The following is a 57,671-nucleotide window of genomic DNA, read 5'->3' as shown; positions in this document are numbered from 1 at the left end:
TTTCTTAAAAATATGGAAATAAAATATAATAAGTGTTTTAATTATAGAAGATATGCTTAGTCATAGAGGTCCAAGGGGGTGTTTGAAATGAAGTTTATTACGGTTTTCATGAGTATCTTTTTACTAGTAGGGTGTGTAGCGAAACCACAAGAAGAAATCCACTATAATTTACCTAAAACAGCAAATAAAACAGCTCTTTTTATAAATGAGTATTTGGTAGCTGATAATGGATTGATTAAAACAAATTTAAGTGATCGGGAAAATGATTACTTATCTGAATCGATGGGCTTATGGTTATGTTATTTAGAATCATCAAATCAGCAGAAAAATTTTAAACTGGCTGTGGATGCACTGACAGCTCATATGTTATTGAAAAATAATTTAGTGTCATGGCAGGTGAAAGGTGAAGAACAGGAAAAAACAAATGCCTTTATAGATGATGCACGAATAGTCGGAGCATTAGTTGCAGCCAATAAGCGTTGGGGCGATAACTATTATATGGACATAGCCCAAAAAATAATGGCTGCAAATATTAAATATACGATGAATGGCGATTTTTTTGTTGATTTTGCATCAAAAGAACGTAGCAAAAAAGCTACAACAATTATGATTAGTTATTTGATGCCACAAGAATTGACGGATTTTATGGAGGCTGGTCAACTAACTTCTGCAAAATTGGCTGCGAATTTAGCTGTTCTAAAAAAAACACCAACTGATTCAACGGGTTATTTTGCGAAAAACTATGATGTTACCAATGATAACTATCATTTTAGTAAAAATGTTCATATGGTGGATCAATTGTTGACCGCTATTAATATAGAACAAGTAAAAGGCAATACGACTGCTTTTGACAAAAATATTCGCTTATTAATAAAGCGTGATGGTAAACTATATGGTCAGTATAAGCGTGCCAATAATCAGGCAACGGTAGCGTATGAATCACCTGCTGTATATGGCTATGCATTACAGTATTTTCATATGAAAAAAGAGGAGGAAATGGTAGGTAAAATACATCGGAAATTACGTAGCTTACAGCAGCTCCAGAAAAAAGACAAATATTATGGTGGTTTTATCGATACTACAACGAAGGCGACTCATGCTTTTGATAATTTACTGCCATTATTGACAGAAGGGAGTTACATCGATGAATAAACAAATAAGAAAGATTATTACATTAATAATCATTTTGCTGATTGTCATGCAAATACCACTCTTCTTATTGTATCAGCGTGATAGCCAAGAATTACTACTAGCTATTTTTTTGATTGCTTTAGTCATTATAACGCTTAGTTATGGAAGCGTTGTGGGATTATATAGTAGTTTACTTTATCTTTTTATTATTGGTTCGACAATTTTTTATATTCAACTGACAAATAATCTAAATGCCTTCATACCAATGAGTTTGAAAATGTCTGAATTCTTTATGTATGGTATCAGCATTATTGTTGTTGTTTTGATTGCCGGTAGAGTAAATGAGTTATTTAGAGAAAATGCGAAAGAAAGAACAGAACTAAACGAAAAAATCAGTAAGTATGTAGCAATTGATGTTAACAGTGGATTTGACAATCGCTATCGCTTAGAAAAGGATATTATGGCGGAAATAAAAAGAGCAAATCGTTCAAATACGACATTTGTTTTTGTGTTACTAGAAATACAATATTTTAAAAGTTTTCAACAATTATATGGTGACAAAGAGACAATCTATTTAATTCAAGAATTAGCCGTTAATATTAATAAAATCATGCGCTTTACGGATAAAAAATATCGCTTTGATGATGATCAATTTGCACTGATTCTACCAGATACTTCAAATGAATATATTCATGTTATTTATGATAAGTTAGCTGAAAATTTAAAAGTGCATCAGTTATTAAATGGTAAATTAGTGACATTAACATTTAGAGCAGGACATTATATTTATCAGCCAAACAGTGAAGTAACCTTCGATGAAATGATCGGAATTACGAAAAATGAGACGATGATTAATGAAATATAAAGTGCAGGTTTTATTTGCCATAGTCCTACTCTTAATAGGTTGTGTTATTTTAGCGCAAAAGGCTGAAGCCGCAAAAGATAACCACTTTGTCATTACCTATTCAATGGCTGATCAAAAGGATGAAGCAATAATACGTAAGGTTCAAGCTATGTTTTCAGGTTATGGTAAAACGACACAAATAAGCTTAGATGAGCTTACAGAAGAACAAATGAAAGAAGCGAGTCATGTTATTTATATTGGTTTTACAAAGGATCTATTAGCTAAAAATAAATTAGCTTTATTAGAAGACAGCCATTTACCCTTATTACTAATGGGGCAAAATGTCCAACAGTTTTCAGCGTTTAAAACAATAGAACTAACAGGTAGTGGGAAAATATCTTCTGTAAATCATCATAGTTTAGATAAACAAGTTAATTTATTGAAGATAAAAAAACATGCGGGTGACGTAAAAAGTACGGGTCTACAATTTGATAAAGAATGGCCACTTATTATTCAAGGGAAAAATGCTGTTTATTGTGCCTTAGCAGACATTAATGAAGAAGTACAACAGTATATCCAACCAATCTTGTTTGACCTTTTACATGTTAAAACAACAAATGAAAAACAAGCATTTGCCGTTATTGGTAATATTAATCCACAAACACCAAAAGCAAATTTAAAAAAGAAAGTCCATATTTTACGACAGCATAATATCCCATTCTTACTTGCACTCACACCAGCAAGTGTAAATAGTGGTAATAAAACAGTAGTGCAATTTGAAGATAAAAAACCATTAAAAGACGAACTTTTGAAATTACAAAAAGAGGGAGTAGCATTCATTGCAAGTGGTTATTCAGGGGAATATGAGAGCGGGATTTCACAACAATCAATGGAGTTTTGGAACGCGAAGACAAATTCACCTATCACATCATTAGAGCCTTATAAGGCGCAAAAAATGAAAACACAACTGGCTTTTCCAAGTGAAAAAACATTTGATGCATATCGTGTGGAAATCGGGGCTATCGAAAGAGAATATACACAGCAACGTATTGAATCATCGGTCAATAGCTTAACGAATAACGGATTATACCCAATCGCTTTTTCTATTCATAATGGAGCAGGTAGTAGCTATGTCTATCAAGAAATAGCACAGCATTTTTCCACTTATTTTGGAGAAGTATCTTTTAGTGATGAAAATGACCAAAATCGTATGGTGCAAAGTACCATCACACGACCAAAATTCATGGGTGGCATAACGGTTTATCCTTATAATTTACAAGTTATTAATCGCGTAGATTATCATGCTGCGATGATGAAGACGATGCTTGATCAGCTAGTAACGATCGACCAATCGGTTGCAGGGCTGTTTATTGATGTGTCGGATGACTATAAAGATTTGGAAACCAGTTTATCGATTATACGGCAATATCCTCAATTTACATGGTTAGATGGGCGCAATATTACAGCGAGTGTTCATACTAAACATATAACGATTAAACAAAATAAACGAGGTGAGCAGCAGTTAGATTTACAAAATAAATACATCTATAAAGTGAAACAAGAATTACAAAATAAACCATTTGAATTTGTTTTATGGTGCTTATTCATTCTTGTATTATTATTTGTAATTATCTTTTTTATCAATGTACTACGTTTGAGATTCACGTTGAAAAAACGTTTGTTTGAGGAGAGAAAACCACATGGCTAATATTTTATTTTATACATCACTCATCCTCATTTGGTTGATGCTTCTCTATCATATGTTTTTAATGCAAGGCGGTTATCGTCATTTTAAATCATATGAAAAAGTAATTCCTGAGTGGGAGAAAAAAATGATTGATCTACCGACTGTAAGCATCTTTATACCTGCGCATAATGAAGAAGTAGTAATTGAACAAACACTTGTAGCGATGTCACGATTATATTATCCAAAAGATAAGTTAGATATTATCGTTATTGCAGATAACTGCTCAGATAGAACGGTAGAACTTGCATCAAAATTCACCGAAAAATATCCCTTTATTCGGGTTCTTGAAACGAAACCGCCTAATAAAGGGAAGGGAAAATCGTCTGCGCTAAATGAAGCGTTAGCCAATTCGACTAGCGAAGTAATCTGTGTCTATGATGCCGATAATACACCGGAGAAAAAAGCGGTATGGTACTTAGTAATGGGCTTGATTAATGATCCGAAAGCGGCTGCAATGGTCGGTAAATTTCGTGTCATTAATGCAGCTCAAACATGGTTGACACGTTTTATTAATATCGAAACAATTTGTTTCCAATGGATGGCGCAAGGGGGACGTTGGAGATGGTTTGGTGTGGCGACAATTCCAGGTACCAATTTTGCGATTAGAAGAGCGATTATTGAACAACTAGGCGGCTGGGATGTGAAAGCATTAGCCGAAGATACAGAATTGACGATTCGTGTCTATAATATGGGGCACCATATTCGTTTTTTCCCAAAGGCTATTACATGGGAGCAGGAACCGGAAACACTTAGTGTGTGGTGGAAACAACGTACGCGATGGGCAAGAGGTAATCAATATGTTGTCTTGAAGTTCTTAAGGCACTTTACGACATTAAAGCGTAAACGAATTATCTTCGATTTATTTTACTTTTTCTTTACTTATTTTTTATTTTTCTTTGGTGTCATCGTGTCGAATATCCTATTCATCGTCAATCTCTTTTATAATCTGCATTTGTCGATAGGCAATGTGGCAATCGCCTTATGGATATTGGCATTTTTATTGTTTTTAGGCGAAGTGATGATCACATTAAGTATTGAAAAAAATGAAATGAATCGAAAAAATTTTTTCTACGTTATATTCATGTACTTTACTTACTCTCAAATGTGGATTGTGTTAGTCGTCTATTCACTTTATCAAGAAACAAAACGTATGATTTTTAAAGAAGAAGTAAAATGGTATAAAACAGAAAGATTCAGTCAAAAAGACAAGGGGGACCATAAAGATGACTAAGAAAACCACATATCTGCTATTCGTTATGTTACTGTTGGTAACTTCTCTGGTAGTTATGAGTAGGGATGCACAGGCTGCCGAAAAGCTTTCAATTACAGAACAAAGTGTTAATTTACAGGGACCGGATAGTGTATTTAATTATAATTATTATTTACCTGAGCAAGCATCGGATCAAGGCAATGAATTGACATTGAATATTGCGCATTCAGCCTTACTTATAAAACCATCATCGTTAACGATTCGCGTGGATGGTGACAATAAAAAAACGGTGGCTTTAAAAGGTGACGAAAAGCAATCAACTCTTACAATTCCCTTAAGTGGTAAAGCGTTGAAAAAAGGTACACATATGATTACGATTGCATACTATGGCATTATAAAAGAAGGAGTTTGTGTTGAAAATAACACATCGGGTAACTGGTTGAGAATAAATCCCGCATCCTATTTACGAATAAATGGTAATGCCACTTCTTCCACTGTTACATTGGCAGATTATCCAACAAAATTTACTGCTTTTGAAGCGAAAACTTCGGTAGTTATACCAGAGAAAGCATCTACAAGTACAACAAATGCGGCGTTAAAAGTTTTGAGTTATTTGAAAAAACAAACGACAAAACCACAAAATATGATAATTACCACCGATCGTCGTATAAAATCTGGCAGTGATCACCTTATATTTATTGGGCAAACTGCAGCATTCAAATCTGCAGATGCCAAAAAACTTTTAATGCAGGCACAAGCACCTAAAAAGGCAGATGCTTTAAATTTGAGCATATCGCAGCAAATTTCTCCAAAAAACAAACGCATTATTATGTCGGTAACAGCACAAGAAGATCAGATTTTACAAAAGAAAATTTCCGTTTTAACAGATCCACGAATTGTGAAGCAACTTGCGAACAAAACAATGTCCGTGTCATCGTTGCCGGAAAAAGAGAACAATGATTCTGGTACGGTAACATTTAAAGAAATGTCGATTGAAGATTTTGAATTAAGTAATGCGCTAACAAAATCACCACATCACTTTTACTATTTACCTCAGAATTATGATCATAGTCAAGATGTATCGATCACCTTATTATTAAAAAAATCAGTGATTTTAAAAGCGGATAAGGCTGAATTAATCGTCATGGTTAATGATATCCCACATAGCGTGTCACTAAAAAATATGGATAAAGAAGATGGGTTTTTTAAAGTGAGATTAACGCTTGAGAAATCAGCATTAAAAAATCAAAATCTTGTTGATTTACAATTTGTTTTAAATGGTTCAAAAACAAATAATCCATGTACAACAAATGACGAAAATAAATGGTTGTTTTTTTCTGAAAATAGTACGATTAACTTTGCTATATCCGATAAACAACAGCCAACAGAGGTTAGTTTAACAGCATTTCCATCTATATTTTCCAATGCAGATAAATCGACTGCTGTTGTAGTCAGTCAGCTAGATGACAAAACAATTGCAGATTTAACGATCCTATATAGCGCAGCTACAATGGGTACAGAAGCGCCTCATTTTGAATTGTATGATGCGTCCACAATTAATCCTGATGAATTGAAAAATCGTCATAGCATTATCATCGGAGATGTTGCAGCATTAACGGCAGATCTTCAGAAAAATGATCAAATGACTTATGTTGACAAAAAAATAGATTTAGCAAAAGAAGGCTTTTTAGCTGAATCTGTCGCGCGCTATGCGACAGTGCAACAAAGTCCATGGGATCACACGTATTTGACGATGACGCTAAATAAGAATGAAGAGAATGAAGCAAATGTCTCAAAGAAATTATTAACGACGCTGCAGAACATGCAAGCACCAGCAACAATCATTGTACAAAGTAAGGATCAACAATTATTTACAAATAGTGATCGCTATCAAGCCGAAAAAGCAAATAGCGACACTAAAAAAACAGTCACGTCATCTCTATCAACTAACACAATCGTATACTTCATTGTGTTACTTATAATTGTCGTAGCTGTACTCATTTTTGTGTTACGTAAAAGAAAAAAGTAGCATAGTAGATTAAAAACCACTTCAAGTCATTAAACAGACTGAGGTGGTTTTTATGTCTCTAAAATCGGGAATGTATGACAAACGATAGGAAAAATAAGAGGAGGCAATAAAATGGGCTTAACACTCGGCAATAAAGTAGTTTTAATCGGAACAGGTTCAGTTGGTTCAAGTTATGCGTTTGCTTTAATGAATCAGGGTTTATGCGATCATTTAGTACTGGTTGATTTAGATGCGGAAAAAGCGGAAGGTGATGCGCTAGATTTGGAGCATGGTATTGTCTATGCACCTTCTAATCTACAGGTGAAACAGGGTACGTATAGTGATTGTCATGATGCGGCAATTGTTGTTATTTGTGCTGGTGCAGCTCAAAAGCCTGGTGAAACACGCTTAGATTTAGTAAATAAAAACGTTGCTATTTTTGAAAAAATTGTTGGAGAAATAATGAAATCTGGCTTCGATGGTATTATTATTGTTGCAGCAAACCCTGTTGATATTTTGGCGTATGCAACATTAAAATTCTCAGGTTTGCATAAAAGTCGTGTTATTAGTTCGGGGACAATTTTGGATTCTGCTCGTTTGCGTACGGTATTGGGGAACGAATTTAATACATCACCGACGAGTGTTCATGCTTATATTATTGGCGAGCATGGCGATTCACAGTTACCTTATTGGAGTGCGGCAACTTTATATGGCCAACAAATTGGACCGATGTTAACGCCACAACGACGAGATGAAATCGCAGTTGAAGTTCGTGACGTGGCTTATAAGATTATTGAATCAAAAGGTGCAACATTTTATGGCATTGCTATGGGGCTAGCTCGAATTACAAAGGCAATCTTAAAAAATGAACATGTTGTGCTACCAGTTGGTGCGATGCAATCAGGTGAAAATGGTCATAGCGATGTTTTTACAGGTGTTCCCTGTTTAATCAATCGTCAAGGTATCGAAAAAGTGTTTGCTTTAGAGCTCGATGATGATGAGCGTCAAAAATTTGATGCATCCGTGAATACTTTACAAAGTATTCAACAATCAATATGGTCATAAATTTGATGGAAGCAGGTGTAATTTATGCTCGTCGACAGCTATAATCCTTTTGATAATATAAGTATTTCAGCGCTAGTATCTGCTATTCCTATTCTTTTGTTTTTACTCTGTCTTACACTATTGAAGATGAAAGGAATCACAACAGCGCTATTAAATTTGGTCGTCACATTTCTACTTGTTGTTGTGTTCTATAAATTACCGATCGGGGATGGTACAGGGAGTGTAATTCAAGGGGTCATTCAAGGCTTGGTTCCAATTGGTTACATTATCGTTATGGCTGTTTGGTTATATAAAATATCCGTCAATTCAGGGAAATTCGATATTTTGAGAAGTTCAATTGCGGGTATATCACATGACCAACGCATTCAATTATTGCTTATTGGTTTTTGTTTTAATGCCTTTTTAGAAGGAGCAGCCGGATTTGGTGTACCTATTGCGATTTGTGCTGTTTTACTTATGTCATTAGGCTTTGGACCGCTGCAAGCAGCGATGTTATGTTTAATTGCTAATGGCGCATCTGGCGCATTTGGTGCCATCGGTATTCCTGTAGGTATTATTGACACATTCAATTTAGAAGGTGGCATTAGCGCTATGGATGTATCAAGAATGACTGCACTGACTTTACCGATTATCAATTTAACAATTCCATTTTTATTAGTGATGCTAATTGACGGTATAAAGGGTGTGAAAGAAACATTGCCTGCTATTATTGTTACAGGTGTAACCTATGCGGGTTCTCAAGTACTGCTTACTTTATTCGTTGGACCGGAATTGGCAGATATTATCCCACCAATTCTAGCAATGGGCGCTTTAGCTTTACTTTGTAGAAAATGGGCACCAAAAAACGTCTTCTTCTTGCAAGGTCATGATTTAAAATATGAAAAAAATACAACGAAGGATATTGTGTTAGCGTGGTCTCCATTTTACTTGTTAACATTTTTCATCTTAATTTGGAGTTTACCTTCGTTTAAAGCAATGTTTGCAGAGGGGGGAGTACTTGCGTCGACAGTGATGAAGTTTGTCATACCAGGCTCACAAATACCAGTGTCCCTCGACATCATTAGTGCTACAGGTAGCGCGATACTTGTTGCCGTAATTGTGACGATTTTAACGACACATGCCATCAATTTTAAAACAAGTGGTCGATTATTAAAAGATACTGTGAAAGAATTTTGGATACCGATTATTATGATTTGTGCAATTATTGGTATTGCAAAATTAATGACATACGGTGGTATGACAATGGCTCTAGGTGAAGCGGCTGCAAAAACGGGTTCTGCTTTTCCTTTCCTATCACCAATACTTGGTTGGGTTGGTGTATTTATGACAGGTTCAGTTGTTAATAATAATACACTCTTTGCACCTATTCAAGCTTCGGCAGGTAATATGATGGCAACGAACTCAACGCTTTTAGTTGCCGCGAATACAGTCGGTGGAGTTATGGCAAAACTTGTATCGCCTCAGTCTATTGCTATCGCTACCGCGGCAGTTGGTAAAAGAGGTCAGGAATCACAATTGATGAAAATGACGCTTAAATACAGTCTTGGTTTACTGCTCTTTGTTTGTATTTGGACGGTTATACTATCCTTTATTGTGTGATCCAACAAACCGCGCCATACCGCGTCATAGTTGGATGGCGTCAACCGATAGCAAAAAAGCTTGGAAATCATATGATTTCCAAGCTTTTTTGTCTTAAACAGTTTCAGCGACTTCCACTTCATATAAAATTTTTGCAAGACGCTGGATTCCTTCACGAATGACCTCAGGAGTAGCGTTCGTATAATTTAGACGTAGTGTATTAACATTTGTTTTGGAAGCATAGAAAGGATCACCAGGTACGAATGCCACATCAACAGCCATTGCTTTATGGAAAAACTCTAATGCGGACATGCCATTATTTAATGTTGCCCATATAAACATGCCACCTTGTGGACGAGTAAATGTCACATTTTCAGGGAAGAATTCTTCTAAAGCAGCAAGCATAACATTCGCCTGTGATTGATAAAGATCAATAATTTTTTTCACATGTGAAGTATAGTCATTGTGCGTTAAGTATTCGTATATTGTATATTGAGAGAAAATATTGGAATGTAAATCAGCTGCTTGTTTAGCTGTTTCCATATGTGACATAAACTCTTTGTTTTTACAAATAACAAAGCCAACGCGCATACCAGGTGTAACGGTTTTAGAAAACGAACCGAGAATGATGCTCTTATCCGTTTTACCTGCAGCAATATAGGGCAAATGGTCGCCTTCAAAACGTAATTCTCCGTATGGATCATCCTCAATGATGAAAATATCCTCGTTTTTAATAAGATCGTAAATTTCTTGGCGGCGTTCCATTGTATAAGTAAGCCCTGTCGGATTTTGGAAATTTGGCACTGTATAAATGAACTTGGCGTTGGGCTTTACTAACGCCTGTTGTAATTCTTCGATATTAAGACCATCTTCTTCTAATGTCACGGGATAGAAAGTAGGTTCGCTCATTGTAAATGCTTGAATCGCACCAAGATAGCCTGGCTCCTCCATGATAATACCATCACCTTTATTAATGAATACTTGTGAAATTAGGGAAAGAGCTTGTTGTGAACCAGTTGTCAATAAAATGTCATCAGCTGTTAAGCCAAGGTTATTGAGACGATTATATTTATCTGCAATATATTGACGTAAGGGTAAGTATCCTGTAGTAGACGCATATTGAAAAATTTTTGCGCCGTTGCTAGAAATTGCGCGCTCAACAGCTTCTTGTAGTTGATTTACTGGGAATGATACGGGGTTTGGTAAACCGCCAGCAAAAGAAATAACATTCGGTGAATCAGTAACTTTTAAAATATTTCGGATGAATGAAGATGGTGTTTTAAGTACTCTATCGGAATATTGCATAGTTTATCGTCCCTTTTATCTGATTTTTTAAAAAATTATAGCATTTAATATCATGTCGTACAATAGGAATTAAAGGTAAAGTAGTAATAACGGTATTCAACTAGCGATAATCTATTCAATAGAAGGAATACTCTACATGAATTATCTGATAATTCCGTCTAAAATACAAATTTTAATTGTTATATGCTTTAACTTGAACTCGTTTTAATGTTGATGTATCCTCAAAAGTATGTTGAAAAGAAGGACTGAATTACAGATGAAAAAATTGCTGACAATTGGACTAATTATTAGCGCATTTTGTAGTTTTCTCTATTTAAATAATAGTTGGCTACAAGTGTCAAAATACAATGTTTCCTCGAAAAAACTACCGAAATCTTTTGATGGATTGAAAGTTGTTCAAATCTCTGATCTCCACGATGCAAAATTCGGTAAAAATCATGAAAAACTGATTCATCAAGTTGCGGAGGCTAAGCCAGATCTTATTGTGATTACTGGCGATTTAATCGACAGCAATAACTATAAACTACAACGTAGTTTAGCCGCTGTCAAAGGCTTTGTCAAAATAGCACCAACTTATTATATTGATGGTAATCATGAAATCGCAATTAATAAAGTAGCTGAGATTCAATCTGCAGTTGAAAAAATAGGTGTAACCGTCTTGAATAATGAAGCAGTGCCACTTCAAAAGGGGCATGAAATGATTACAATCGTTGGTATAAGCGATCCACTTTCCGGCGAGAAAACAGAAGATATGCTCGCTCATGCCCTCCATCAAACCACGCCGCAATCATTTAAATTATTATTGGCACATCGGTCAGAATTTTCGCGTGTCTATGCGCAGTATGGCATCGATTTAGCCTTTACGGGTCACGCGCATGGAGGTCAGGTTAGAATACCTGGTGTTGGTGGTGTTATTGACCATCAGCTCAATTTATTTCCGAAACATTTAGAGGGTGTGGAGCATACTGGTGGGCTAACACAAGTGATTAGTCGGGGATTGGGCAATAGCCTATTTCCACTACGTATTTTCAATCGACCTGAAATTGTTGTGACGACACTGCATACGAAGTGAAAAAGTTGTCCATTTTAAATGGGCAACTTTTTCTATATAATTGAGATTGTGCATTCGGTTAACACTACCATTTATTGTAATAAGATCCTTCTTTATTGTAATAATTGGAAAACCCATTTTCTTTTGCAAGCTTGGCACTTTTAGCTGCATCACTAAATGAAATCGTCAATACATGTAAATTGTTTTTTCGTTGTAACGTGTTTAATAGCTTCATTTTATTCTTAGCCCATGCATCATTACCAACTGTTTTATATGAAAAATCTTCCCATAAAAAATAATCAATATAGGACTGTGTATATTTTTCGAGTGCTGTAAATCCCCAGTTTTGTGCAATCGTTAATTGTGGATATTTAGTCTTTATATCTTTGATAAAAGACTGTAGTGCTTGCAGTTCTTTTTTTTGTTCTTTTTTAGGTAAGTAATCTTCAATATTACCAACCGTATCTAAAAATACGCCATCTAGCCCACGATCGACGATTAAATGCTCAATTTCTTTCATGAGTAACGAGCGGTAATGTTTGCTACTCATGCGCATTTGATAAGAGTCCCATTGTTTAAAATAAAGACGTTTACCATTTTTATCGTGATAAAAATCACTTTTTTTGAATTGTTGAAAAAGTTTCTGATTCCATTGATCGCCTTCGGTTGAATTAATATAACCAAATACCTGTGTATTGTTTTTTTGTGCAATTCGAATATATTTTTTTTGCATCTCAATAGGTTCAACGATGACGATATCTAGTGCAGCCATTTTTTTAGCAATAGCTGGACTACCGGCATCCAAATAATAGTTGAATTTTGGTGGAGAGGCTTCTTTTGCACAAGCACTCAATGGTGAACTGAATAGAAGTAATGCAATTAATAGGGTATATTTTTTCAATATAATACCTCTTTTCTTGTGTTAAGTATACAGGAAAAAGAATGCATATTGTGATCAAAAGTGTTTTACGGTTTCCGAAGTATTTGAAAGGAAATATGCTATACTAAAATGACTAATTGAGAATACATTATCAATTGAATAGCCAACAGAAAGGGATAAACAGATGTATAAAAAATTTTTTAGTTACTATAAACCGTATAAGAGATTATTCGTCATCGATTTTGCGAGTGCCATTATTGTGGCCTTACTAGAACTAGTATTTCCTGTAGCAGTGCAGCGCTTTATTGATACATTGTTGCCGACAAATAACTGGTCGATGATTACGAAGGTAGCGATTTTATTATTAATTATTTATTTAGTAAGTACTGTATTAAGTTTTGTTGTGAACTACTGGGGACATAAGTTAGGGACAAAAATAGAAACAGATATGCGTGAGGAATTATTCCTACATACTCAAAGACAATCCTTCAAGTTTTTTGATAATACAAAAACGGGTCATTTGATGGGCAGAATTACGACTGATTTATTTGACATTGGTGAATTTGCTCATCATGGACCAGAAGATTTATTTATTGCCATTATGACATTTATCGGAGCATTTATGATTATGTTCACGATTAATCCAATGTTGGCTCTAATCATCTTATTATTCGTACCACTAATGATTTTAGTTATTACTATTGCCAATAAACGTATGCATAAAACATGGGGTAAATTGTATGCTAAGGTGGGGGATATAAATGGTCGTGTAGAAGATGCCATTTCTGGCATGCGTGTTGTCAAATCGTTCACCAATGAAGAACACGAAGCACAGCGTTTTAGAGAGCAGAATCGTAGTTTTTTACGTGAAAAATTAATCGGTTATAAAACGATGTCTTCAACAAACGCTGCAATTTATATTATGACGCGTCTTTTAACATTAATCGTACTAATTGTCGGAACGTGGATGACATTTCATGAACGTATGACAGCAGGAGAACTAATTTCTTTCATCCTTTTTACAAGCGTGTTAATTAAACCAATTGACAAGATTTCTGCTTTATTAGAGCTTTATCCAAAAGGAATGGCGGGCTTCAAACGTTTTAGAGAGCTAATAGAACGTGATCCAGACATAGTTGATGCACCGGACGCCGTTGACGTGCCACTATTAAAAGGTGATGTTGATTTCGAACATGTTACGTTTAAATATGATACGGGTAAAACTATATTAAATGATTTAACTTTCAGCATTCGTTCTGGTGAAATGACAGCTTTTGTTGGTCCATCTGGTGCTGGAAAAACGACAATTTGTTCATTGATTCCACGCTTTTATGAAGTGGATGAAGGTGCCATTAAAATTGATGGAATTGACATTCGTCAGATGACTCAAAGTTCACTACGTAAGCAAATCGGTATTGTCCAACAAGATGTCTTTTTGTTTACAGGTACAATAAAAGAAAATATTGCCTATGGTAAATTGCACGCAACAGATGAGGAAATCTATGATGCGGCAAAACGTGCCAATTTAGAAGAATTTATAGTTGATTTATCGGATGGCTATGAAACCCAAATAGGAGAACGGGGTATGAAGCTATCAGGTGGACAAAAACAACGCCTCGCAATTGCGCGCATGTTCTTGAAAAATCCACCGATCCTCATCTTAGATGAAGCGACGTCGGCGTTGGATACACATACAGAATTGATTATACAAGAAGCATTGTATGAACTAGCAAAAGATCGTACAACACTTGTCATTGCCCATCGTTTAGGCACGATTAAAAATGCGGATCGTATCGTTGTTGTGACAAAAGACGGTATTTCAGAAGATGGTAAATACGATGAACTTGTATCAGCAAATGGACGTTTTACTCAGTTGCATAACAGTCAGTTTAGAGTATGATTCACTACTAGGAGGCGAGTGTAATGCCCGTTTTACCACCCATTGTAGAAACAGTTTATCTAAAAGCGACTGCATCCGAAATATGGCCTTATTTAGCGACACCTGAAGGTTTAAATAAATGGTTTATGCCAAATGATTTTATAGCACAAGAAGGTCATGAATTTACATTACAATCACCATTTGGTCCAGCGCATTGTAAAGTACAAAAAGTGATAGAGCATCAATTTATATCATTTTCATGGGATGTAGATGGGTGGTTTATCACGTTAGAACTCAAGGAATTAAAAGATAACACAGCTATTATCGTTACACATGATGGGTGGCCAGACAGTGCAACAGTTATCTCACTAGCGCAATTACCAGCTGGTGTTATCCATGAGAAAATGGTTGCTGATTGGCAGGAAATTGTTCAAAATAAACTTCCAAATAGTATGAAGTAAATAGCGTCACTAAGCATCTTCAAGAATGGACAGTGTACCTGTCCTATTCTTGAAGATGTTTTTTTGTCAGATCATCTCCCAATTAATCGCTGTCAGACTAAATGAACAGCAACCAACTAAAATTCTTTTGTAAAAAGAGATTAAGATGCATTAAATATGAAAAAATAAAAAAAACATCTTATAAGTAGTAGCTTATTTTTCTGTAAAGTGCTATCGTATAATTACAAATTGAACATTCCTTCGGGGTCGGGTGAAATTCCCAATCGACGGTGATGAGCGCATGCTCTAAGCCCGTGAGCTTTAACGAGCAGGACTTGGTGAGAATCCAAGGCCGACAGTATAGTCTGGATGAGAGAAGGGCAAGTTTGTTTAATTCGCATAGCGAGTTAGGCTTATTTTTTCAACCCTTTTCTTAGACCCTCTTTTTTGATGGTCTTTTTTCTTTGTAAAAATTACATAGATAACCTTCGGGGTCGGGTGAAATTCCCAATCGACGGTGATGAGCGCATGCTCTAAGCCCGTGAGCTTTAACGAGCAGGACTTGGTGAGAATCCAAGGCCGACAGTATAGTCTGGATGGGAGAAGGGGAAAATTGAAAAAACACTGTTTTTTCAAGCTTATTTACGTATGCATTTTTCCTGATGAACCTATTCAGCACTTTAGCCGAGTAGGTTTTTTTATGTAAAAAATTGAATAGTCTTTCGGGGTCGGGTGAAATTCCCAATCGACGGTGATGAGCATATGCTCTAAGCCCGTGAGCTTTAACGAGCAGGACTTGGTGAGAATCCAAGGCCGACAGTATAGTCTGGATGGGAGAAAGACGAAGAAAATGAAGAACTTATTGGAAAAAAACATATTTCAATAGGCTTATTTCTTGCTGCCGTTTTCTAAACTCCCAACTTCCGAAATCTATTGTTCGGGAGTTTTTTCTTGTACAAATTTTGTGGAAAGAAAGGAGAATAGCTATGTTTACAGGCATTATTGAGGAAGTAGGGCAATTACAAAATATGAGAAAAATCGGCGAAAAAATGCGTGTTGTCATTTCAGCGCAACATATTTTAAGTGATTTAAAGTTAGGTGATTCAGTGGCAGTCAATGGTGTATGCCTAACAGCAAGTAAAATTACAATCAAGTATTTTGAAGCGGATATTATGCCGGAAACATATCGTCATACGACGTTCAAGCATCTAACTGTACAACAGCCAGTCAATTTAGAACGTGCAATGCAGTTAAATGATCGTTTTGGTGGTCATATTGTAAGCGGTCATGTTGATGACATCGGCAAAATTATAAAAATAAAAAAAGACGCACAACAAATTTTATTGACGATACGCGTCACATCGAATATTGCGCAACAATTGATCGTCAAAGGGTCGATTACAATTGATGGTATTAGTTTGACGATTTTCTATGTGACAACGACTACATGTACTGTTTCAATTATCCCACATACATTTGCACAAACTATTTTACACGCTAAAAAAATGGGAGATGAAGTGAATATTGAAGTTGATTATGTCAGTAAATCTATTCGACAAAAAAGCGTAGTAATCGATGAGGAATTTTTACGAAAAAATGGATTTTAGGAGTGAGGAAATGACAATAGAAGCAGCTATAAATGATTTGAAACAAGGGAAAATGATTATTGTAACAGATGACATTGGGAGAGAAAATGAAGGTGATCTCGTGGCGCTCGCAGAATTTGCTACGACGGATACAATCGCTTTTATGGCAAAGGAAGGACGCGGTTTAATTTGTACGCCTGTCTCTGCACAAATTGCCCATCATTTGAACTTACATCCAATGGTCGAAAAAAATACTGATAATCATGGTACAGCTTTTACCGTGAGCATTGATCATATTAACACAACGACAGGAATTAGCGCTGCAGATCGTTTATTGACAATACAAGCATTAATGCAGCCACATAATGCAGCCGATCACTTTAGACGCCCAGGTCATGTTTTTCCGTTAATAGCAAATGCTGGAGGGGTTGCAGCGCGTGCTGGACATACGGAAGCTGCCATCGATTTTGCAAAATTATGTAAAGCGCAAGAGGTGGCTATAATCTGCGAGATTATGGGCGACGATGGCATTATGCTTGCAGGAGATTCACTGGCTCTTTATGCACAGAGCCATAACTTAACAACGGTGACAATCATCGAATTAACAGCATTTTTGACAATAACTAAAATAGAAATGGGGAAATAATAATGGTTAATATCATTGAATCACAATTAATCGGAACACAATTGAAAATAGGGATAGTAGTGGGGCGTTTTAATGATTTTATTACTGCGAAGCTGCTTGATGGAGCAATCGAAGGTCTGACGAGACATGGCGTGAAAAGTGAACATATTGACGTGGTGAAAGTACCAGGTGCTTTTGAAATTCCTTATATGGCAAAACAACTTGTTCATTACAAAAAATACGATGCCATCATTGGTCTTGGGACAGTCATTCGAGGAGCAACATCTCATTATGACTATGTTTGCAATGAAGCAGCAAAAGGAATTGCGATGGTAGCTTTAGAGCAAAACTTACCAGTTATTTTTGGCGTTGTCACGACTGAAAGTATTGAGCAAGCAATTGAAAGAGCAGGTACAAAAGCTGGCAATAAAGGCTATGACTGTGCAGTATCTGCTATTGAAATGGCTAATCTGCAAATAATATTACAAAAAAGTGATTGTTAGTATTTCTATTAATTACCCGACTATTATTAAGTTCTATATGTCTATAGGTGCGAGTGTAAGGAGAAGATATAGTGATAATATAACTAATTAAATATTTTTGTCATATACCTTTAGTTCGAAAGTCCATCAAAAGTATATAAATGCATAATTTTTCAATATATAATCAATATTTGTAAAGAAAAGCAGTATATACAAATTAATGGAGGACTAAAGAATGAGAAAAATTGTTATATTTTCCACAGCTCTAACTTTGTCAATTGGATTACTTCAGCTATCGGATACGACTGTTTCAGCAACATCTACTGCGCAATACGTAAAAGTAAGTGGTATGGATTTGAATGTCCGTCAAGCAGCAAGTATAACATCAAAAAAATTAGGTGTTTTAAAAAACAAAACAAAAGTTACAGTAATTTCCACGAAAAATAATTGGGCTAAAATAAAGTTTAAAGAAAAATATGGTTATGTATCCACAGCTTATTTAACAACAAAAAATCCACTGGCTCTCACCACATATTATGTGAATGCTGGTGCTAAAACACCGTTAAATATTCGTAAATCAGCATCAACTTCATCTCCATTACTTGGTAAATTAAAATATGGTGAAAAATTACAAGTATATAATGTAGGGAAAAGTTGGACTAAGATCAAATATAAATCGAGTACAGCCTATGTTTCAAGTAAATACATTGTAAAAACAAACCCTGTAAAAGTATTAAAACCATCAGAGGTATTACCAACGAAAACCTATTATGTAGATGCCGGAAAAACCCCGCTCAATGTCCGTAAAAGTGAGTCGACATCATCTGAATTATTAGGGACAATTAAATATGCGGAAAAAGTTCAGGTCATTACCTATGGTAAAACATGGTCTAAAATTAAATATAAATCGAGTACAGCTTATGTTTATAGTATGTATTTGAAAAAAGAAGATCCTAAAAAATCTACGAAACCAGCTGTGGTTCCAGTAACAACCTATTATGTAAATGCTGGTGCTAAAATACCGTTAAATGTACGCACATCAGCTACAACTGCTTCAAAATTATTAGGCACGATTCCTGATCAAGGAAAAGTGGAAGTTGTTTCCTATAAAAAAGATTGGTCTAAAATAAAGTTTAATAAAGGATATGGCTATGTTTTTAGTGCTTATATTTACAAAAAAACATTAAAACCATCAGATACAGAAGTAGTGTTAAAAGGTGATTACTATGCAATTCCTACATTATCAACAGATTTGAATATTAGAAAGTCAGCATCAACTTCATCGCCACTTTTGGGTAAGATTGCTCAAAATAAAAAATTAGATGTAATTGCTCAAACAGCAACTTGGACAAAGATTAAATTTAATAAGGGCTATGGTTATGTCAGTAATGACTATGTATCAAAAGCAAAAGATGTATCGTTTAAGCGTGATACGAATCTGAGTTATACCGTTTTTGATATTGACTATGGTTCATTAAAAACATACTTCCAAAAAAACGAAAAAAATATCGTTAAATGGGGAAATCCAGCAAAAGGTTTTACTCATAGTGAAACAATCACAAATGATAGCTATGCCTTCATTAACTACGATAATGGTTACGGTTACTATTTAGAAGGACCAATCTTTAAAGGGGCAACAGATGGTTCATTAAAAGAAGGTTATTCAAGAATCGCATCAATTGACTATAAGGCAAAAGTAAAAGCAGGTACATTTGACAATACGGTTGTTCAAAAACATTATAACCACTTAGGTAAACTCACGAAGACCGTTTATTTTGCACCGAAATACGGTGTTATTAAAGTGATGACACCAAAAGAAACTTTATTTGAGTTATGGAGTGTAAAGTAATAAAAAATGTGAGAGCTTGACAAAAACATGTAGTTATGAGAAAATGTTCATTAGGGCAATAACTGATTGTAAATTTTGGCAATTCTTATATAATTTTTGAGGATACTTATTCACACTGGCGTGACTATAGGGTCACAAGGACGTAAAAGCAGGTAGGGTTTACGTTGCTTAGGTTAGAAAAGGACAGTGGATTTTTACCGCGGCAAGTAAAGAAGTTTAAATATTCCCCGGATGATCGGGTTGAGATTAAATTAAAATAAAAAAAGCAGTTAGTATGTCATATTAAGAGGGCTTCATCCAATCGGATGAAGCCCTCGTCCAATTCACGCACTTTTTGTCAAATGAGTGAAACGAATAGATTGTGTTAACTATAGATTATTTAAGTGCGTGCTTTTTTACTAGTTATAGTAATGGCCTATATTAGTGGCTATGGTTTTTTCTTTGTTCATAAATTAACAGATAATATTGACAAGAATAGAATCTTCACCGATAATTGATTTAATATACTAGTGTACGGAAGAATAGTACAGATCATTACTTTTTTGTAGAGAGTTCTCTCCATCGGCTGAAAGGGAGGATATAAAAGCGATCTCGAACCTACTTACCCAGCTCCTATGCAAACATAGGCGCAGACTCAAGCGTTATGAGATGAGTGGAATAATAGCTATTATTCAACTAAGGTGGTACCGCGAATAAGCCCTTTTCGTCCTTAAATATGAGGATGAAAAGGGCTTTTTATATTATTTGGAGGATTGAAAAATGGAGAAAAATCGCATTGTAGTAAAAATTGGTAGCAGCAGTTTAACGAATAGTAATGGCGAAATTGATTATGATAAATTACGCGATCATGTGGCAGCAATTGCGGAGTTGAAAAAACAAAGAAGAGAAGTTGTACTCGTCTCTTCAGGGGCTGTAGCTTGTGGTTTTAAACAGATGGGGTATACACAAAAACCAGTTACCTTAAAAGGCCGTCAAGGCGCAGCTGCTGTTGGTCAGGGCTTATTAATGCAAGCATATGCCGAGGCGCTTGCTATGCATCATATTACACCAGCACAATTGTTGTTGACACGTACAGATTTTCAATCACAAGTGAGTTATCAAAATGCGCAACAGACAATTGAAGAATTATTGGAAAGAGATATATTACCAATTATTAATGAAAATGATACTGTATCAGTCAAGGAATTAACATTTGGTGACAATGATATGTTGTCGGCCTTAGTTAGTGGTCTAGTCCATGCAAATCAGCTGATTATTTTGACTGATATTAATGGCTTATATAGTGCTAATCCTAAAAAAGATGCATCGGCGATTCGCTTTGATCATCTGACAGAAATAACGGAGGAATTATTAGGCTATGCTACGGCCGAAGGTTCAAAAATGGGTACTGGTGGGATGCAGTCTAAATTATTTGCCGCTAAAACTGCATTTGACCTTGGTGTAAAAGTGTTTATTGGTAGTGGGTCTGGTAAGGGAAAACTACTGGAAATTTTATGTGGTGATGGGGACGGTACATACATTGAAGCGGCACACCAGCAAGCATTATCGTCAAAAAAACAATGGATTTCATTATTTTCTGAATCTGTTGGTGCTATCTATATTGATCGTGGAGCGGAAGAAGCTTTGTTGGAAAAAGGGAAAAGTCTACTACCAGCAGGTGTGTATTTAGTGCATGGTGATTTTGAAGCTGGAGATGTTGTAGAAGTCTATCGAGAAAGAGTATTACTAGGTAAAGGGGAGACTTTATATAGCGCGCAACAATTACAACAGGCAATGGGGAAAAAAACGCAGGAATTAACCCAAATCAATACCGTTGTGATTCATCGAGATCGATTTGTAGCCACTCTAAAGGAGGAAATCTAAATGTCAGAAGTATATGAAAAGGGTCGTATAGCAAAAAAAGCAAGCTTTGTCATGAATAATTGTACGACGGTGCAAAAAAATGAAGCTTTAACAAAAATTGCTGACCAGTTACTCAAGGATGAACAGTTGATTATTGAAGCGAATAATTTGGACCTACAACAGGGGCGTAACAAAGGATTATCTGAATCGATTTTAGATCGCATTATGATTAATCATGAACGCTTAGTTGCTATACATGATGCGGTATTATTACTCGTTGATTTACAGGATCCAATTGCTGAAGTGTTGGAAGAAATCGATAAGGAAAATGGTCTGCATATCGAAAAACGTCGCGTACCTTTAGGTGTTATTGGGATGATCTATGAAGCGCGGCCAAATGTTACTGTCGATGCAGCAACACTTGCACTTAAAACGGGGAATGCCGTTGTGTTACGTGGCAGCTCCAGTGCAAAACAGTCGAATATTGCTATCGTGAAGTCCATTCATCATGCTCTAGAAAATTCAAGCCTACCAAAAGAAGCAGTACAATTGATTGAAGATACATCACGCAAAACAGCTGCTGAACTATTTACACTAAAAGAGTTTTTAGATGTGTTAATTCCTCGCGGTAGTAAAACTTTAATTGACACGGTAGTTGCCCAATCCACAGTGCCGGTATTAGAAACAGGGGCGGGGAATTGCCATGTTTTTATTGATGAAGATGCGGATTATTTGATGGCAGAAAAAATTGTCTTAAATGCGAAAACACATCGAACATCCGTATGTAACGCAGCGGAAAGTTTATTGATTCACTCGCGCTGGAATCAGAATTTTACAGCACAGCTAGTCGCACAACTTTTAGCAGCGGATATTACACTATATGGCGATGAAATAATTTGCGGGCTGTCACCACAAATTATTCCTGCTACGGAAGAAGATTGGTCGACAGAGTATTTGGCGATGGCGATGAGCATCAAAGTTGTCGATTGTTTAGATGAGGCAATTGCTCATATAAATCAATATGGTACAAAACATTCAGAAGCAATCATTACCCCCTCTGTAGAACATGCAACCTATTTCACAAAATCAGTTGATGCAGCAGCAGTCTATCACAATGCCTCTACACGTTTTACAGATGGTTTTGAATTTGGATACGGTGCTGAAATTGGGATTAGTACACAAAAACTACATGCACGTGGACCAATGGGGCTAACAGCGTTAACATCAACGAAATATTTTATTGAAGGAAATGGACAAATTCGTGAATAACTACTTAAATACATGCAATTTTCTTGTATAACTACTATAATAGAATAGAAATTACATTAGAGAGAAAGTAGTGATTTACAATGGCATCAGCATCACATAAAACATCAGTAGCGGTAAACCAACAAGAAGTTTGGGCATTTGTTAAGGATATGGAAAAATGGGCAAAATTAGTGCCTGGTTATAGAGAGCATAAAATGATTTCAGAGACACAATCAACTTGGAAGTTCGCAGGTAGTGTTGGGAAAATTTCAAAAACAGTGGAAGTTCAAATAGATATAACTGCTATTGAGGAGCCAACAAAAATTTCATTTAATCTAACAGGTTTATCTGATAAATTTGCTGGAACTGGCTATTTTGAGGCGACTGCAATTGATGCTTCAAACACAACAATGGAAGGCCATTTGGATATAAAGGCAGGCGGTATTGCCGGTGCAGTATTGAATCCACTCTTTTTAGCGGTCTTACCAAAAGCAACGTCTGTATTAACAGAACGTGTAGCAAATAAGATTGTAGCAATTACAGTGTAAATCATAAAAACACTTTAAAAAGGGATCACCTATTGGTCCCTTTTTTTAATAAAGGCGGATGCAATGAAGATTTATAAGTATGAAGTAGATGGTGTTTTGAAAAACACAGCGACGCGTGATATTTTTTGTAATGAAATAAAGGTTGGACAATTCCAGCGAGTATATAGTAATGTATTAAAAAAAATCATTGATGCAAGTTTAGATTATAAGTATTTTGTTCGAATCGATGCACAAGTAGATGGCTACCCGATTGCATCATGTAAAAAAGTACAACGCAAAGGGAAAATCTATTTTAATGCCATGGAAGAGGGCAAGCCATTTTATAGAATTGCGTATGTTGGATGGAAGGAATTAGTACCAGATTTAGCTATTTCAAATAAAGAGCAAATGATGATGTTGCATATGAATCGCGAGGGTTGGTCTACTTTTACATTTGAAAATAACGAAGTGGCACGTTGGCGAGCCGATTATAATGAAGAAAGTGAACAATTTTCAGTGGAACTTCAAATTGAGGGGGATTGTCCGTTTGATAACCCCGCGCTACTTATCTCAATTAGTCATGCTATTTTGTTTATCGGATCATAAGTGTGACGATACTCTGAACTTTTGTTGTAATCATTAAAAAATGGCACCTAGAGTCATGCAAGATTGTGAAGGGTAGTCTATAATAAATGAGGAATCTATGAATCGCATAATGTATGTTAGGACGTGTTTACAATTAAAAAACTATTACCAGTACTACTATTACTAACTTTAGTATTAGCAGCATGTACAAGCAAAGAAGTCAAAACAACAACAGTACCAGATGCTTCTAAATTTAATAAGATGGTCATCCAAACAATTGTTGATAATAAAGCTGTGGATTCAAAAACAGTTACGATTAAAGATGACAAGAAAATTAAAGAAGTGTTAGATGCTGTAAACAGTAAAAAGACAAAAGAAATTACCATTACTAATACAGAAAAAGAGATGGATCAAGTAGATTCATATTTCGTTTTCTTTGATATTAAAGGTAAAAAACCAGTAGAGCAACAAGTACCATATAGTTTCTTTATCACGACTGAAGGTGTACTTTACTATACACATATTGAAATCAATAAAATGATGACACCGCAAAAAACAATTGATGCACAACCAGAAGCACTTAAAACGATTAAAAAAGTAGCAGGCATTAAATAAGAAAAAGACGGAGCTTAATTTCCGTCTTTTTTTAGTAGGAAAAAAGTTCTGTGTTCTTTTTTGAGTCATGAAATATCACTAAAAAACCTGGAAAACGATCTTTTTATATTACTAGCTAGTCTGTGTTGTCAAAAGTATATGCTAATCGAATTCAAAAATTACTGCGGTTACAAAGTTTCATCTGCAGCCTATGAAAGTAATTTATGATATTTTAGTATAAAATATGAAATAATGGACCTTTTATTTTGCTTTTTTCAAAACTTGCAACAGAACCCAAAAAGGTAATGCATCAAGAGGAACAGATAAAGAACTAATCAATCTACATCATCCAATCATTTTCATAGCTCTTCTATAGCTATGAAAATGATTGGAAATGGTAGATAATAAATAAGAGGTGAATTAAATGGGAAAATATGAATTAATAAAAAACAACCTATTAAAATATCCAGATGAATTAGAATTTTTTCCAAATGTTACTCAAGAGTTGATTGAAAAATTTGAAAAAGAACTTAATATCGAATTAAAAGGTAGTTATAAACAATTTCTTTTAGACTTTGGTTATTTATCGTTTGGATCATTAGAAATATTTGGAATACCAAACAAAAAAGTAGTAAAACAAAATGAAGATTGCACTAATGCTTTAGTATGTACAATGGAAAGCAGAAAAGAAATAAATCTAAGTGAAAATTTATTAGTAATATATAATTTTGGCAACGGAGAACTTTATTGCTTAGACATATCGTATGAGACGCCAAAAGTTGTTGCTATATGGGATGAAATATCTGAGGATATGAAGAATCCACCAATAACAGAAATAGTCGCTGATTCATTCGAAGATTTCTTGGAAGAATATGTGAATGAAGAAATAAAAGATTTTACATAATAAAAAAGAGACTCGGCTAATTCGGAGTTGCTAAATAGTTAGATTTTTCATTATATTCCTTAAATTCTTGTGCTATTAATTGTTTTCACAGAGTATTATAGTGTGAAGCGTATATTTCATGACTCTTCACTTGATACTTGACGATCTCCAGCACAGTTTCATACCATGATTTTGCTTATGTATATCCACTTACATGATACTTTCATCATCATACATTCAAAATGAAATGAAAGACAGCGTATTGACGACTAGAATTATAGGGGGAAAGAACAAATGATTGACCAAATTAAAAAGAAAATGCCAAGCCGTTTATGGAGTGTCATTAAAACGTCAATACCTGTTTTTGTCACATGCTGTATCCTAATACTCATCTCTTTGTCAGTTGTATTGGTTGGCGATTACAATCAAGTGAAAAGTGGTGTTCATTCAACAAACTCACACATCATATATATTGAAAGAAACGATGGTTACAATGAAGAAAATAGCAAACTATCCACCGCTTATTTCAATATTATTCGCATACCTAAAAAAAATGATAAGCAAATAATGCAACTTATACAAGATAGTCCAAAAGTGCAAAAAAGTTATCTTGGGTCCAACGTCTATCGTATGATGACGATCGTGGACCAAAGTGGTCAAAAACAGCGCTATAAAATATATAAAAATGCTGGTTCACAACAATATTATATGGATCAACTTGCAAATCATACAACGATTAAAGTACAAATGACAGAGCAAGAATTGGCAAAAATCATGCGATTCAATGCTGTTAACTTGCCATCAATTATAGTAGTAATTTGTTTACTCATGAGTATAGCATACCAGTCGATTTTCTATAAAAAAATAAAAAAAGAGCGAAGCGACCCACGTAATAGAGTGTATTTAATCGCCATTGTCATCTTGTTACTTATTAGTGTTTACAGCATGACAAATGTGGATAGCATTCCCTTTATAGTAGTGGCCATTAGCCTGTATTTACTAAGCTTTTGTCTAGATAAATATGGTTATTATAAAATACGTCAAACTTTACCTATATGGAAACTAATCAAAATTAGTTATTTTTATATCACTTTAGTAGGTTTGTTCTTATTAGTTGGTCAACTACTCGGTGAACAATCATCACAAGATTATAAGATGTATTGGGGTTATACACTTAGTGTTCAAGGTTTAGCGCTGTATATAGTAACAAGAAAAATAACCGCAGTGCATTGCCCAAAATGTCGAGAAGAAATTACCTATCGGCATTGTTTTACGTTATGTTATAAAATTATAAATTATAAAAAATGTCCGAATTGTACCCAAGAAATAGTCGGATCAACCCAAATTACCTTTGTAGAAACGAGTGCATTGATGAGTGTCATTTTGTTACCAGGGATACTGACAAAATTTTTTGAAGTACCGGAATATATGCATGTTTTATCTATCGCTTGTTATATCGTCATACTGATTGTTATTTTGCCGTTAAAGGTGAGCTACCAGTCGACAAGTAGACTAGGGGCGTGATTCATTCGAAACGAAGAACGCCTATTTACAAGCCCGTTACTATAACCTAGCAAACGGTGCATTCTTAGCAGAATATCGACAAAGAACCGCATGTCTTGTACGAAAGTCGATAGAACTCACATCGTGTGAGGCTCACATCCAAAGGGTGATGACGAACCATTATCTCAGAATGGTTATAGTTATACGAATGGCAATCTCGTGATGAATGTGGATCTGAATGGAGAATTCGTACAATTTTTATTATAGGAATTTATTATGCACACGTTGTTTATAAAGTTAGAAAATATGTTAAAATTGTAAATTGACTTAAAAAGTACAAAACTGTAACTAAAAGTGTTGCCATATCAAAAGGTTAATAGTAATTAACGGGCCTACTAGATAAATACCTACTATAAATTTAAATTATCAATACTTGACAGAAATTTACTTCATAGATAATATGTATCTATGAAGTACTTTATGTGGGAAGTAGGTGAGTTATTTGAAATTCTCCAGAGGAACAAATTATGCTTTGCATACAATGTTACATCTAGCATTAAATTCTGATAATAATAAGCCTGTCGGAGTTCAACAATTAGCGGAACAGCAATCAGTTTCATCAACGTATTTATCTAAAATATTGACGAAATTAGTTAAAGAAGGTTTGATTATTTCTGTATCAGGTGCAAATGGTGGTTATTCTTTAGCACATAATTGGGCGTCTATTTCTTTTCTTGAAATTATACATGCAATTGAAGGTAAATCTTCATTATTTGATTGTCATTTCAATCATGGCGCTGGTTGTCCGATTGAGCAAGTTATGTCATCGGCAGAGAAGAAGATGGAAGATGAACTTATGCAAACTACACTATCAGATTTACTAAAAGATAAAGATACTGCTTCTAAGTAATGCAGTCTTTATTTTTGAAAAAATCATAGATATAATAACTCTATTATAGTTACGAAGCGAAGGAGATAAAAATGGTAAATCAATTGCAAGTATTTAACCAACAATATTGGGAGACAGCATGGAGAGACGACCCTAACACCTCATTGAAAAGGATGAAAAAGGCTGGTCTGGGTTCAAATCAATCAGAAGGATTTGCTAATTGGGCAAAAAACTTTGATAATAGTTCGTTTAATAAAGAAGGCGTAAAACGAACAGAACGAATTATAAAATGGGTTGAGAATCAAATTAACTCCTTTGAAGGTTTATCTGTATTGGATATTGGAGCTGCTTCAGGTGTGTTTAGTATCCCTTTTGCAAAAAGAGGAGCCATCGTTAGTTCTCTAGAACCTTCTCCTCTTTTAAGTTCTATGTTGAAAGTGAACGCAAATAATCATTCCGTTGACGTAAATATTATGAACCAACCATTCGAGGAGCTGAACTCCATTAATAGCGAGCGTTTTGACCTTGTTTTTGCTTCGATGTGTCCAGCAATTACGGATTGGGATGCAGTAAAAAAAGCACTACGTCTTTCAAAGAAGTATTTTTATGTAAGTCTTATGGCTGGACCAAAAGAGAATCAATTAATAGAAGAATTGTTGTCAGCCCTTAATTTAAAAGGAGAAAACACTTCTTCTGATATGTATTACTTATTGCAACTCCTATATTTAAACAACTATACTTATCAGACTCTAATTGAGAGACATCAAAAAACGGTCAATATGACTATAGATGAGGTAGTTAATAATCTGGAAATATGGTTCGTTGATTACAATATAGAACTTAACAATGATCAAAAGGATGAGGCAGTAAACTACTTGACTCGTACCTATGGAAAAAAAATACCCGTAACCACTGGTGGAAAGTTCGGTAAGATACTCGTACATTTATAAGTTAGCATTTATAAAGACTTTAACTACAAATAATAAATAGAGAATGATTTATTTTAGGAGGATATTTATGCTATATGATTGCATTATTATAGGCGGTGGCCCAGCTGGACTAAACGCCGCATTAGTTCTAGGGAGATCCAGAAGAAACGTTTTAATTTTTGATTCAAATGAACCTCGTAATGCAGTGACAAATGAATCTCATGGCTATCTTACACGAGATGGTATAACGCCAAGTGAATTTAGAGAAATTGGTTATAAAGAAATATTGAAGTACCCTACCGTGGAACATAAATCAGAAAAAGTAACGGTAGTTGAAAAAATAGGTAATCATTTCTTGATCGTTACTGAAAATAATACAGTCAAAACACGTAAGGTACTTATTTCTACAGGCTTAAAAGAAATTTTGCCTGATTTAAAAGGCTTGAAAGATAAGTATGGGAAAAGCCTGTTTTACTGTCCATATTGTGATGGTTGGGAACTGAGAGATAGACCATTAATCGTTATTTCAGAGAATCCAGGAGTACATCACCTCGCAAAATTACTCTATAATTGGAGCAAAGATTTAATTGTCTGTACAAATGGTCAACAAAACATTTTTTCCGAAGAACAAGAGCAGCAACTGTCTTCTAAGAATATTCGCGTTATAACTAAAGAGATAGCTGCATTACACGGAGATAACGGACAACTTGAAGAGGTAGAATTCTCCGACGGTAACCGAATCAACAGAACCGGCGGATTTATTATTCCGAAATGGTTTAATCAATTAAAATTCAGTGAAAATCTTGGTTATGATGTAAATGAGCATGGCGCGATCCTTACAGATAACTTTGGTACAAGTACGGTTCCAGGGTTATTCGCAGCTGGAGAAGCAGCTACAGGAACTCCAACTCTGTTAATCATATCTGCTGCTTCAGGTAGTATTGCTGCTGCTCGCATCAATCTAGAATTAACAGAAGAAGAGTTCAGCTTATAATAATTAGTAAAACAGTTTGGTGAACCGAGGGGACTAGTGCTTTTAAACAACTATAATCAGAAGCCATGTTTGTTACAACAACTCATCGAATGAATAAATAGCTGAATACTATGATTGAACAACATTCTTGAGTCATCAAGAAAAGACATAGGTTTTATCAATCTATACGCCGCTACCTCTACAATCATAGGTCTCGAAACCGCCCATATCCTCTATAAAAAAGTCGAAAAGATGTCCTTCTTTTCGACTTTTTTTATAGAGGGTGAGACCTCGTAAATGCTTAGGTTGGAAAAGTCGCTATGAAATTTCCTTTGAGAAAGCGGTGCGCTTAATTTGACCATTCAAGAACCGTATGACAGACGTTTAGGTGCAATAACGCTTTATGGATTGGTAGCGCAAGTTTGTAGCTCAGCGTCGTTACGATTGAATGGAATCGACTTATATAAAATCTAGAAATGCTTGTTCTCCTATAGCCTTCAATATGGCTTGTATGCTATGCTATTAACAGGTTTAAGGGGGAAAAAAATGAAATATATTAGAGAATTTTTAGCCTATGTTTTAGTATTAGCTTTGCTCTGTTTAGATTTTTTTAGCGACTGGCATATTTGGTCGGTTATACCTAAAAAAGTATTGATTATTATCTTTATTATTGGATTATTTGTTTGTTTTGTACCGCTAAAAAAATTAGATACGATGGCTAATTTTTGGATGCAATTACGTGTGATTGTCTTTTTAATCGTCATGATTATGGTTCTACCATTATTTGGCGGTAAATCAGATATAGGCTTATCATTAAGCCAACCATTTTTTCTGATGATTATCGCATTGACAATATTCCAGTTACGCATGCAATGGAAACGAGCGAAGCATGAAAAAGAACAAGAAGAAGAATTGAAAAAACAACAAGAAAAACAACAAGGTAAGCGTAAAAAATGAAAAATGATCACTGGTATATTATCGATTATGCATGGCATGGGCAACAAACACTCTTTGTTGACTTACAAGGAACAGCTAATGGGCAAAATTTTACTGGAATGGTGAGGATTGTTGACCGTCAAATCTATGGAGATCTCGTAAATCCGATGAGAAGCAACCTCGATCAACAAACAATCGATAAAATCCTCCTTTATTTACAAGAAAAAATAGAAAAAGATTTTTTTACACCATCATCTAAATAATAAAAAGATTGAGCATCAACTTCGTTATATGCAGAAGTTGATGCTTTTTTGTCTCTGATAATCTGAACGAACGAAAATAACGCTTTTTAAAAATGGGTTGTCACTACGCAAAAGAGAAATGTCAGATGTCACGCAACATACGCATTCGATGAAATGGGTGATTGAATAGTTCATATTTCGTTAGCTCAAATTCATATCATCAAAATAGAAAAGGCTTTTCATTGATTAACTGAACAGGAGATGGTGCAATCAATTTAATAATTAATCCAATATACAATCTATTTATACAATAAAAAAATAAATGATATGTTAAAAGTACCTTTAAAATGGTATAATAAAGAAATTATTGGTTATAAAAAACGATAAGGAGATGAGGATATGTCAATTGGCAAACAATTTACCATTGGCTATATTGTGTTGCTTGCTCTTACTGTTTTTGTGATGCTTATTAGTTATTTTAGAATGGAAACGATTCAAGATCGATTAAATGTGAATGTACAAGAAAGTATTGATGGTTTGGGTTTAGCTAGTGATGTAAAATATAATATTGCGATGCAAGGACTCGTATTGAGAGAATATTTATTTATTCAGGACAGTGAAAATATGGCTATAGTAAAAGAGAGTGAAAATATAGCGAATGACAGTATTGAAAAACTGATGAAATTCAAAAGTGATGAAAAACAGAAAGAATATATTCAGGAATTATCTACCATCAATGCTGAATTTAATAAACAAACAGCATTGCTTGTTGAGGCGGTAGGTAAAAAGCTTTCAAAAGGTCAAATGGATGTGTTATTGGGCGAGGCGACACAATTGAATAATGATACGGTAGCAGCATCAGAAAAAATTATAGATAATGAATTAGACATATTTAATGCGACAAAAAAAGAATCATTACGTTTTGCAACATCCTCAAAATACATATCGTTAGTAGTGGGAATATGGTCGATAGTAATAATTATTTACTATATATTATTTGTCATAGTATCAATCGTAAAACCAATCAATAAAATGACAAAATCTATTGAATATTTAGCGAAAGGTGATTTTTCACAACAGGATTTAATCATCAGATCAAACAACGAATTAGGTATGTTAAATAAAGGGCTAAATAGGATGAAAGTGGATATTAAGAAATTGGTGGAAGGTATTGCTACAAATGCTACTCAATTGAATAGGGCCATTCGAGATTTATCATCAAACACATCGGTCGTATCAAAGTTTGCCAATGAAATTTCACAGCAAATTGAGGTAGTATCTTCCAGCACGCATGAATCATCAGAAAATGCCAGTGATAGTTCAATTGCAATGACGGAAACAGCTATCGGAGTGGAGCGGATTGCCAATACATCTTCGGAGCTTTTTGATTTCGCACAAAACACAAATACGCTGGCTACCGATGGAGCTAAAATATTATCGATTGCGAAGCAGCAGATGGCTATTATTTCACAGTCAACACATAATTCCAGTCAACTTATTTCAAAATTGTCTCAACAAACAGCACAAATTCAAAATATGTCGAAAATCATTACTGATATTACAGAACAAACGAATTTATTGGCATTAAACGCAGCAATCGAAGCAGCAAGAGCTGGAGATCAGGGTAAGGGATTTGCTGTTGTAGCAGAAGAAGTGAGAAAGCTTGCAGAAGAATCAAAAGCCTCCGCGAGTCAAATCGATCAATTGACATGGACGATTCAATCAGATACGGCAGATGTTGCCAAATCGATAAAGGATGGCCTAGAGAAAACAACAGAAGGTGTATCGATTATTGAAAAAGCTGAAATATCATTCAAAAAAATTGGCCAGTCTGTCGCCAATATGACGGAGCAGTTGCAAGATGTTACAGCAACATCGGAACAATTATCAGCAAGTACACAAGAGGTAAGTGCTTCAATTTCTGAAATTGCTAGCCACTCGCTGACTTCCGTGACAGAAACAGATAAAATCGTAACGGAATTAGAGCAACAACAAACGAGTCTTTCGACGATCGATAAAACATCAAATGATTTAGCAGAAAAAGCACAATATTTAACAGAATTAACACAGCAATTTAAAGTGTAAAAAAAGCCATTTATCCCTGTATATAACGATAAGAGGATAGATGGCTGGGCTTTTTTTAAGACTGTTTTTGTAATTTGCTTTTTTTAAAGATAAAGAAAAGGCGGAAGATGACACAACATACAGCCAGTGCTAATATACACAGTAAAATGGCTATGTAGAAAGGTTCGTAAGTCATATAAAAAAGGATCCGGTTTACTATAATTAATAAAAGGATAACGAGTATGGTGATGAAAAATGGATTGGCGAATTTTAACATAGACAACCCTCCTTATGGAGATTATAGCATATAGTGGTAGTTGAAATTTTCCCTATTCATGAGATACTATATTGTATAGAAATGAGGTCAGTATTTTGGACATTAAATTAGTTGCAATAGATATGGATGGCACTTTATTGGATCCATCCCTGCAAATAACGCAGCATACGATTAATCAATTAAACGACATGATGGAACGACAAATAGAGGTGGTTGTATGTACAGGTAGGACAATTTCGGAATTACCAGAAGAAATGAAACAGATGCCAGCCATAAAATATATTATCACAGCCAATGGCGGCGTGATATGGGATCGACATGCTTTAAAAATCATCTATGAAAATCAAATTCCGCATGATAAAGCGATGGAGATTATTGAAATTCTACAACCATATGATATGCGAATTGAAGCTTTTGCCATGGGGCGCGTGTTTATCGAACAAAATTGTTATGATCATTTTAAAGACTATGGTGGTGAAAATTTTGAGGATTTCCTTCTAAATAGTAGAACGCCAATCGATTCGATGTATGAATTTATCAAAGCATATGATAAACCAATCGATAAATTTAACTTATTTTTTAAAACGGTTGAAGAACGAAAAGCAGCTTGGGATACATGCGTTGCAAATGGCTTCACGGTCACATCATCTTTTGAACAAAATATGGAAGTAAATGCGGCTACAGCAAATAAGGGGATGGCATTAAAGGCACTCGCTAGTCATCTTGATATCGAGCAACAACATGTCATGGCAATTGGTGATCAATTAAATGATATGTCGATGCTTAGCTATGCGGGTTTCCCAGTCGCAATGGGCAATGCGATTACCCCAGTTAAAAATATTGCATCGTATATTACGAAACCAAATTCAGAAGATGGCGTAGCCTATGCAATTCAACATTTACTAATTGAAGGGGATTTATAAATGGAGATCTATTCATTTAGTGGACCTAGCGGTACGGGAAAAAGTTGGAATGCCTTAGAACTGGCACATAGATACAAAATTGAGGGGATTATTGATGATGGCTTATTAATCATCAATGGAGAAATAATAGCTGGTAGTTCAGCAAAATTTGAGAAAAGTATTTTTAAAGCAGTAAAGCGTGCTATTTTTCATGATGAAGAACAGGCTTATGCAGTTAGAACGGCGATTAAAGAACAGGATTTAAAACGTCTCTTAATCATCGGTACATCAGATAAAATGACAGAGCGAATTGCCCGGGAATTACAGCTTGGTGAAATTGATCATTATCATTATATTGAAGAATTACGTTCACCAAAAGAAATGAAAATGGCTCAGTTTATTCGGAAGACGGAGGGCAAGCATATAATGCCTATTCCGATGATGCAGGTACAACAAAATTTCTTTAAAAGACTTGTAATGAAGGGGTTTGAAATATTTTCAACAAAGCGTGAAAAAATTGGTGAAACAACCATCGTTCAACCGGATTTTCACCATGAACTTGTATTGTATCAAAAAAAAGATTTCCTGGATGCAATAAAGAGGAGTTGCTTAGCGCAATCAGCCGTTTTAAAAGTAAATAAAGTACAATTTACTTTATACCCCCTCCCAAAGGGAACAGTTACTATAACATATGATGCAACTAAAACAGCCAATTTGATAGCAAATATCACTATATTGCAACAGCAAATCAACACAGATTTTGATGCTCAATTCGCATTAGAGTTTGATCATATCAATATCGAAGTGCATTATTTAGCAGAAAAAGAAACGATTGAAGTGTTAGAAATACATAAAACCGTTCTTCAGTAACATGAACTGAAGAACGGTTTTAGATTAATTTCTAGTGAAATGGGGTGGGCGTTTTTCTACGAAAGCTCGAATACCTTCAGGGAAATCTTGTTGATCTACGAATGGCGTAGACCCTTGCCATAAATCAGGTACGGACTGGATACATTGTTGTACGGATTTTTTCACCGCTACTAAAGAGGCGGGTGACATGGAAGCAACTAATTTACCAATGCGTATGGCATAACGATCTAAATCTTTAGCTGCCACTAAATAATTTAACATACCTATTCGGTAGGCTTCTTCAGCTTTTAGCATACGTCCAGTAAATACAAGATCCTTTGTCATTGACGGCCCTATTAAGCTGACGAGACGTTGAGCAAACTGATTATTTAATGTAATGCCTAATTTACCTACGGGTATGCCCAATTTAGCTAAATTACTTCCTATTCGAAGATCACAAGCAAGAGCCAATTCAAGTCCTGCTCCCATGGCTGCACCATTTATAACAGCAACTGTAGGAAGTGGGAGATTTTCAATTGTAGAGATTGTTTTTTCCATGTGAATAAAAGCTTGTTCAGCCTCCTCCAATGAAATTGCATGAAATTCTTTAATATCGGAGCCAGCGGTAAATTGCTCACCATAACCACGAAGTAGTAACACTTTATTTTTGGGGTTGTCGAGGACACCAAGGGCAATGCGGCGTAGTTCGTCCCACATATTTGCGGTTAACGCATTTTTTGCTTGAGGTCGGTGAATCGTAATGATTGCCAGCCCTGCTGTCTCTTGATAGACAATTTTTGCGTCTTCTTTTTTCAGTTTTGTTGTCGTAACACGCATCATATATCGCTCCTAAGTAGTTGATTATTCTATTATAGTACAGTATTCATGTGCGTCATGGAAATAATATGATTGATCAGAAAAATTATCGCTGAATCGTGATATAAGTGACATTAGTCGCTTAGAGATATACAATAGGTATCAACAGATGATTTGAAAAATGGTGAAAGAGGTGTTTTGGTGGAAGCAGTTAAGCAGATTATGCTATATGTTAATGACCAACAAGCGACAGCAGATTTTTGGGTTGAAAAATTAGGTTTTACAATTGTAGCAAATGAAAAAAATGGAGGATTTCATTTCATAGAAATGAAACCGAACCCTGCTTCAGAAACGTCAATCGTTTTGCATAATAAGGAAATGATTGCTAAAATGTCACCAGAAATGAATGTAGGGACACCATCGCTGATGTTTAGCGTTGCAGATGTTTCTGCAGAGCACCAACGTTTAAAAGAAGCGGGTGTTAAAGTAGGAGAACTTACTCAAATGCCATTTGGTACAGTTTTTAATTTCTGTGACAATGAAGAAAATTATTTTGCGGTTAGCAGTAAATAATTCCTTTGAAAAATCAATTTTAGTACAAGCACTTGAAGACACTATAAAAAAGCAACTGGTTTTTAGAGATACTTGGTCTTAAGCAATCAATCCAAATCACGGATGAGTGCTTGGGATTAAGAACAGACTTCTCCCTTGGAGAGTCTGTCTTTTTTTGTTCTATTATATATGTTGTTATATTAAAACAATTCATATGTGTAGACATGTAGAAATAGCGAAAGCTTTCCATCTACAAGTATGGCACTATTGCTTTTAATCATAGTGAATAGCCCGAGATGAAAAAGGTTCTGTTGCAAAATTTCATTTATAGTCAAAATATGCGATTTAAGTAAGCTATACTCCTAGTAGTCGTTGGCCAGTAATTTCGGTATAACCTAGTCTACCGGATGTTTCAGAAATTCTAAAAAAACGTGAAATGGATGCCTATCTCATACAATTGTCTATCGTTGAGTCCAAGAATAGAGGCAACTGATTTATTGTTTATGGAAAAAGCGTAATCGTAGGATAGGAGATTTCTGGCAAATTGATGAAACCTACATAAAAGTGGGGAGTTCGTAGTGTTATTTGTATCGCGTCATTGATTCTTCTGATGTAATGGTCTACGCAAGAAACGTAATCAACAAGAAAAGACATATGTTTTATCGATTCATACAGATCATCTCCTCTATACTCAAAGATCTCGAAACCGTTCATGCCCTCTATGAAAAAAGTCGAAAAGAAGGAAATCTTCTCGATACGGAATAAATGTCATAATGGGGATTTCAGCGTAAATCACAAAATAACAGGAAATTTATTGTGCTTTTTTAAACTTTGCAACAGAAACGAAAATAGTCTTCCCATGAAAGTAGAATGATTGGTCAGTTTACCCCTTATAAAAATAGACAACAACGAACCAGAGGATCAACTTGTAGAGTTCATTTGTCCATGTAAAAAAACTGAATAAACTGGATCAACGAATAAATAAAAGAAATAAACATGTTTCATTCGGTTTTTCAAATCATCTCAACTGTACTATAATAGGTATTTTCATTATAGTACAGAATATAACAGATGATTTTTAAATTATATTAAAATTATAAAAAGCAGAAAAGTGATAAAAATAAGCAGGATTCCTGTTAGTAATTGATAAGAAATAACGTAGCTGAACAACTATAAAGTAACAACTTGTTAAAGTGAGATAGGTTTTATACCAAATAGACATAAATATAAAATTGAAAATAGTAGACAAAAATAAAAGTGTGTGAATATATTCACGAACGTTGATATAACAGTATTTTTATGAATCCATGCGTATCAAACCTATTACAAAAATGCATAGAAAATAATAGGATAATATACTGTACATTATTAATCGGAGATGTTAGAGTGAATGTAAGTTAGAAATGTGAACAAAAATTGTAAGTTGAATTGATAAAGATTAGTATTATGGTCTATAAAGACATTAACTAGTAAATTTGCATGATATGTGAATTTAAAACTTGTTTAATAATTACAAAGGAGCCCATTCAAATGAAATTACTTGCGCCAAAACCCTTTACAATCGAAGGTGGAAAAAGAGCTGTTTTACTCCTTCACGGGTTTACGGGTAGTACGAAGGATGTTAAAAAATTAGGTCAATTTTTAAATAAGAAAGGTTACACATGCCATGCACCAATGTATCGTGGACATGGAGTGAGCCCAGAAGAAATTCTTCGTTACGGAGCCAAGTATTGGTGGGAAGATGTTACGAGTGGCTACCATCATTTAAAAACATTAGGATATGAGGAGATTGCCGTAGTAGGTATTTCACTTGGAGGCGTATTTACACTTAAAGTAGGTGCTGAGTTTCCTGTAAAAGGTGTAGTATCAATGTGTGCACCTATTAAACGTAAATCAAGCAACGGGTTATTTGAACGTCTTTATAAATATGCAGAAGTATATAAAAAGTTTGAAGGTAAAGATGACGCACAAATTGCAGCTGAACTAGTTGATTTAGAAAATATGGACCGTCATGCAATTACTGAAATCCAAAAAATGATTGAACATACAAGCGATGAAATTGAAGAAATAGATGCACCAACTCTTGTCTTACAGGGCAAACTAGATGATAAACTATATCAAGAATCTGCGCCATTCATCTTTGATACAGTTGAGTCAGGTGATAAGGAAATTATTTGGTATCCAAACTCTGGTCATATTATTACACTTGGTCAAGAGCGTGAACAAGTTTTCCAAGATACAGCAAACTTCTTAGATCATTTAAACTGGATTGCTCCTGCTTTTGAAGAACAGCCTGTCGTCCAAGCACTATAAAATAAAAACAAGCCTGAAACTGCAATCGTAGTTTCAGGCTTGTTTTTTAATTCGCTGCTACCTAAAAGGTGTATTGTGGGTGATTTGACCAAAATATTATGGTTCTATTATATATGTTGGGGGATTAAAACAATTCATGTTTTAGACAATTAGACATAGCGAGAGCTTTCCGCCGACAAGTAACGCACTATTTATTTTCACCCACGGTGAAAATAAAGGATTGCTTACTACTTGTTTTTCGGCAGGAGTCTTCGCCATTTCTTTTAATCATGATGAACATACCTAAAAATAGACAGAAAAAAGCACAGGTTCACCAAAACTTCTATACTTAAAATGCTGCATAATAAGTAACAGTAGAAAGGTGAGCTGTGCTATATGAAGTCCATCATGACTATTCCAGGATTAAAAGATGTTTTAGTCACAAAAGTTGAAGAAATCGAGGGCAAGTATGCTCTTTTTATAGAAATACCGAAGCGTTCACCTATTTGTCCAGCTTGTCAGTCCATTACTTCGAAAGTACAGGATGATCACATACAAAAAATGAACCATTTAAAATGGTTTGAACGACTTACAGTTTTGTATTATAAGCGTCGGTGCTATGTCTGTTCTTGTGGAAAACGTTTTTCAGAAAAAACTTCTTTTATTGAACGTGATCAACGCTTTTCAAAAGAATGGCATTCATATGATTGGAAACGTGTGAAAAGAATGCGTCACGTATTTTATAAACGAGAAGCACAATTAAATGAAAAACAATTATGGGAATTAAATCGTTACCGTTCACTATCCTCTCAATTAAAAATGGCACATGAATTAAAAGAAGCTTATTGTGAATGGTTTGATTGGGCCAAAACTTCGAATGGCTTTTTAGAAGGTATTAATAACAAAACGAAAGTAATGAAACGACATGCATATGGTTATAAACGATTTGATCGATTGAGAGCGAAGATCTTACTAACATTAAAGTATAAAGAAGTTGGTTTACATTTGACACAGCGTCTTTAATGCTAGCCTATTATGTTAAAGCACGCTTTTTCGAGAAGGCGAATGAATAGTACTGCTCTTTATTTATTCACGGGGAGCGTATTGTTTTTCAAAAATAAATTGAGTATATATGCTACCAGAGCGCAGACAAAAATGACTAGGGCCATAGGAATGGCAGTATCTTCACCGGCTATTCCAACAAGTGGTGATACAATGGAGCCCCCAACAAAAGCGAGTAGACCCAGTAAAGCAGATGCACTACCAGCTTGTTTCCCTTGGTTTTGCATGGCGAGGGAGAAGGCTGTTGTTGTGACAATGCCAACAGCAGCAACAATTAATAATAAGGACAGCATTAATAACCAAATAGATAGGCGATTCACGGCAACGATTAACAATAAAGTACTACCAATGGTTGCAAGTAAAGTGCCAAAACGTAGTAAACTTTGTTCTGCGATTGTCGAAGCAAGTCGAGCGGTTATTTGTGTCGCGATAATAATACCAACGCCGTTAATGGCGAATGTTGCTGAGAACTCAACAGCAGTTAAACCATACATTTTTTGGAGTACGAAGGGCGAACCAGCTATGTATGCAAAAAGGCAGGTCATTATTAACGCCTGGGATATAGCAAAGTTCATAAAACTTTTATCTTTTAGTATTTTCGGGAATGATTTATAAGGAGCGAGTATATTTCCTTGTACACGCTCAGCCACAGGTAATGTTTCTGGTAGTTTCCAAATAACGGCTACTAACATAACTAAACCGATAATAGCCAATGTATAAAAGACAAAATGCCATTGTGCAAATGATAAAATAATGCCACCAAATAATGGCGCGACAATGGGGGCAACGCCATTGACCAATGCCAATAAAGCGATGAATTTTGTCAGGTCTTTTCCACTATATAGATCTCTTGCTGCCGCTTTTGAAATGACAATGCCAGCAGCACCAGTGAATCCTTGTATGAAGCGCATTACAATTAACAATTCGATTGAATTGGCTAGCCCACATAATAATGAAGCAGTGGAATAAAGAATTAAGGTAATTAACAGCGGTTTGCGGCGACCTATTTTATCACTTAAAGGACCAAAAAAAAGTTGTCCAAATGCTAAACCGAGTAGGCACGCTGTTAAACTGAGTTGAGCGGTTGAAGTCGTTGTATGGAGATCTGTTGCTACTGTTGGTAAGGAAGGTAAATACATATCCATGGATAAAGGTCCAAAAGCAGATAGCGATCCTAAAATTAACACAAGCCATACTTTTCCTTTGGATATGAGTGTTGAATCGGTCATAAATAAGCTCCTTTCACTAGTTGTCGAAGTGCACTAATCATAACAGAAAAAACAATGATTTTCTCGGAAATAAATTATTTCAATACTATTTCAAGTGACTGTGATAAAATAGTACAATAATTTATCTCACAATCGTTAGGATTAGTTGAGTTGAGCAGAGCAATGGAGGAATAGTATGAATGAGAGAAAAGGGCAATGGTCTTCAAAATTAGGCTTTATATTGTCATCAGCAGGAGCAGCGATTGGATTAGGTGCAATTTGGAAATTACCATATGTTACAGGTGAGAATGGTGGGGGTGCATTTTTCCTATTATTTGTTATTTTCACATTGATAATAGGTTTACCTATGTTAATTTCAGAGTTTATTATTGGACGTGGTACCCAAAAAGAAGCCGTATCAGCATATAAAAAATTAGCCCCGAACTCACTATGGATTTGGGTTGGTAGACTTGGTGTAATCGGTTGTTTTTTACTCCTATCATTTTATAGTGTGGTAGGTGGTTGGATTACAATTTACACAGGAAAAGCAGTTATAGGTAGTGCGATCAGCGATCATCTCGATGCGGCACAATTGTTTAGCGAAGTGACATCTTCACCATGGCTTACTATTTTAGGGTTAGCTGTTTTTTCAATCATCAATATTTTGGTCGTCTCTTTAGGCATTCAAAATGGTATTGAAAAAGCAAATAAAGTGATGATGCCACTGCTATTTATATTTTTCACTATACTAGTTATACGTGCTTTAACGCTTCCGGGCGCAATGGCAGGTGTTGAATTTTTCTTAAAACCAGATTTTTCAGCGATTACAATGAAAGCAGTCATATATGCTTTAGGTCAAGCATTCTTTGCTTTAGCAGTTGGTTTTTCATGTATGATTACCTATAGTTCTTATCTGAAAAAAGACGTCAGTTTACCAAATGCCGCTGGTTCGGTTGTCCTGATGAATATCTTTGTATCTTTACTTGCAGGTTTAGCTATTTTTCCAGTTGTTTTCTCTGTAGGGCTTCAACCAGCAGAAGGCCCAGGTTTATTATTCATCGTATTACCAACAGTTTTTGGACATTTACCATTTGGAGAAGTATTCTTTGCATTATTTTTACTGTTGTTCTTATTTGCTACATTAACTTCATCATTTAGTTTATATGAGATTATTGTAGCAGCGCTATCAGAAAAATGGCCGGGTTTCCGTAAAACAATTACATGGATTGTCGGCTGTATTGTCATAATCGCCGCAATCCCAGCAGCTTTATCATCAAGTTCTTTAAAAGATGTCAAAATAGCTAATCGAACATTTTTTGATGCAACAGATTTCTTAGTAAGTAATATTATGCTACCAGCAGGTAATTTACTCATCGCAATCTTTATCATGTATAAGGTAGACCAAGCATTAGTGAAAAAAGAATTTTTGGCTGCTAGTAGATTATCTGAGAAATGGTTTACTTTGTGGAGAGTTCTAATGTACACGGTTGTACCAATTGTTATCGTAATTGTTTTATACTTTTTAGCCTTTAAATAAGAGTGAAAAGCAATCCTATAAAATGGATTGTTTTTTTTGTAGGTGTCATATGAAGTGGACAATTAATCTCTTTCATTCTATTTTTGGGGATTTTCAAACAATACCATATCTGCTTGACGCTTTCCGTCAGTCTCGCACTTCAACTAAGTTTGCAGTAGACATGCGCATGTGGATTTTGTGTATCAAAAAGCATAGCGTGAGCGATTCATATGCTGAAAAAGGAAATAGATAGAAATATTGACTAACTTTCATTCGAATAGAACAGTGACGTGGTTTGAAAAGAGCGAATCACATCATCTTAATATGTGACGTAAAGCACTCATAAATAAGGTGCTTTTTAATTGATGGGAGGATTATTATGTGTCACCACAGGAAGTGAGCGTATGATAAAATTAATAGAGTATAGATGAATGTGACTAAAGGAGTGCAAAATAGATGAGAATTTTACATACAGCAGATTGGCATTTAGGGAAGGTTGTACAGGGTGTATCTATGTTGGAGGAACAACGTTATATTATGCAACAGCTTCTTGCAGCAATCGATGATTTAAAACCGGATGTCGTTATTGTTGCAGGTGATATTTATGATCGTTCTATTCCACCTGTTGAAGCAGTGAAGTTATTGGATGAGACATTCAAGGCAATTGTTAAAGAACGACATATACCACTGTTAGCTATCGCAGGGAATCATGATAGCACGAGCCGCATTGATTTTGGCTCGGAACTATTCAAAACGAGCGGTCTTTATATGCGTGGCAAATTAGACGCGCAGATGCCTCCAATCATTTTACAAGATGAATTTGGTGAAGTTGCCTTTTATTTAATTCCTTTTGCCGACCCACAAGAGGTGCGTTATGTCTTTAACGATGACGCGATTCGTTCGAATGAACAAGCAATGGCTAAAATTATGTCTGCTATAGACCATAAATATGCTCGTTCTGTTTGTATTGGTCATGCTTTTGTTACCAAAAATGGTGTGGAAGAAGAAAATCCAGATGATGGAGAACGTCCGCTTAGTATAGGGGGATCAGAATGTGTTGATTCGAATCTCTTTATGCCATTTAGTTATACAGCATTAGGGCATTTACATCAGGCTCATTTCGTGCAAGATGAAAAAATTCGCTATAGTGGATCACCGTTGAAATATAGTATTTCAGAAGAAAATCACAAAAAAGGTTTTTTACTAATTGATTTAGCGGCAGATGGTAAAGTGACAATAGACAAACAGTTCGTAAAGCCACTACGTGATATGCGTCGTATTGAAGGGAAGATGGATGAGTTATTAGCGATGACACCAAGCGATGACTATGTGTACGTCACATTGTTGGATGATACAGTAATCATTACACCCATGGAGAAAATTCGCACGGTATTCCCAAATGCCATGCATATTGAAAGAAAGATACTTCGTGGAGAATTGGAAGTTGTTCATCTAGGTGAAAGCCGCCAAGCGATGGATTCTCAAACACTATTTACTGCTTTTTATGCTGAAATCCTTGGTGAACAACCAGATGATGCTATGCAAACATTATTTAATGAACTACTACAAGATGAATTGGATGAGGAAAGAGAGCAGGGGGGGCAACGCCGATGAAACCTATAAAATTAAGTATGACAGCTTTTGGACCCTATCGCGATGAAGAAATAATCGATTTTACGAAGCTTGAAGACAATCAAATATTTGTAATATCAGGACCGACTGGAGCAGGGAAAACGACCATTTTTGATGGGATTTGTTTTGCTCTCTATGGCAGCGTAAGTGGAGAAGAACGTGAAAATGCGGGGAATGTGCGTAGCGACTTTGCGGATGATACACTTCATACTGCAATCGAGTTAGTTTTTGATATGAAAAATAAAAGGTATCGTATATTACGTCAACTTGCCCATATAAAAAAAGGCAATAAAACAGCGACAGGTGATAAAACGGAATTTGTAGAAATTACGGAGAATGGCGAAGAACCAATATTAGATTCTCATAAGATTAAAGATCTCAACAATAAACTTGAAGAAATAATTGGTTTAACACAGGATCAGTTTAAACAAATTGTCATGTTACCACAAGGGGAATTTCGTAAGTTGCTAACCTCTGATTCGAAAAATAAAGGTGATATATTACGGAAAATTTTTAAAACAGAAAATTTTAAGCGTATGGCAGACCGCTTAAAAGATAAAAAAGACTATGCTGAAAAAGAATTACAGCTAGTACAAAATGAACAGGCTATTTATATCAGCAAGATTTCTGAATCATTTGACCAACGACCAAGTGAATTATTTGAGGTGCTTGCGAAGACGTTTAAATCCACCAGTCAAATTATTGAAGCCTTGCAGTTGGAAAAGATTTTTTATAAAGATCAACTAATACCATTAAAAGAACAGCAAGTAAAACAGCAGTTTGAACTTGATATAGCGCGTAAAAAATATACGAATGCGGAACATTTTAATCAGTCATTATCGGGATATAAAGCAGCTGAATTGCGCTTACAACAATTAGAAATACTTGCGCCCGACTATCTAACAAAAGAACAACGTATAGCAAAGGCCCATAAAGCAGAACATATTATTCCTTATGAGCAGTCTTATCGTAAAATACGTCAACAACATAGCCAATTGACTACCGAAGCGGCAGATGCTTTGCAGGCAATCGAAAAAACTACACAGTTAGTGGAGCAAGCACAACAGCAATTTAATGAAGCGAATAGTAAAGAACAGCAAATTGAAAAATTAAAAAACGAAATGAATGAGTGGCAAAAAATTCTACCAATGTATGAAGAATTGACAAAATTAAAAGCGAAATTTGCTGAAATTACAACAACAACTCTCCATGCTGAAAAGAATTTGAAACAAAATGAACAGCAATTTATGACGCTTCAAAAAGCTTTACCAGAAGAAGAACAGCGATTTGCTTCACTTCAATCACAAACGGCTAATATCGATGCCTTACAAACACAGTTTTATACATTAGAAAAAGTAGCTGTACAGTTAGATAGTCGGCAGTCAGCTATAAAAACTATAGCTGACAATGAAATAGCAATAGCTAATGAAAAGAGGATTTTACAACAAAAACAAGCAGATTTTGAAAGATTAGAAAATGCGTGGTTATCCAATCAAGCCAGCGTGTTGGCGGCACAATTAGTAGCTGGAGAAGCATGCCCTGTATGTGGCAGTACAACACATGAATCAAGCACAATAGGGATAGTTGACATGACAGTAAATCGCCAGGATTTACAAATAGCACAAAATGACGTGAAGCGAGTAGAACAGAATGTCTATTCTTTACAAATAGCTATCAAAAATGCACAACAACAAAGTAAAAATGCGACGGATTGTTTAGCAGAATTTAAAACAATAAAATTTGATGAAACGACGATTCATGAAACAATTTATGACTTAAAACGTCAAGTAACTGACAAAATTCAATTGAAAAAGAACTGTGCTACTCTTGAAGAAAAAATCCATAGGATGCGTCAGCAGTTAGAGCAAAATCGGATGACATTGCAAAACCTTGAAAAAGCGGTGGGTGAATTACAGTATGAAAGACGTGAAATCGAACTGCTTATTCAAGAAAAAACCAAATTATTACCAGTCCAGTTTGCTACGCAACAAGAAGTTATTGCGGCGATAAAATCGGCAAGTTCGGCACTTCAAAATTTCCAACTGATCTTAAAGAAATCGATCGAACAACTTGACAATACCAAACACCAACAAACGATTGCTGTGACCGCATCTAAGGCCAAACAACAGCAGTTGGCAAGTGTAGTATTGGCGTTAGCAGAAAGTGAAGACCTGTTTAAAGCAAAAGTATTAGAAGCAGGGTTCATGGATGGTAGTGCGTATATAACAGCAAGAGTGGATCCGCAAATACTAGAATCATTAAAAGAAGATCTTTTACAGTATAAAAATGAGTGCTACGCGAAACAACAGCAAATTACAGACGATGCGCAGCTCTATGCAAATAAAGAACCATTCAATTTAGTCGTTCTTCAAGAGAATATTGATCTTTTGTCAACTGAATTTGAAGCAGTAGCCACGACTATTCGTAAAACGGAGCAAATAATACAAATGAGCGAGCGCATTGAAAATCAACTGCAAGCAACAAATGATAAAATGGCAATTTTGGAAAAACGCGCTGGTCATATTATTAAACTCTATGATGTGTTAGCCGGTAAAAACAATTTGAAAATATCTTTTGAACGCTATTTACAAATAGAGTATTTAGAACAAATTATCCACGCTGCCAACGAACGATTATTACCACTGTCAAATGGACAATATCGCCTGTTACGTAGCGAGCGACTAGATGGTAACGGTAAGCAATCTGGCTTAAGTTTGGATGTCTATGATACGTATACAGGGCAAGAGCGCGATGTCAAAACATTATCAGGTGGCGAACAATTTAATGCATCGTTGTGTTTAGCGCTAGGTATGAGTGATATTATTCAAAGTTTTAAAGGAAATGTTCATATGGATACGATGTTTATCGATGAAGGTTTTGGGACTTTAGATGAAGAAGCCTTGAGTAAGGCGATTGATACTTTAGTAGAATTGCAAAAAACAGGTAGAATGATTGGTATAATTTCACATGTTAGCGAACTAAAAGACACAATTCCTGCTACCTTAGAAGTAAATAAGACAAAGGAAGGCTATAGTCATAGTCGTTTTGTGATAAAATAAGATGAATGACGACGAAATAGAGTATTTTCATCAGTCACTGAAACATTGTATGAAAAAGGGGAATAATTTAGAATGAAAAAAGCATGGCGCAAAATAAGCACGGCGTTATTCGTGTTATTTGTTATGGCCACAGGGTCAAATACTGCATTTGCAGCTTCAAAAACAGCTATTGAACAAACTAACTATGAAAAAATTTATTTTGGAGCAGCAGTAGGTTGTTTAGTGCTTGCACTATTTACATTTTTCTTTAGAGCGAAACACTATAAAGAACAAATTAAATAAAGAATGATGGACCAATAATTTATTCATCACGATCTACCAGCAAAATAATGTATGGTGTATCGTCATGGAGATTATTGGTTTTTTTGTTAGGGGTAAGCGTTGGCAACAGCCATTTTTAAAGGAAAATGGTATAATAACAATATAATAAAAAAACAGTAATAACAGCCCAATTAGGTTGTTACTACTGTTTAGAGTTATTTAGTAAAGCGATTGTCAGGCTGTAATACTTCGCGAGATACAGCAATCGCCCCATTTTTTCGTAAATAAATGAGACACGCTTCAGATGCGTTAATCACTTGGTTAACATAGTGATCTTGTTGCGCTAATTCAATACCCATCCCTTTAAACTCATCGCGGAGTGCATATTCATATACTTTCTTTTCATGATCGGTTAATTCTTTAAATAGGGCCATAGTAATAACTTCCTTTTCACTTAATTTACTAATCTATAGTATGATTATACATGTGAAGAAGGATAAGAACAATTGAACAGGTTATTTAAGACTTATAGAAAGAGGTGTTTCCATGCTGTGGATTATGATCATGGTGATTGCAGTAGCAAGTATGGCTACAAATACGTATCAATCGCGCTTAAAACATCTAGAAAAAAAATTAAAATTAGAGCAAGAATTAATACAAAATCAAATAAAATTAGAACAGATTAAACATGAAAATTATAAATTAGAAACGACAAGATTACGTTTAGAATTACAAGATGACCTTAATAAAGCGCCATCAAAGACAGAACTATTGGATTATTTTGAACAACATAATAAAAAAAAAAGTAAGAAGAAAAGGTCTTATGGAGTTGACTGAAAAACCTTTATTTTCAATTTTGGATATAGAGGTCTAGTCACTTTAAGAGGCTGTTTTCGAATAAGGGTGTTCAGCGTGAGGTGGACCTCATTAAAGTACCTATAAAAGTATCAGAATTCACTAACAATATACAAAAATGTATATTGTTTTTTTGTATAGTAAATTGGGGTATAGAGAGTAGTGAGGGGGAGTAGTATGTGACAAAGCGACCAATAGTAAAAAAAATAATGCCTAACTCAAAAAGATGGATCTATACAATTCGATTATTTTTAGGCTATGGTATTGCTGCTGCGATACTCGTTATCTTAACAAATATAGTTTTAAAATTAAAAGGGTTTCCTGATGGAAATTGGTTTGCTGCAGATGAAGGGACCTGGCTCACTTTTTATGGAGCACTAATAGGCGGTTTCATCACTTTACTTGGCGTAAATCAAACGATTCGATTTACTCAACAAGAAGATCAACGCATGCAACAAGCGGAGGCGCTTGAAGAACAGAAAGAATATGATTTAACATTAATACAGCATTTATGGCAATTAGAAACAAGTTATCATCATCTAGCAAAAGAGTTCCAAATTATGCATGCCAAAATCAAACGGATTACAGCAACAGAGCGAGATGAAATACAACGTTTAATAAATACAATGCAAGAAGATTTGCTCCAACATGATTTTGTTAGTATATCTTCTAAAATAAATTGGGATACATATCATAAAGTAATGGGGCGTATGAAAAGAATACGCAACTATTTTATCGATATAGAAACTCAATTATTATCGTCAAATGAAGCAGCAACAACAATGGCAATTAAAGAAGATTTATTAACTATGCTTTCCAAGGAAATAGTGGAAATTGATTTAGCAGATGCAGATTTTGAAAGTCAACGAGTAGCATTGGAAGAAAAACATTTAAATACTAATTAATGGGAGTGTTAGCGTTATGGAAAATATAATTGTTAGTTATAATAGTGTAGAAAGTGAAGCTTTTCAAACATTTACGGAAATAAAAAATAATTATTTTGACAGAAAAACGACAATTATTTCACAAGCGGTATTATTAAAGAAGAAAGATGGTAAGATTACATTGCTTGATTCTTTAGATACTGGTGAAACGACAACAGATGATACATTAAAAGGTGGATTAATTGGCGCGTTAGTCGGTATTTTAGCAGGACCTTTTGGTTTATTATTAGGTTTTGGTGTTGGTACGTTTATCGGCTCATTTGTTGATATGGATGATATTGAAATTGAATCATCACTGATCAATGCGATGACTAATCGCTTAAAAGAGGGCGATATGGCGATTATTATTCTTGCACAAGAGGAAGATGAATCGCTACTTGATGAGTTACTAAATAAATACGACACATTTATTACACGTTATGATGCAGCATTTATTGAAGAAGAAGTTGAAAATGCGAATTTAGTTGCAGCAGATTTAAAACGTCAAGCGAAGGAAAAATTGTCAGAAAAGCGCAGTGCGGAGCGCAAAGAAAAAATTGACAATTATAAAATTAAAATGAAAAATCATTTTAATCAGTTGAAAAAACCATTTTCTTCATGATGCATAGTTAGGAGTTATGTATGGAATTAAACTATCAGCAAATGATCTTTCAATTTTTAGGCGGGCTTGGTTTATTTTTATTCGCCATTAAATTTATGGGGGATGGCTTGCAAAAAGCAGCAGGAGACCGTTTAAGGTCATTATTAGATCGCTTTACAACAAATCCCATAAAAGGAATTTTAGTCGGGATATTTGTTACAGCATTAATCCAATCGAGTTCGGGTACAACAGTAATTGCTGTTGGTCTTGTTTCCGCTGGTTTTATGACCCTGAGACAATCTATAGGTGTCATTATGGGAGCAAATATTGGTACAACTGTGACGGCCTTTATTATCGGTATTGATGTAGGTGAATATGCCTTTCCGATTTTAGCATTAGGAGCGGTCATGTTATTTTTCTTCAAACAAAATAATGTGCAAAATATCGGCCAAATTATTTTTGGTTTTGGTGGATTGTTTGTCGGACTCAATTTAATGAGTGACGGTATGGCACCACTGAGAGATGCACCAGTTTTTACTGATATGATGTTATCAATGAGTGAACATGCAACACTGGGCGTCGTCGTCGGAACCGTGTTTACATTCATCGTACAGTCTTCGAGTGCAACAATTGGTATTTTACAAGGTTTATATGCCGATGGCTTAATTGATTTAAAGGGTGCATTACCCGTTCTTTTTGGAGATAATATTGGTACGACAATCACGGTAATATTAGCCTCTTTAGGTGCTAGTATTTCTGCGAAAAGAGCTGCGGCAACACATGTGTTATTTAATGTGTTTGGTACGATTATTTTCATGTTATTATTAACGCCATTCATAGCGTTACTAACGACACTGACTGCTTCATGGGCATTGGAACCTAAAATGGAAATCGCTTTTGCACATGGTATATTTAATATTGTTAATACGCTAATTCAATTACCACTTATTGGTGTATGGGCCTATATTGTAACGAAAATTATACCAGGTAAAGAAGATATGACAATTTCGATGAATGATCAAAATTTTGATTACTCAATTATCGAAAAATCACCTAATTTAGCGTTAGCCCAAGCGAAGGATGAAATCGTTAAGATGGGGAATTACAGCGTCGAAGGGTTGCGTCATGCCCGATTATTTTTACAATCGAAAAAAACAGAAGATGCAGCAGCAACGATGCAATTAGAGGTCGCCATTAATACACTAGACAATCGAATAACAGAGTTTTTAGTCGCCATTTCAAAACGCTCTTTATCAACGGCCGATTCAATTGAACATGTTATGCTTTTGGATTTAATTCGTGATTTTGAACGTATAGGAGATCATGTAGAAAATCTTGTTGAATTAATTGAATATAAGGATCGTCATCGACTCGTATTAAGCGAAGTAGCGAGAGAAGAGATTTACGAGATGTTCGATTATACAATTGATACGGTACTGGCTGCAATTGATGCCTTTGAAAATACTAATATTAAAGCAGCGTTAGAAGTGTTATCAATGGAAGACAATATTGATATGCTTGAACGTAAATTACGAAAACGTCATATCCATCGTATGAATGAAGGGCTATGTACACCAGCTGCAGGTATAGTTTTTGCTGATATTATTTCAAATTTAGAACGCGTTGGAGACCATGCATCCAATGTGGCAAAAGCCGTTTTAGAATACAAACAAAAATAATAAAAATAGACTAAGATTAGTAGCACAGACCAAGACCGTGGTTTGTGCTACTATTTTTTGTGGTTTTCAAACAATACCACCTCCGCGGGCCTCGTCGCTTCAACTGATTCTTTGCTTTTAAACGCAAAAAAGCGTCATGCCACCGAGTCATTTATACGTGAATTGTGCGCCATTACAGTTTATATAGCACTACCTAAGAAAACGCCTATTTGTTCATACTGGTTAAATAAAAAAACTAACCTACCGAATAAGTGGATTCAAAAAATAAAGCTTCTACAGTGCTTTGCTCATTTTCGAGCGAAGATTTGATTGAATAGGAAGGATCAAGAAATTGGTTTGCATGTAGGATGAATGAGTTGTGTAGTAAAGAACGAGGATACCTACCGGAAAGTATTCGTCCAAAATAAACAAATAGAAAAAGTGGCATGATTTGAAAAATCCAAATCACGCCACTTTTTCTATTTGACGTAGAACTTTTTTGTAGTGAAAATGAAGAAAAGTCGGCGGGGCTCTGGGATTATGTGGGTCCGCCATCTAGTTGCCCCAGTCACTTGTTTAAAGGGGCATAGAATAGGTTTATTGCACTTTTGGAATAGATAATGTTTGCCAATCATCTTGCATGACAAGTTTACCAATATACATCATTTGCCCAATATGACCGCTATAATGAACGATTTGTGTCACTAAAGCCTCCGTTACGGAAAGTGTAGCTCCTTTCAAGGACACCTCTCTGTCAAAATCATCATCACTCAAGTTGTTTACTTGTGCAAAAAACTGTCGCCATGCGGCTTCCCAACAAGCGATAATTGCTTCTTTAGAAGCATAATCTGAACGGAATTCATCATCGCGAACACGGTTTGCTTTTTCACCGTCGGTTGTTAGAAAATCTGTACTTCTTGAGCGAATATTTCCTTCGAGGTGTTTTACTAAAATTTCAATACTATTGGAATTTTGATCGGGCTGCCATAGTAATTGCGCTTCAGATAATTGCGCTAATGTACCATCACCTTGTTTCTTGATTTTTGCCATATTATCGAGCATTGCTTTTTTTATTAAAATCATAATCGAAGCCTCCATTTAAATTATTTGAAGAAATCATACGCATTTTTTGTTAATAAAATAACGGTAACAATGATAAAGATAATACGCACAAAGCTCGAACCACGCTTAATAGCAAACCTGGATCCGATAATAGCGCCGAAAATTTGTGCAAAAGCCATTGGTATACCATAAGAGTAGTTAATTTGACCGAGAAAAGCAAACATTAATAGTGCTGCTAAATTACTGCCGAAATTGAGCAGTTTGGCATTTCCTGCTGCTTTCAAAAAATCTGACCCCATCGTTAAAAAAGTAAAGATGAGAAAAGAGCCTGTACCGGGTCCTAAAAATCCATCATAAAATCCGATTAAAAATAAGATCATAATAAAAATGAGCATTTTATTGCGAGAATGTACATGTAAAACTTCTACGCTACCCCAATCTTTTTTTAGAATTGTGTAAATAAGTACGAGAACGAGCATAATGAGCATGACAGGTTTTAATAATTCTGGATTCATAAGATGTACCGACCAAGCGCCTAGCAAACCACCTATGAAAGATAACGGGAAATAGCGTAGCCCACTTTTAATATCTAATTTCCCTGAACGATAAAAAGTAATCGTAGAAGTGAGAGAACCAACTACGCCAGCAAGTTTATTTGTTGCAACGGCAGAAGATGGCGTCAAACCTAAGAAAAGGAGTGCTGGTAGGGTGATTAAACCGCCTCCACCAACTACTGCATCGATAAAGGCTCCTGCAAATCCAGCGATGAGTAAAATAAGTAATAAGTTCAAACTATAGTCAATATCAAATGGCATTAGATAAGTCCTTTCTTTAGGTACTACCATAATAGTAACTAATAGTGCTATAATTGTAAATACCCATTCAATTATTTTTAAATAAGGAGGTTTCCATGCAAATAATTATTGATAAAATGAAAAGTACAGGTTATACAGAATATGAATCGAAAGCGTATATTGCACTTATTCAACAAAGGGACGTGACAGCCTATCAAATTAGTAAAAAGTCCGGTATTCCCCGCGCTCGTATTTATGATGTGTTAAATAGCCTTGTTGCAAAGGGCATCGTATCAAAAAATGAAAGCATAGATAAAACGACATATATCCCGATTCCAGTTGATGTATTTTTACGTAAATTAGAAACAAAATGGCGGGATGATTTTTCAAGCCTTACTGCATCATTGGAGGCACTTGAACAAGCAGAGGTAGATAATAAACCTACTGTTGTGATGATTGAAGAGGCAGAAATGATTCTAAGTTATTGTCGTACACTTATTCAATCAGCTAAAAAAAAGATTCTCGTTTCATTATGGGATGATATGTATGATTTTATAAGAGATGATTTAACAAAAATAGGTGAAAAAATCGCTATTCATGGCATTACCTTACATGTTGTTGACCCACTACCGTCCATTGATTTACACAGAACAACGTATTTCACAGAGCGTAAAACGAGCAATCCATGGTTTATTATCTCTATTGATAGTGAAAAATTAATCTATGGGCCGTCATTACAGGAGAGGGAAATAGCGTTTTATACGGATGATCCAATTCATATTCGTTTATTGGAAGATTATATTTGGCATGATGTACTCGTTAATCGCATTGTTAATCGGAGTGATGAGTTATTGGAGGATTGGGTGAAAGAGCAGCGTTCAGCTTTTTTCTTAGATGGTCGCTAACTAAAAATGAATATGAAAAGAGGTTGTTCAAAACAACTGCTTCCTATTTAAGGATCAGTGTTTTCGAACAGCCTCTTTCATTTATACCATTTGATGCTATTTGTTGGTGTTTTATGTATGAAAAAATACAGCGTCACTGCTTCGTACGTTGAAAATTCGGATGTAGATGGCTTGTTTGATCTGATTCATTTCGTTTGAAATGAACGAATCGAAAAAGTGACGTGATTTGAAAGAATCAAATCACGTCACCGTAAGATTTAGCATAGAGCCATTATGATTGTGCTTTATTTTTTGTCAGCATGATCATCAATTTTTCTTTTTCTTTTAAATATTGTTCTTGTGTGACAGTTTGATCATCAAGCATTTTAGCTAATCTTGCTAGTTCTTTCATAATGAGCATTTTATCTAATTCATTCATTTGTGACATAGGAATCGCTCCTTTAAATATAGATTAACTCTATTCTACTATTGACACCTATATGATGTCATCTTATATTTTAAATTGACGTACTGAATTATTTAATGTAGAGGCCATAGTAGCAAGTTCTTCAGCGTTTGCAGCGATTTCTTGAATTGAGCTAGATGTTTGTTGTACAGTCGCGGTTGTTTCTTCAACCCCAGCGGCTGATTCCTCTGACACAGATGCAATTTCATCTACTGCCAACTGAATAGAATTAGAAGATTGCTCAATATCGCTAAGGTTAGTGGAAATTTCTTTCACACCCTCCGCCATAGACTGCACAGACTCGTTTATCAATTTGAATGTTTCATTCGTTGACATTATTTGTGAAGTCCCTTTTGTGACTTCGCTATAGCCTTTTTCAAGCGATACAGTGACTAAACCGGTATTCGATTGAATATTTTTTACGATGACTGAAATATCCGTAACAGAAGTAGAAACTTGTTCGGCTAATTTGCGAACTTCATCTGCAACAACAGCAAAGCCCTTACCTGCCTCACCTGCACGAGCAGCTTCAATTGCAGCATTTAAAGCTAATAAATTAGTTTGGTCGGCAATAGAATTGATAACCTGTACTAAAGTTGAAATATGTTCCGATTCTTTGTTCAATTCGGCCATTTCGTTTACAGCATCACTCATAATGCGATCAATGGATGCCATTTGATCAGTGGATTGTGTCATCATTTCTGAACCATCTGTTGATAAACGTAAAACAGCAGTTGATTGATTGTAAATGGTCGTTCCTTTTTCGCTTGCTTGTCGAATTACTGTTACAAAATTTTCTGTAGTTGAAGATAAATCACTAGCGTGAGAGGCTTGTTCCTCTGTCCCATCGGCTAATTCCTGCATCGTTGTTGATATTTGCTCTGAACCGAGTTTTATTTCTTCAGACGACTGAGCCAATGATGAACTATGTGATTCAACATTTTGTGAAACATCTTGTACAGTTGTTAACATATCACGTAGTTTGGTCGTCAATTCATTGGTTTGTTCGCCTAATTGACCAATTTCATCGCGTGCAGTAATGGTTTCAATAGGTTGAGTTAAATCACCATCTGCTAAGCGTGTCAGACGTTTTGTAACGGAAACTATAGGTTTTGAAATAACACTAGCAGTGAAAAGTGCAATAGCTATGCCAAGTAATAGTACAAAAACGCCGGCGAAAAAGCCGAATAATTGTGAAAATTTCGCTTGCTTAATTAAATCCACACCTTTTTCATTAATAATGGCAGTTCGATTGTTTGCTAATTTTTCATATCCGACACGAATTTCAGTACCTTCACTATCAAGTGCGATTAAATTTTTTGTAGCTTGTTCTTTTTTACCTGCTTGAAAGGGTTTGATAACGTTCTCTTCAATATTTGTATGCCATGCCTCCGTTAAATTAGCTAAATCATCGGAAGCTTGTTTATCACTATATTTATTAATGATTGCGACATTTTTAGTTCTAATATCATTATATTCATTATAAATATCTAGATATTTAGTAGTATCTGATAATATGTATCCTCGAATTGCGGCAATTTCGACTGTGAAATTAGATGCAGCTTTTTCGTTTGCTACTTGTAACTTTAGTTGTTTATTCATTATATCTTCCGTACTAGTTCTTACGTTTTCTGCATTGCCGGCTGTATACAAGCAATATGCTGTAACAATTGCTAATACAATGATAAAGCTAGATAAAATTTTCATGCGAATGGTTTTGAATGTAAAGTTCTTCATGACGTGCCTCCAAGTTTTTATGATAGCTGTATTATAATATAATACAAAAAACATTTCTGCTATTTTTTTGCTATTTCACATAATAATGATAGAAAGTAAGGAAATATAAAAATGAGCTAGAGTAGTTGACAATACCTTGTGGGGTATATTATATTGTGTATAGCAAATGAATGAAACATTTTATTTGTTTTTTTTTACTAAAAATATACCCTACTAGGTATAGGAGGTTTGTAAATGGCGGTTGATGAAAAATTAGACGTAAGCGGTTTGGCCTGTCCAATGCCGATTATTAAAACGAAAAAAGCAATTGCTGCGATGAAAATCGGTGAAACTTTAGAGATTATTGCAACGGATGCAGGCTCAAAAGCTGATTTACCTGCATGGGCACAATCAACAGGGCATCATTATGTAGGATTAATTGAAGAAGGTGCGGTATTAAAGCACTATATGAGAAAATGTGATGTGACGATGACAAATGAGATGCATTTTAAATCGACAATTACAAATGAAGAATTATTAAAAATCTCACCTAAGCCAAATATAATAGATGTCAGAGAGTCGATTGAATATGACTTTGGACATATAAAAGGTGCAGTATCTATGCCATTGGGAGAACTAGCATTAAAATTAGCGTCGTTTGATCAAGAGCAAACCTACTATCTAATTTGTCGCTCAGGTACACGTAGTGATTTAGCGTGTAAGTTGATGGTCGATCATGGTTTTAAACACATCGTTAATGTATTACCTGGCATGCAATCGATTACGACAGATTTAGAGAAAAACATTTAACTAATTGGAGGAAATAACAATGACAAACAAAGTAGCAATTATAGCAAGTAATGGTGGTTTATTTGATGCATATAAAGTATTTAATATCGCGACTGCAGCTGCAGCAACAGAAAAAGAGGTAGCCATTTTCTTTACCTTTGAAGGATTAAACTTAATTCATAAAGAGGGGATGCATCATTTACAAGTCCCAGTAGGTGGAGAAGGTTTTATTGAAGGTTTTTCTAAAGCAAATGTGCCAACAATTCCAGAATTAGTCGATATGGCTGTAGAATTAGGTGTCACATTTATCGCTTGTCAAATGACGATGGACGTCATGGGAATTACGGCAGATCAGTTACTTGATGGTATTTCAGTGGGTGGAGCAGTCACATTTTTAGAATTTGCTAAAGATGCAGCGCCATCATTAAGCTTCTAATTTAGGACTGGAGATGTTGACATGATACAACAATGGACAGCGAAAAAAGTAGCCTCTTATGCAATTAATAAGAAAAGTTTACTTGTTTTGGATGTTAGAAATAGAGATGCGTTTGAAGACTGGAAAATCGAAGGACTTTCTTTTGAATATGTAAATATACCGTATT

At 35.2% G+C, this 57,671-nt stretch carries 53 protein-coding genes and 3 riboswitches (1 of these 56 cut by a window edge); of the genes, 44 read left to right on the top strand and 9 right to left on the bottom strand.

The features are described from left to right. Nucleotides 1-87 precede the first annotated feature (87 nt). The 7 genes from DEX24_RS05820 to DEX24_RS05790 all read left to right on the top strand — a co-directional run bounded on the left by DEX24_RS05820 (nucleotide 88) and on the right by DEX24_RS05790 (nucleotide 9,604). Nucleotides 88-1,152: a hypothetical protein gene (locus DEX24_RS05820; protein WP_109305467.1), complete on the top strand. Its 1,065-nt coding sequence runs from the start codon at nucleotides 88-90 to the stop codon at nucleotides 1,150-1,152. Then, nucleotides 1,145-1,996: a diguanylate cyclase domain-containing protein gene (locus DEX24_RS05815; RefSeq protein WP_109305466.1), complete on the top strand. Its 852-nt coding sequence runs from the start codon at nucleotides 1,145-1,147 to the stop codon at nucleotides 1,994-1,996. Before DEX24_RS05820 ends, DEX24_RS05815 begins: the two co-directional genes overlap by 8 nt. Next, complete coding sequence (locus tag DEX24_RS05810) at nucleotides 1,986-3,683, top strand: DUF2334 domain-containing protein (RefSeq protein WP_109305465.1); 1,698 nt, start codon at nucleotides 1,986-1,988, stop codon at nucleotides 3,681-3,683. Before DEX24_RS05815 ends, DEX24_RS05810 begins: the two co-directional genes overlap by 11 nt. Continuing rightward, nucleotides 3,676-4,953, top strand: coding sequence for a glycosyltransferase family 2 protein (locus DEX24_RS05805; protein ID WP_109305464.1), 1,278 nt, complete (start codon nucleotides 3,676-3,678; stop codon nucleotides 4,951-4,953). Before DEX24_RS05810 ends, DEX24_RS05805 begins: the two co-directional genes overlap by 8 nt. After that, nucleotides 4,946-6,961, top strand: a complete 2,016-nt coding sequence (locus DEX24_RS05800) for a cellulose biosynthesis cyclic di-GMP-binding regulatory protein BcsB (protein ID WP_109305463.1) — start codon at nucleotides 4,946-4,948, stop codon at nucleotides 6,959-6,961. The genes DEX24_RS05805 and DEX24_RS05800 overlap by 8 nt, the downstream gene beginning before the upstream one ends. A 111-nt stretch (nucleotides 6,962-7,072) precedes the next feature. Further along, nucleotides 7,073-8,005, top strand: coding sequence for an L-lactate dehydrogenase (locus DEX24_RS05795; RefSeq protein ID WP_109305462.1), 933 nt, complete (start codon nucleotides 7,073-7,075; stop codon nucleotides 8,003-8,005). 24 nt (nucleotides 8,006-8,029) lie between these two features. Continuing rightward, a complete protein-coding gene (locus DEX24_RS05790; protein ID WP_109305461.1) occupies nucleotides 8,030-9,604 on the top strand; it encodes an L-lactate permease in 1,575 nt (524 codons plus the stop codon). 93 nt (nucleotides 9,605-9,697) lie between these two features. On the opposite strand, the gene DEX24_RS05785 is transcribed toward DEX24_RS05790, so the two are convergent. Next, nucleotides 9,698-10,888 carry an aminotransferase-like domain-containing protein gene (locus DEX24_RS05785; RefSeq protein WP_109305460.1) on the bottom strand — a complete coding sequence of 397 codons (1,191 nt, stop codon included), beginning with the start codon at nucleotides 10,886-10,888 and terminating at the stop codon, nucleotides 9,698-9,700. A gap of 256 nt (nucleotides 10,889-11,144) precedes the next feature. On the opposite strand from DEX24_RS05785, the gene DEX24_RS05780 reads away from it, so the two are divergent. After that, a complete protein-coding gene (locus DEX24_RS05780; protein ID WP_109305459.1) occupies nucleotides 11,145-11,960 on the top strand; it encodes a metallophosphoesterase in 816 nt (271 codons plus the stop codon). A gap of 64 nt (nucleotides 11,961-12,024) precedes the next feature. Here DEX24_RS05780 and DEX24_RS05775 read toward each other — a convergent pair whose 3' ends face one another. Beyond that, a complete protein-coding gene (locus DEX24_RS05775; RefSeq protein ID WP_109305458.1) occupies nucleotides 12,025-12,840 on the bottom strand; it encodes an endo alpha-1,4 polygalactosaminidase in 816 nt (271 codons plus the stop codon). Between the two features lie 163 nt (nucleotides 12,841-13,003). Here DEX24_RS05775 and DEX24_RS05770 point away from each other — a divergent pair, with 163 nt between their 5' ends. The 21 genes from DEX24_RS05770 (at nucleotide 13,004) to DEX24_RS05665 (ending at nucleotide 34,944) form a co-directional block, all read left to right on the top strand. After that, nucleotides 13,004-14,719 (top strand): ABC transporter ATP-binding protein, encoded by a 1,716-nt coding sequence (locus DEX24_RS05770; RefSeq protein WP_109305457.1) that lies wholly within the window; start codon nucleotides 13,004-13,006, stop codon nucleotides 14,717-14,719. A gap of 23 nt (nucleotides 14,720-14,742) precedes the next feature. Next, the gene (locus tag DEX24_RS05765) at nucleotides 14,743-15,159 is read left to right on the top strand and encodes an SRPBCC family protein (protein ID WP_109305456.1); all 417 of its coding nucleotides are present in this window, start codon (nucleotides 14,743-14,745) and stop codon (nucleotides 15,157-15,159) included. 232 nt (nucleotides 15,160-15,391) lie between these two features. Further along, nucleotides 15,392-15,523: riboswitch (FMN riboswitch) on the top strand. A gap of 95 nt (nucleotides 15,524-15,618) precedes the next feature. Continuing rightward, a riboswitch (FMN riboswitch) is annotated at nucleotides 15,619-15,750 on the top strand. A 102-nt stretch (nucleotides 15,751-15,852) separates the two neighbouring features. Beyond that, nucleotides 15,853-15,984, top strand: a riboswitch (FMN riboswitch). 140 nt (nucleotides 15,985-16,124) lie between these two features. Then, nucleotides 16,125-16,745: a riboflavin synthase gene (locus DEX24_RS05760; protein WP_109305455.1), complete on the top strand. Its 621-nt coding sequence runs from the start codon at nucleotides 16,125-16,127 to the stop codon at nucleotides 16,743-16,745. A gap of 10 nt (nucleotides 16,746-16,755) precedes the next feature. Then, on the top strand, nucleotides 16,756-17,370 hold the full coding sequence (gene ribB / locus DEX24_RS05755) for a 3,4-dihydroxy-2-butanone-4-phosphate synthase (RefSeq protein WP_109305454.1): 615 nt from the start codon (nucleotides 16,756-16,758) through the stop codon (nucleotides 17,368-17,370). Nucleotides 17,371-17,372: 2 nt separating this feature from the next. Then, nucleotides 17,373-17,852 (top strand): 6,7-dimethyl-8-ribityllumazine synthase, encoded by a 480-nt coding sequence (ribH, locus tag DEX24_RS05750; RefSeq protein ID WP_109305453.1) that lies wholly within the window; start codon nucleotides 17,373-17,375, stop codon nucleotides 17,850-17,852. A gap of 214 nt (nucleotides 17,853-18,066) precedes the next feature. After that, nucleotides 18,067-19,680, top strand: coding sequence for an SH3 domain-containing protein (locus tag DEX24_RS05745; protein ID WP_109305452.1), 1,614 nt, complete (start codon nucleotides 18,067-18,069; stop codon nucleotides 19,678-19,680). 759 nt (nucleotides 19,681-20,439) lie between these two features. Beyond that, nucleotides 20,440-21,543 (top strand): glutamate 5-kinase, encoded by a 1,104-nt coding sequence (proB, locus tag DEX24_RS05740; protein ID WP_109305451.1) that lies wholly within the window; start codon nucleotides 20,440-20,442, stop codon nucleotides 21,541-21,543. Then, nucleotides 21,544-22,791: a glutamate-5-semialdehyde dehydrogenase gene (locus DEX24_RS05735; protein ID WP_109305450.1), complete on the top strand. Its 1,248-nt coding sequence runs from the start codon at nucleotides 21,544-21,546 to the stop codon at nucleotides 22,789-22,791. It abuts the gene before it with no gap. 80 nt (nucleotides 22,792-22,871) lie between these two features. Further along, nucleotides 22,872-23,318 carry an SRPBCC family protein gene (locus tag DEX24_RS05730; protein WP_109305449.1) on the top strand — a complete coding sequence of 149 codons (447 nt, stop codon included), beginning with the start codon at nucleotides 22,872-22,874 and terminating at the stop codon, nucleotides 23,316-23,318. A gap of 63 nt (nucleotides 23,319-23,381) precedes the next feature. Then, complete coding sequence (locus DEX24_RS05725) at nucleotides 23,382-23,903, top strand: tubby C-terminal domain-like protein (RefSeq protein ID WP_109305448.1); 522 nt, start codon at nucleotides 23,382-23,384, stop codon at nucleotides 23,901-23,903. Between the two features lie 123 nt (nucleotides 23,904-24,026). Beyond that, nucleotides 24,027-24,497 (top strand): hypothetical protein, encoded by a 471-nt coding sequence (locus DEX24_RS05720; RefSeq protein ID WP_109305447.1) that lies wholly within the window; start codon nucleotides 24,027-24,029, stop codon nucleotides 24,495-24,497. A gap of 403 nt (nucleotides 24,498-24,900) precedes the next feature. Further along, nucleotides 24,901-25,380 (top strand): SMI1/KNR4 family protein, encoded by a 480-nt coding sequence (locus DEX24_RS05715; protein WP_109305446.1) that lies wholly within the window; start codon nucleotides 24,901-24,903, stop codon nucleotides 25,378-25,380. Between the two features lie 273 nt (nucleotides 25,381-25,653). Then, nucleotides 25,654-26,883 (top strand): hypothetical protein, encoded by a 1,230-nt coding sequence (locus DEX24_RS05710; protein ID WP_109305445.1) that lies wholly within the window; start codon nucleotides 25,654-25,656, stop codon nucleotides 26,881-26,883. A gap of 481 nt (nucleotides 26,884-27,364) precedes the next feature. Continuing rightward, nucleotides 27,365-27,772: an Rrf2 family transcriptional regulator gene (locus DEX24_RS05705; RefSeq protein WP_109305444.1), complete on the top strand. Its 408-nt coding sequence runs from the start codon at nucleotides 27,365-27,367 to the stop codon at nucleotides 27,770-27,772. Between the two features lie 71 nt (nucleotides 27,773-27,843). Beyond that, a complete protein-coding gene (locus tag DEX24_RS05700) occupies nucleotides 27,844-28,701 on the top strand; it encodes a class I SAM-dependent methyltransferase (protein ID WP_109305443.1) in 858 nt (285 codons plus the stop codon). 67 nt (nucleotides 28,702-28,768) lie between these two features. After that, a complete protein-coding gene (locus tag DEX24_RS05695) occupies nucleotides 28,769-29,674 on the top strand; it encodes an NAD(P)/FAD-dependent oxidoreductase (RefSeq protein WP_109305442.1) in 906 nt (301 codons plus the stop codon). Nucleotides 29,675-30,199: 525 nt separating this feature from the next. After that, complete coding sequence (locus DEX24_RS05690; protein WP_246131466.1) at nucleotides 30,200-30,610, top strand: hypothetical protein; 411 nt, start codon at nucleotides 30,200-30,202, stop codon at nucleotides 30,608-30,610. Beyond that, nucleotides 30,607-30,852 (top strand): hypothetical protein, encoded by a 246-nt coding sequence (locus DEX24_RS05685; protein ID WP_109305441.1) that lies wholly within the window; start codon nucleotides 30,607-30,609, stop codon nucleotides 30,850-30,852. The genes DEX24_RS05690 and DEX24_RS05685 overlap by 4 nt, the downstream gene beginning before the upstream one ends. Nucleotides 30,853-31,230: 378 nt before the next feature. After that, a complete protein-coding gene (locus DEX24_RS05680; RefSeq protein WP_109305440.1) occupies nucleotides 31,231-32,916 on the top strand; it encodes a methyl-accepting chemotaxis protein in 1,686 nt (561 codons plus the stop codon). A gap of 351 nt (nucleotides 32,917-33,267) precedes the next feature. Next, on the top strand, nucleotides 33,268-34,095 hold the full coding sequence (locus tag DEX24_RS05670) for an HAD family hydrolase (RefSeq protein WP_246131468.1): 828 nt from the start codon (nucleotides 33,268-33,270) through the stop codon (nucleotides 34,093-34,095). Continuing rightward, nucleotides 34,096-34,944, top strand: a complete 849-nt coding sequence (locus DEX24_RS05665; protein WP_186819620.1) for an ATP-binding protein — start codon at nucleotides 34,096-34,098, stop codon at nucleotides 34,942-34,944. It begins immediately after the preceding gene. A 24-nt stretch (nucleotides 34,945-34,968) separates the two neighbouring features. Here DEX24_RS05665 and DEX24_RS05660 read toward each other — a convergent pair whose 3' ends face one another. Continuing rightward, nucleotides 34,969-35,760: an enoyl-CoA hydratase-related protein gene (locus DEX24_RS05660; RefSeq protein WP_109305438.1), complete on the bottom strand. Its 792-nt coding sequence runs from the start codon at nucleotides 35,758-35,760 to the stop codon at nucleotides 34,969-34,971. Nucleotides 35,761-35,937: 177 nt separating this feature from the next. Here DEX24_RS05660 and DEX24_RS05655 point away from each other — a divergent pair, with 177 nt between their 5' ends. The 3 genes from DEX24_RS05655 to DEX24_RS05640 all read left to right on the top strand — a co-directional run bounded on the left by DEX24_RS05655 (nucleotide 35,938) and on the right by DEX24_RS05640 (nucleotide 39,606). Continuing rightward, a complete protein-coding gene (locus DEX24_RS05655; RefSeq protein ID WP_109305437.1) occupies nucleotides 35,938-36,312 on the top strand; it encodes a VOC family protein in 375 nt (124 codons plus the stop codon). A gap of 1,509 nt (nucleotides 36,313-37,821) precedes the next feature. Next, nucleotides 37,822-38,604: an alpha/beta hydrolase gene (locus DEX24_RS05645; RefSeq protein ID WP_109305436.1), complete on the top strand. Its 783-nt coding sequence runs from the start codon at nucleotides 37,822-37,824 to the stop codon at nucleotides 38,602-38,604. A gap of 375 nt (nucleotides 38,605-38,979) precedes the next feature. Next, entirely contained in the window at nucleotides 38,980-39,606 is a 627-nt protein-coding gene (locus tag DEX24_RS05640; protein WP_109305435.1) for a transposase, read from the top strand. A gap of 59 nt (nucleotides 39,607-39,665) precedes the next feature. Here the strand turns inward: DEX24_RS05640 and DEX24_RS05635 are convergent, their stop codons facing one another. After that, entirely contained in the window at nucleotides 39,666-40,874 is a 1,209-nt protein-coding gene (locus tag DEX24_RS05635) for a multidrug effflux MFS transporter (protein ID WP_109305434.1), read from the bottom strand. A gap of 175 nt (nucleotides 40,875-41,049) precedes the next feature. Here DEX24_RS05635 and DEX24_RS05630 point away from each other — a divergent pair, with 175 nt between their 5' ends. The 4 genes from DEX24_RS05630 (at nucleotide 41,050) to DEX24_RS05615 (ending at nucleotide 47,342) form a co-directional block, all read left to right on the top strand. Beyond that, complete coding sequence (locus DEX24_RS05630; protein WP_109305433.1) at nucleotides 41,050-42,390, top strand: sodium-dependent transporter; 1,341 nt, start codon at nucleotides 41,050-41,052, stop codon at nucleotides 42,388-42,390. A 435-nt stretch (nucleotides 42,391-42,825) separates the two neighbouring features. Further along, complete coding sequence (locus tag DEX24_RS05625) at nucleotides 42,826-43,983, top strand: exonuclease SbcCD subunit D (RefSeq protein WP_109305432.1); 1,158 nt, start codon at nucleotides 42,826-42,828, stop codon at nucleotides 43,981-43,983. Then, the gene (locus DEX24_RS05620) at nucleotides 43,980-47,060 is read left to right on the top strand and encodes an AAA family ATPase (RefSeq protein ID WP_109305431.1); all 3,081 of its coding nucleotides are present in this window, start codon (nucleotides 43,980-43,982) and stop codon (nucleotides 47,058-47,060) included. Before DEX24_RS05625 ends, DEX24_RS05620 begins: the two co-directional genes overlap by 4 nt. Before the next feature lie 72 nt (nucleotides 47,061-47,132). Continuing rightward, nucleotides 47,133-47,342 (top strand): hypothetical protein, encoded by a 210-nt coding sequence (locus DEX24_RS05615; RefSeq protein WP_109305430.1) that lies wholly within the window; start codon nucleotides 47,133-47,135, stop codon nucleotides 47,340-47,342. Between the two features lie 194 nt (nucleotides 47,343-47,536). On the opposite strand, the gene DEX24_RS05610 is transcribed toward DEX24_RS05615, so the two are convergent. Then, nucleotides 47,537-47,755 (bottom strand): hypothetical protein, encoded by a 219-nt coding sequence (locus tag DEX24_RS05610; RefSeq protein ID WP_109305429.1) that lies wholly within the window; start codon nucleotides 47,753-47,755, stop codon nucleotides 47,537-47,539. Nucleotides 47,756-47,867: 112 nt separating this feature from the next. On the opposite strand from DEX24_RS05610, the gene DEX24_RS05605 reads away from it, so the two are divergent. The 4 genes from DEX24_RS05605 (at nucleotide 47,868) to DEX24_RS05590 (ending at nucleotide 51,379) form a co-directional block, all read left to right on the top strand. Continuing rightward, a complete protein-coding gene (locus tag DEX24_RS05605) occupies nucleotides 47,868-48,158 on the top strand; it encodes a hypothetical protein (protein WP_109305428.1) in 291 nt (96 codons plus the stop codon). Between the two features lie 197 nt (nucleotides 48,159-48,355). Continuing rightward, nucleotides 48,356-49,081, top strand: a complete 726-nt coding sequence (locus tag DEX24_RS05600; protein ID WP_109305427.1) for a hypothetical protein — start codon at nucleotides 48,356-48,358, stop codon at nucleotides 49,079-49,081. A gap of 16 nt (nucleotides 49,082-49,097) precedes the next feature. After that, a complete protein-coding gene (locus DEX24_RS05595) occupies nucleotides 49,098-49,721 on the top strand; it encodes a DUF456 domain-containing protein (protein WP_109305426.1) in 624 nt (207 codons plus the stop codon). Nucleotides 49,722-49,741: 20 nt separating this feature from the next. Further along, nucleotides 49,742-51,379, top strand: coding sequence for a Na/Pi cotransporter family protein (locus tag DEX24_RS05590; protein ID WP_109305425.1), 1,638 nt, complete (start codon nucleotides 49,742-49,744; stop codon nucleotides 51,377-51,379). A gap of 576 nt (nucleotides 51,380-51,955) precedes the next feature. Here DEX24_RS05590 and DEX24_RS05585 read toward each other — a convergent pair. Continuing rightward, nucleotides 51,956-52,441 (bottom strand): DUF1572 family protein, encoded by a 486-nt coding sequence (locus tag DEX24_RS05585; RefSeq protein WP_109305424.1) that lies wholly within the window; start codon nucleotides 52,439-52,441, stop codon nucleotides 51,956-51,958. Nucleotides 52,442-52,461: 20 nt separating this feature from the next. Then, entirely contained in the window at nucleotides 52,462-53,235 is a 774-nt protein-coding gene (locus tag DEX24_RS05580; protein ID WP_109305423.1) for a sulfite exporter TauE/SafE family protein, read from the bottom strand. A gap of 95 nt (nucleotides 53,236-53,330) precedes the next feature. Here DEX24_RS05580 and DEX24_RS05575 point away from each other — a divergent pair, with 95 nt between their 5' ends. Further along, nucleotides 53,331-54,119, top strand: coding sequence for a TrmB family transcriptional regulator (locus tag DEX24_RS05575; RefSeq protein WP_109305422.1), 789 nt, complete (start codon nucleotides 53,331-53,333; stop codon nucleotides 54,117-54,119). Between the two features lie 271 nt (nucleotides 54,120-54,390). Here the strand turns inward: DEX24_RS05575 and DEX24_RS17135 are convergent, their stop codons facing one another. Further along, nucleotides 54,391-54,546 carry a hypothetical protein gene (locus DEX24_RS17135; RefSeq protein ID WP_170112859.1) on the bottom strand — a complete coding sequence of 52 codons (156 nt, stop codon included), beginning with the start codon at nucleotides 54,544-54,546 and terminating at the stop codon, nucleotides 54,391-54,393. Between the two features lie 63 nt (nucleotides 54,547-54,609). After that, a complete protein-coding gene (locus DEX24_RS05570; RefSeq protein ID WP_170112858.1) occupies nucleotides 54,610-56,301 on the bottom strand; it encodes a methyl-accepting chemotaxis protein in 1,692 nt (563 codons plus the stop codon). A 234-nt stretch (nucleotides 56,302-56,535) separates the two neighbouring features. Between DEX24_RS05570 and DEX24_RS05565 the strand changes: the two genes are divergently transcribed. The 3 genes in view from DEX24_RS05565 to DEX24_RS05555 are tightly spaced (at most 21 nt apart) and all read left to right on the top strand, a layout consistent with a single transcriptional unit that may run on beyond the window. Next, a complete protein-coding gene (locus DEX24_RS05565; RefSeq protein ID WP_109305420.1) occupies nucleotides 56,536-57,090 on the top strand; it encodes a sulfurtransferase TusA family protein in 555 nt (184 codons plus the stop codon). Nucleotides 57,091-57,109: 19 nt separating this feature from the next. Continuing rightward, nucleotides 57,110-57,505: a DsrE/DsrF/DrsH-like family protein gene (locus tag DEX24_RS05560; protein WP_109305419.1), complete on the top strand. Its 396-nt coding sequence runs from the start codon at nucleotides 57,110-57,112 to the stop codon at nucleotides 57,503-57,505. Between the two features lie 21 nt (nucleotides 57,506-57,526). Further along, nucleotides 57,527-57,671: the beginning of an MBL fold metallo-hydrolase gene (locus DEX24_RS05555; RefSeq protein ID WP_109305418.1), read on the top strand. It continues 980 nt past the right edge of the window; only the first 145 of its 1,125 coding nucleotides appear in the window; its start codon is at nucleotides 57,527-57,529; its stop codon lies beyond the right edge, outside the window.

The organism is Kurthia sibirica (assembly GCF_003143975.1).
GTDB classification, from domain to species: Bacteria; Bacillota; Bacilli; order Bacillales_A; family Planococcaceae; genus Kurthia; species Kurthia sibirica.
Note: the sequence above shows the minus strand (reverse complement) of the source record. Positions and strands in the feature narration are given on the sequence as shown.

What these genes read in the sequence shown, in the direction of transcription:
- DEX24_RS05820 (WP_109305467.1), top strand. Translation starts at nt 88, where the DNA reads ATGAAGTTTATTACGGTTTTCATGAGTATCTTTTTACTAGTAGGGTGT.
- DEX24_RS05815 (WP_109305466.1), top strand. Translation starts at nt 1,145, where the DNA reads ATGAATAAACAAATAAGAAAGATTATTACATTAATAATCATTTTGCTG.
- DEX24_RS05810 (WP_109305465.1), top strand. Translation starts at nt 1,986, where the DNA reads ATGAAATATAAAGTGCAGGTTTTATTTGCCATAGTCCTACTCTTAATA.
- DEX24_RS05805 (WP_109305464.1), top strand. Translation starts at nt 3,676, where the DNA reads ATGGCTAATATTTTATTTTATACATCACTCATCCTCATTTGGTTGATG.
- DEX24_RS05800 (WP_109305463.1), top strand. Translation starts at nt 4,946, where the DNA reads ATGACTAAGAAAACCACATATCTGCTATTCGTTATGTTACTGTTGGTA.
- DEX24_RS05795 (WP_109305462.1), top strand. Translation starts at nt 7,073, where the DNA reads ATGGGCTTAACACTCGGCAATAAAGTAGTTTTAATCGGAACAGGTTCA.
- DEX24_RS05790 (WP_109305461.1), top strand. Translation starts at nt 8,030, where the DNA reads ATGCTCGTCGACAGCTATAATCCTTTTGATAATATAAGTATTTCAGCG.
- DEX24_RS05785 (WP_109305460.1), bottom strand. Translation starts at nt 10,888, where the DNA reads ATGCAATATTCCGATAGAGTACTTAAAACACCATCTTCATTCATCCGA.
- DEX24_RS05780 (WP_109305459.1), top strand. Translation starts at nt 11,145, where the DNA reads ATGAAAAAATTGCTGACAATTGGACTAATTATTAGCGCATTTTGTAGT.
- DEX24_RS05770 (WP_109305457.1), top strand. Translation starts at nt 13,004, where the DNA reads ATGTATAAAAAATTTTTTAGTTACTATAAACCGTATAAGAGATTATTC.
- DEX24_RS05765 (WP_109305456.1), top strand. Translation starts at nt 14,743, where the DNA reads ATGCCCGTTTTACCACCCATTGTAGAAACAGTTTATCTAAAAGCGACT.
- DEX24_RS05760 (WP_109305455.1), top strand. Translation starts at nt 16,125, where the DNA reads ATGTTTACAGGCATTATTGAGGAAGTAGGGCAATTACAAAATATGAGA.
- ribB (WP_109305454.1), top strand. Translation starts at nt 16,756, where the DNA reads ATGACAATAGAAGCAGCTATAAATGATTTGAAACAAGGGAAAATGATT.
- ribH (WP_109305453.1), top strand. Translation starts at nt 17,373, where the DNA reads ATGGTTAATATCATTGAATCACAATTAATCGGAACACAATTGAAAATA.
- DEX24_RS05745 (WP_109305452.1), top strand. Translation starts at nt 18,067, where the DNA reads ATGAGAAAAATTGTTATATTTTCCACAGCTCTAACTTTGTCAATTGGA.
- proB (WP_109305451.1), top strand. Translation starts at nt 20,440, where the DNA reads ATGGAGAAAAATCGCATTGTAGTAAAAATTGGTAGCAGCAGTTTAACG.
- DEX24_RS05735 (WP_109305450.1), top strand. Translation starts at nt 21,544, where the DNA reads ATGTCAGAAGTATATGAAAAGGGTCGTATAGCAAAAAAAGCAAGCTTT.
- DEX24_RS05730 (WP_109305449.1), top strand. Translation starts at nt 22,872, where the DNA reads ATGGCATCAGCATCACATAAAACATCAGTAGCGGTAAACCAACAAGAA.
- DEX24_RS05725 (WP_109305448.1), top strand. Translation starts at nt 23,382, where the DNA reads ATGAAGATTTATAAGTATGAAGTAGATGGTGTTTTGAAAAACACAGCG.
- DEX24_RS05715 (WP_109305446.1), top strand. Translation starts at nt 24,901, where the DNA reads ATGGGAAAATATGAATTAATAAAAAACAACCTATTAAAATATCCAGAT.
- DEX24_RS05710 (WP_109305445.1), top strand. Translation starts at nt 25,654, where the DNA reads ATGATTGACCAAATTAAAAAGAAAATGCCAAGCCGTTTATGGAGTGTC.
- DEX24_RS05700 (WP_109305443.1), top strand. Translation starts at nt 27,844, where the DNA reads ATGGTAAATCAATTGCAAGTATTTAACCAACAATATTGGGAGACAGCA.
- DEX24_RS05695 (WP_109305442.1), top strand. Translation starts at nt 28,769, where the DNA reads ATGCTATATGATTGCATTATTATAGGCGGTGGCCCAGCTGGACTAAAC.
- DEX24_RS05690 (WP_246131466.1), top strand. Translation starts at nt 30,200, where the DNA reads ATGAAATATATTAGAGAATTTTTAGCCTATGTTTTAGTATTAGCTTTG.
- DEX24_RS05685 (WP_109305441.1), top strand. Translation starts at nt 30,607, where the DNA reads ATGAAAAATGATCACTGGTATATTATCGATTATGCATGGCATGGGCAA.
- DEX24_RS05680 (WP_109305440.1), top strand. Translation starts at nt 31,231, where the DNA reads ATGTCAATTGGCAAACAATTTACCATTGGCTATATTGTGTTGCTTGCT.
- DEX24_RS05665 (WP_186819620.1), top strand. Translation starts at nt 34,096, where the DNA reads ATGGAGATCTATTCATTTAGTGGACCTAGCGGTACGGGAAAAAGTTGG.
- DEX24_RS05660 (WP_109305438.1), bottom strand. Translation starts at nt 35,760, where the DNA reads ATGCGTGTTACGACAACAAAACTGAAAAAAGAAGACGCAAAAATTGTC.
- DEX24_RS05645 (WP_109305436.1), top strand. Translation starts at nt 37,822, where the DNA reads ATGAAATTACTTGCGCCAAAACCCTTTACAATCGAAGGTGGAAAAAGA.
- DEX24_RS05640 (WP_109305435.1), top strand. Translation starts at nt 38,980, where the DNA reads ATGAAGTCCATCATGACTATTCCAGGATTAAAAGATGTTTTAGTCACA.
- DEX24_RS05635 (WP_109305434.1), bottom strand. Translation starts at nt 40,874, where the DNA reads ATGACCGATTCAACACTCATATCCAAAGGAAAAGTATGGCTTGTGTTA.
- DEX24_RS05630 (WP_109305433.1), top strand. Translation starts at nt 41,050, where the DNA reads ATGAATGAGAGAAAAGGGCAATGGTCTTCAAAATTAGGCTTTATATTG.
- DEX24_RS05625 (WP_109305432.1), top strand. Translation starts at nt 42,826, where the DNA reads ATGAGAATTTTACATACAGCAGATTGGCATTTAGGGAAGGTTGTACAG.
- DEX24_RS05620 (WP_109305431.1), top strand. Translation starts at nt 43,980, where the DNA reads ATGAAACCTATAAAATTAAGTATGACAGCTTTTGGACCCTATCGCGAT.
- DEX24_RS05615 (WP_109305430.1), top strand. Translation starts at nt 47,133, where the DNA reads ATGAAAAAAGCATGGCGCAAAATAAGCACGGCGTTATTCGTGTTATTT.
- DEX24_RS05610 (WP_109305429.1), bottom strand. Translation starts at nt 47,755, where the DNA reads ATGGCCCTATTTAAAGAATTAACCGATCATGAAAAGAAAGTATATGAA.
- DEX24_RS05605 (WP_109305428.1), top strand. Translation starts at nt 47,868, where the DNA reads ATGCTGTGGATTATGATCATGGTGATTGCAGTAGCAAGTATGGCTACA.
- DEX24_RS05595 (WP_109305426.1), top strand. Translation starts at nt 49,098, where the DNA reads ATGGAAAATATAATTGTTAGTTATAATAGTGTAGAAAGTGAAGCTTTT.
- DEX24_RS05590 (WP_109305425.1), top strand. Translation starts at nt 49,742, where the DNA reads ATGGAATTAAACTATCAGCAAATGATCTTTCAATTTTTAGGCGGGCTT.
- DEX24_RS05585 (WP_109305424.1), bottom strand. Translation starts at nt 52,441, where the DNA reads ATGATTTTAATAAAAAAAGCAATGCTCGATAATATGGCAAAAATCAAG.
- DEX24_RS05580 (WP_109305423.1), bottom strand. Translation starts at nt 53,235, where the DNA reads ATGCCATTTGATATTGACTATAGTTTGAACTTATTACTTATTTTACTC.
- DEX24_RS05575 (WP_109305422.1), top strand. Translation starts at nt 53,331, where the DNA reads ATGCAAATAATTATTGATAAAATGAAAAGTACAGGTTATACAGAATAT.
- DEX24_RS17135 (WP_170112859.1), bottom strand. Translation starts at nt 54,546, where the DNA reads ATGTCACAAATGAATGAATTAGATAAAATGCTCATTATGAAAGAACTA.
- DEX24_RS05570 (WP_170112858.1), bottom strand. Translation starts at nt 56,301, where the DNA reads ATGAAGAACTTTACATTCAAAACCATTCGCATGAAAATTTTATCTAGC.
- DEX24_RS05565 (WP_109305420.1), top strand. Translation starts at nt 56,536, where the DNA reads ATGGCGGTTGATGAAAAATTAGACGTAAGCGGTTTGGCCTGTCCAATG.
- DEX24_RS05560 (WP_109305419.1), top strand. Translation starts at nt 57,110, where the DNA reads ATGACAAACAAAGTAGCAATTATAGCAAGTAATGGTGGTTTATTTGAT.